At 61.8% G+C, this 55,868-nt stretch carries 55 protein-coding genes and 1 tRNA gene (2 of these 56 cut by a window edge); 25 read left to right on the top strand and 31 right to left on the bottom strand.

The features are described 5' to 3' along the window. On the bottom strand, positions 1 to 3,169 hold the 5' portion of the coding sequence (gene mfd / locus JQ628_RS05135; protein ID WP_212220242.1) for a transcription-repair coupling factor. The gene continues 350 nt to the left of window position 1, outside the view; the window shows 3,169 of its 3,519 coding nt (coding positions 1-3,169); the start codon lies at positions 3,167 to 3,169; the stop codon falls past the left edge of the window. Then, a complete protein-coding gene (locus JQ628_RS05130) occupies positions 3,166 to 3,456 on the bottom strand; it encodes a succinate dehydrogenase assembly factor 2 (protein WP_212220239.1) in 291 nt (96 codons plus the stop codon). The genes mfd and JQ628_RS05130 overlap by 4 nt, the downstream gene beginning before the upstream one ends. Positions 3,457 to 3,641: 185 nt before the next feature. Here JQ628_RS05130 and recG point away from each other — a divergent pair, with 185 nt between their 5' ends. Further along, on the top strand, positions 3,642 to 5,750 hold the full coding sequence (gene recG, locus JQ628_RS05125; RefSeq protein WP_212220236.1) for an ATP-dependent DNA helicase RecG: 2,109 nt from the start codon (positions 3,642 to 3,644) through the stop codon (positions 5,748 to 5,750). Between the two features lie 134 nt (positions 5,751 to 5,884). Here recG and JQ628_RS05120 read toward each other — a convergent pair whose 3' ends face one another. The 8 genes from JQ628_RS05120 to glmU form a co-directional block, all read right to left on the bottom strand. Continuing rightward, a complete protein-coding gene (locus JQ628_RS05120; protein ID WP_212220233.1) occupies positions 5,885 to 6,298 on the bottom strand; it encodes an MAPEG family protein in 414 nt (137 codons plus the stop codon). Between the two features lie 45 nt (positions 6,299 to 6,343). After that, positions 6,344 to 6,829 (bottom strand): SRPBCC family protein, encoded by a 486-nt coding sequence (locus tag JQ628_RS05115; protein ID WP_212220230.1) that lies wholly within the window; start codon positions 6,827 to 6,829, stop codon positions 6,344 to 6,346. Next, the gene (locus tag JQ628_RS05110) at positions 6,826 to 7,143 is read right to left on the bottom strand and encodes an ArsR/SmtB family transcription factor (RefSeq protein WP_212221112.1); all 318 of its coding nucleotides are present in this window, start codon (positions 7,141 to 7,143) and stop codon (positions 6,826 to 6,828) included. The genes JQ628_RS05115 and JQ628_RS05110 overlap by 4 nt, the downstream gene beginning before the upstream one ends. Positions 7,144 to 7,517: 374 nt before the next feature. Then, positions 7,518 to 8,297: a DUF502 domain-containing protein gene (locus tag JQ628_RS05105; protein WP_212220227.1), complete on the bottom strand. Its 780-nt coding sequence runs from the start codon at positions 8,295 to 8,297 to the stop codon at positions 7,518 to 7,520. A gap of 97 nt (positions 8,298 to 8,394) precedes the next feature. Beyond that, positions 8,395 to 10,221 (bottom strand): glutamine--fructose-6-phosphate transaminase (isomerizing), encoded by a 1,827-nt coding sequence (gene glmS / locus JQ628_RS05100; RefSeq protein ID WP_212220224.1) that lies wholly within the window; start codon positions 10,219 to 10,221, stop codon positions 8,395 to 8,397. Between the two features lie 263 nt (positions 10,222 to 10,484). After that, positions 10,485 to 11,033, bottom strand: a complete 549-nt coding sequence (locus tag JQ628_RS05095; RefSeq protein WP_212220221.1) for a hypothetical protein — start codon at positions 11,031 to 11,033, stop codon at positions 10,485 to 10,487. A 284-nt stretch (positions 11,034 to 11,317) separates the two neighbouring features. Continuing rightward, a complete protein-coding gene (locus tag JQ628_RS05090) occupies positions 11,318 to 11,629 on the bottom strand; it encodes a hypothetical protein (protein ID WP_212220218.1) in 312 nt (103 codons plus the stop codon). Between the two features lie 165 nt (positions 11,630 to 11,794). Further along, entirely contained in the window at positions 11,795 to 13,153 is a 1,359-nt protein-coding gene (glmU, locus tag JQ628_RS05085) for a bifunctional UDP-N-acetylglucosamine diphosphorylase/glucosamine-1-phosphate N-acetyltransferase GlmU (protein ID WP_212220215.1), read from the bottom strand. A 163-nt stretch (positions 13,154 to 13,316) separates the two neighbouring features. Here glmU and JQ628_RS05080 point away from each other — a divergent pair, with 163 nt between their 5' ends. Beyond that, positions 13,317 to 14,597 carry a hypothetical protein gene (locus tag JQ628_RS05080; RefSeq protein ID WP_212220213.1) on the top strand — a complete coding sequence of 427 codons (1,281 nt, stop codon included), beginning with the start codon at positions 13,317 to 13,319 and terminating at the stop codon, positions 14,595 to 14,597. 107 nt (positions 14,598 to 14,704) lie between these two features. Further along, positions 14,705 to 15,085, top strand: coding sequence for a hypothetical protein (locus tag JQ628_RS05075; protein WP_212220211.1), 381 nt, complete (start codon positions 14,705 to 14,707; stop codon positions 15,083 to 15,085). Here JQ628_RS05075 and JQ628_RS05070 read toward each other — a convergent pair. Next, entirely contained in the window at positions 15,045 to 16,670 is a 1,626-nt protein-coding gene (locus JQ628_RS05070) for a beta-(1-6) glucans synthase (RefSeq protein WP_212220208.1), read from the bottom strand. The two genes, JQ628_RS05075 and JQ628_RS05070, sit on opposite strands and share 41 nt — an antisense overlap. Positions 16,671 to 16,926: 256 nt before the next feature. Next, on the bottom strand, positions 16,927 to 17,406 hold the full coding sequence (locus JQ628_RS05065; RefSeq protein ID WP_212220206.1) for a DUF2380 domain-containing protein: 480 nt from the start codon (positions 17,404 to 17,406) through the stop codon (positions 16,927 to 16,929). Between the two features lie 497 nt (positions 17,407 to 17,903). On the opposite strand from JQ628_RS05065, the gene JQ628_RS05060 reads away from it, so the two are divergent. From JQ628_RS05060 to JQ628_RS05030, 7 genes are all read left to right on the top strand, one after another. Then, positions 17,904 to 18,455, top strand: coding sequence for a beta-1-3, beta-1-6-glucan biosynthesis protein (locus tag JQ628_RS05060; RefSeq protein WP_212220203.1), 552 nt, complete (start codon positions 17,904 to 17,906; stop codon positions 18,453 to 18,455). A 198-nt stretch (positions 18,456 to 18,653) separates the two neighbouring features. Continuing rightward, the gene (locus JQ628_RS05055) at positions 18,654 to 21,356 is read left to right on the top strand and encodes a glycosyltransferase (RefSeq protein WP_212220200.1); all 2,703 of its coding nucleotides are present in this window, start codon (positions 18,654 to 18,656) and stop codon (positions 21,354 to 21,356) included. Positions 21,357 to 21,542: 186 nt separating this feature from the next. After that, positions 21,543 to 21,618 (top strand) — tRNA-Lys (locus JQ628_RS05050). A 154-nt stretch (positions 21,619 to 21,772) separates the two neighbouring features. Continuing rightward, positions 21,773 to 22,000: a hypothetical protein gene (locus tag JQ628_RS05045; RefSeq protein ID WP_212220197.1), complete on the top strand. Its 228-nt coding sequence runs from the start codon at positions 21,773 to 21,775 to the stop codon at positions 21,998 to 22,000. Then, positions 21,997 to 23,580 (top strand): Eco57I restriction-modification methylase domain-containing protein, encoded by a 1,584-nt coding sequence (locus tag JQ628_RS05040; RefSeq protein WP_249127492.1) that lies wholly within the window; start codon positions 21,997 to 21,999, stop codon positions 23,578 to 23,580. Before JQ628_RS05045 ends, JQ628_RS05040 begins: the two co-directional genes overlap by 4 nt. A gap of 20 nt (positions 23,581 to 23,600) precedes the next feature. Continuing rightward, positions 23,601 to 24,581 (top strand): XamI family restriction endonuclease, encoded by a 981-nt coding sequence (locus tag JQ628_RS05035; RefSeq protein WP_249127491.1) that lies wholly within the window; start codon positions 23,601 to 23,603, stop codon positions 24,579 to 24,581. Between the two features lie 102 nt (positions 24,582 to 24,683). Further along, positions 24,684 to 25,016: a hypothetical protein gene (locus JQ628_RS05030; RefSeq protein ID WP_212220186.1), complete on the top strand. Its 333-nt coding sequence runs from the start codon at positions 24,684 to 24,686 to the stop codon at positions 25,014 to 25,016. Positions 25,017 to 25,291: 275 nt separating this feature from the next. On the opposite strand, the gene JQ628_RS05025 is transcribed toward JQ628_RS05030, so the two are convergent. From JQ628_RS05025 to JQ628_RS05000, 6 genes are all read right to left on the bottom strand, one after another. After that, positions 25,292 to 26,254: a hypothetical protein gene (locus tag JQ628_RS05025; protein WP_212220183.1), complete on the bottom strand. Its 963-nt coding sequence runs from the start codon at positions 26,252 to 26,254 to the stop codon at positions 25,292 to 25,294. Continuing rightward, complete coding sequence (locus JQ628_RS05020) at positions 26,190 to 26,750, bottom strand: hypothetical protein (protein ID WP_212220181.1); 561 nt, start codon at positions 26,748 to 26,750, stop codon at positions 26,190 to 26,192. The genes JQ628_RS05025 and JQ628_RS05020 overlap by 65 nt, the downstream gene beginning before the upstream one ends. Continuing rightward, positions 26,747 to 28,330 carry a hypothetical protein gene (locus tag JQ628_RS05015; RefSeq protein ID WP_212220178.1) on the bottom strand — a complete coding sequence of 528 codons (1,584 nt, stop codon included), beginning with the start codon at positions 28,328 to 28,330 and terminating at the stop codon, positions 26,747 to 26,749. The genes JQ628_RS05020 and JQ628_RS05015 overlap by 4 nt, the downstream gene beginning before the upstream one ends. Continuing rightward, positions 28,331 to 29,080, bottom strand: a complete 750-nt coding sequence (locus JQ628_RS05010) for a hypothetical protein (RefSeq protein WP_212220175.1) — start codon at positions 29,078 to 29,080, stop codon at positions 28,331 to 28,333. It lies immediately after the preceding gene. Continuing rightward, on the bottom strand, positions 29,080 to 29,508 hold the full coding sequence (locus JQ628_RS05005; RefSeq protein ID WP_212220171.1) for a hypothetical protein: 429 nt from the start codon (positions 29,506 to 29,508) through the stop codon (positions 29,080 to 29,082). The genes JQ628_RS05010 and JQ628_RS05005 overlap by 1 nt, the downstream gene beginning before the upstream one ends. A gap of 234 nt (positions 29,509 to 29,742) precedes the next feature. Continuing rightward, entirely contained in the window at positions 29,743 to 30,150 is a 408-nt protein-coding gene (locus JQ628_RS05000) for a hypothetical protein (RefSeq protein ID WP_212220168.1), read from the bottom strand. Between the two features lie 240 nt (positions 30,151 to 30,390). Between JQ628_RS05000 and JQ628_RS04995 the strand changes: the two genes are divergently transcribed. Then, positions 30,391 to 30,672 (top strand): DUF2934 domain-containing protein, encoded by a 282-nt coding sequence (locus JQ628_RS04995; RefSeq protein ID WP_212220165.1) that lies wholly within the window; start codon positions 30,391 to 30,393, stop codon positions 30,670 to 30,672. Between the two features lie 335 nt (positions 30,673 to 31,007). Here JQ628_RS04995 and JQ628_RS04990 read toward each other — a convergent pair whose 3' ends face one another. The 3 genes from JQ628_RS04990 to JQ628_RS04980 all read right to left on the bottom strand — a co-directional run bounded on the left by JQ628_RS04990 (position 31,008) and on the right by JQ628_RS04980 (position 34,061). Then, complete coding sequence (locus JQ628_RS04990; RefSeq protein ID WP_212220162.1) at positions 31,008 to 31,961, bottom strand: hypothetical protein; 954 nt, start codon at positions 31,959 to 31,961, stop codon at positions 31,008 to 31,010. A 117-nt stretch (positions 31,962 to 32,078) separates the two neighbouring features. Next, entirely contained in the window at positions 32,079 to 32,339 is a 261-nt protein-coding gene (locus JQ628_RS04985; protein ID WP_212220159.1) for a hypothetical protein, read from the bottom strand. 363 nt (positions 32,340 to 32,702) lie between these two features. Beyond that, positions 32,703 to 34,061, bottom strand: coding sequence for a tyrosine-type recombinase/integrase (locus tag JQ628_RS04980; RefSeq protein WP_212220156.1), 1,359 nt, complete (start codon positions 34,059 to 34,061; stop codon positions 32,703 to 32,705). 1,469 nt (positions 34,062 to 35,530) lie between these two features. Between JQ628_RS04980 and JQ628_RS34425 the strand changes: the two genes are divergently transcribed. Both JQ628_RS34425 and JQ628_RS04970 read left to right on the top strand, forming a co-directional pair. Further along, positions 35,531 to 35,896 carry a hypothetical protein gene (locus tag JQ628_RS34425; protein ID WP_249127489.1) on the top strand — a complete coding sequence of 122 codons (366 nt, stop codon included), beginning with the start codon at positions 35,531 to 35,533 and terminating at the stop codon, positions 35,894 to 35,896. 1 nt (position 35,897) lies between these two features. Next, positions 35,898 to 36,095: a hypothetical protein gene (locus JQ628_RS04970; protein ID WP_212220153.1), complete on the top strand. Its 198-nt coding sequence runs from the start codon at positions 35,898 to 35,900 to the stop codon at positions 36,093 to 36,095. A 98-nt stretch (positions 36,096 to 36,193) separates the two neighbouring features. Here the strand turns inward: JQ628_RS04970 and JQ628_RS04965 are convergent, their stop codons facing one another. From JQ628_RS04965 to JQ628_RS04950, 4 genes are all read right to left on the bottom strand, one after another. Further along, positions 36,194 to 36,685 (bottom strand): hypothetical protein, encoded by a 492-nt coding sequence (locus JQ628_RS04965; protein ID WP_212220150.1) that lies wholly within the window; start codon positions 36,683 to 36,685, stop codon positions 36,194 to 36,196. Positions 36,686 to 37,011: 326 nt separating this feature from the next. Continuing rightward, on the bottom strand, positions 37,012 to 37,485 hold the full coding sequence (locus tag JQ628_RS04960) for a hypothetical protein (protein WP_212220147.1): 474 nt from the start codon (positions 37,483 to 37,485) through the stop codon (positions 37,012 to 37,014). Positions 37,486 to 38,796: 1,311 nt separating this feature from the next. Then, positions 38,797 to 38,961 carry a hypothetical protein gene (locus tag JQ628_RS04955; protein ID WP_212220144.1) on the bottom strand — a complete coding sequence of 55 codons (165 nt, stop codon included), beginning with the start codon at positions 38,959 to 38,961 and terminating at the stop codon, positions 38,797 to 38,799. Positions 38,962 to 39,165: 204 nt separating this feature from the next. Then, positions 39,166 to 39,330 (bottom strand): Flp family type IVb pilin, encoded by a 165-nt coding sequence (locus tag JQ628_RS04950; RefSeq protein ID WP_212220141.1) that lies wholly within the window; start codon positions 39,328 to 39,330, stop codon positions 39,166 to 39,168. 555 nt (positions 39,331 to 39,885) lie between these two features. Here JQ628_RS04950 and JQ628_RS04945 point away from each other — a divergent pair. Further along, the gene (locus JQ628_RS04945; protein ID WP_212220138.1) at positions 39,886 to 40,047 is read left to right on the top strand and encodes a hypothetical protein; all 162 of its coding nucleotides are present in this window, start codon (positions 39,886 to 39,888) and stop codon (positions 40,045 to 40,047) included. 31 nt (positions 40,048 to 40,078) lie between these two features. On the opposite strand, the gene JQ628_RS04940 is transcribed toward JQ628_RS04945, so the two are convergent. Continuing rightward, complete coding sequence (locus tag JQ628_RS04940; protein WP_212220135.1) at positions 40,079 to 40,336, bottom strand: hypothetical protein; 258 nt, start codon at positions 40,334 to 40,336, stop codon at positions 40,079 to 40,081. A 193-nt stretch (positions 40,337 to 40,529) separates the two neighbouring features. Here JQ628_RS04940 and JQ628_RS34675 point away from each other — a divergent pair, with 193 nt between their 5' ends. Beyond that, the gene (locus JQ628_RS34675; RefSeq protein WP_283815765.1) at positions 40,530 to 40,661 is read left to right on the top strand and encodes a hypothetical protein; all 132 of its coding nucleotides are present in this window, start codon (positions 40,530 to 40,532) and stop codon (positions 40,659 to 40,661) included. An 86-nt stretch (positions 40,662 to 40,747) separates the two neighbouring features. On the opposite strand, the gene JQ628_RS04935 is transcribed toward JQ628_RS34675, so the two are convergent. Together JQ628_RS04935 and JQ628_RS04930 are read right to left on the bottom strand one after the other, a co-directional pair. Further along, positions 40,748 to 41,866, bottom strand: a complete 1,119-nt coding sequence (locus JQ628_RS04935; RefSeq protein WP_212220132.1) for an autotransporter domain-containing protein — start codon at positions 41,864 to 41,866, stop codon at positions 40,748 to 40,750. A 146-nt stretch (positions 41,867 to 42,012) separates the two neighbouring features. Next, the gene (locus JQ628_RS04930) at positions 42,013 to 42,273 is read right to left on the bottom strand and encodes a hypothetical protein (RefSeq protein ID WP_212220129.1); all 261 of its coding nucleotides are present in this window, start codon (positions 42,271 to 42,273) and stop codon (positions 42,013 to 42,015) included. 199 nt (positions 42,274 to 42,472) lie between these two features. On the opposite strand from JQ628_RS04930, the gene JQ628_RS04925 reads away from it, so the two are divergent. The 6 genes from JQ628_RS04925 to JQ628_RS04900 all read left to right on the top strand — a co-directional run bounded on the left by JQ628_RS04925 (position 42,473) and on the right by JQ628_RS04900 (position 51,498). Beyond that, a complete protein-coding gene (locus JQ628_RS04925; protein WP_212220127.1) occupies positions 42,473 to 44,827 on the top strand; it encodes a caspase family protein in 2,355 nt (784 codons plus the stop codon). Between the two features lie 11 nt (positions 44,828 to 44,838). Further along, on the top strand, positions 44,839 to 46,410 hold the full coding sequence (locus JQ628_RS04920) for a caspase family protein (RefSeq protein ID WP_212220124.1): 1,572 nt from the start codon (positions 44,839 to 44,841) through the stop codon (positions 46,408 to 46,410). A 150-nt stretch (positions 46,411 to 46,560) separates the two neighbouring features. Further along, positions 46,561 to 47,229: a hypothetical protein gene (locus JQ628_RS04915; protein WP_212220122.1), complete on the top strand. Its 669-nt coding sequence runs from the start codon at positions 46,561 to 46,563 to the stop codon at positions 47,227 to 47,229. Between the two features lie 19 nt (positions 47,230 to 47,248). Continuing rightward, the gene (locus tag JQ628_RS04910; protein ID WP_212220119.1) at positions 47,249 to 49,408 is read left to right on the top strand and encodes a CHASE2 domain-containing protein; all 2,160 of its coding nucleotides are present in this window, start codon (positions 47,249 to 47,251) and stop codon (positions 49,406 to 49,408) included. 54 nt (positions 49,409 to 49,462) lie between these two features. After that, positions 49,463 to 50,098, top strand: coding sequence for a hypothetical protein (locus JQ628_RS04905; protein WP_212220116.1), 636 nt, complete (start codon positions 49,463 to 49,465; stop codon positions 50,096 to 50,098). Positions 50,099 to 50,211: 113 nt separating this feature from the next. Beyond that, positions 50,212 to 51,498, top strand: a complete 1,287-nt coding sequence (locus JQ628_RS04900) for a hemolysin family protein (RefSeq protein ID WP_212220113.1) — start codon at positions 50,212 to 50,214, stop codon at positions 51,496 to 51,498. Positions 51,499 to 51,591: 93 nt separating this feature from the next. Here the strand turns inward: JQ628_RS04900 and JQ628_RS04895 are convergent, their stop codons facing one another. Next, positions 51,592 to 52,296: an outer membrane protein gene (locus tag JQ628_RS04895; protein WP_212220110.1), complete on the bottom strand. Its 705-nt coding sequence runs from the start codon at positions 52,294 to 52,296 to the stop codon at positions 51,592 to 51,594. A gap of 210 nt (positions 52,297 to 52,506) precedes the next feature. Between JQ628_RS04895 and JQ628_RS04890 the strand changes: the two genes are divergently transcribed. From JQ628_RS04890 to JQ628_RS04880, 3 genes are all read left to right on the top strand, one after another. Next, complete coding sequence (locus JQ628_RS04890) at positions 52,507 to 53,106, top strand: formyltransferase family protein (RefSeq protein ID WP_212220107.1); 600 nt, start codon at positions 52,507 to 52,509, stop codon at positions 53,104 to 53,106. 195 nt (positions 53,107 to 53,301) lie between these two features. Further along, a complete protein-coding gene (locus JQ628_RS04885) occupies positions 53,302 to 53,649 on the top strand; it encodes a hypothetical protein (protein WP_212220104.1) in 348 nt (115 codons plus the stop codon). Further along, positions 53,594 to 54,139 (top strand): hypothetical protein, encoded by a 546-nt coding sequence (locus tag JQ628_RS04880; RefSeq protein ID WP_212220101.1) that lies wholly within the window; start codon positions 53,594 to 53,596, stop codon positions 54,137 to 54,139. The genes JQ628_RS04885 and JQ628_RS04880 overlap by 56 nt, the downstream gene beginning before the upstream one ends. Positions 54,140 to 54,402: 263 nt before the next feature. Here the strand turns inward: JQ628_RS04880 and JQ628_RS04875 are convergent, their stop codons facing one another. Both JQ628_RS04875 and JQ628_RS04870 read right to left on the bottom strand, forming a co-directional pair. Next, positions 54,403 to 54,603, bottom strand: coding sequence for a hypothetical protein (locus JQ628_RS04875; protein ID WP_212220098.1), 201 nt, complete (start codon positions 54,601 to 54,603; stop codon positions 54,403 to 54,405). A 15-nt stretch (positions 54,604 to 54,618) separates the two neighbouring features. Continuing rightward, a complete protein-coding gene (locus JQ628_RS04870) occupies positions 54,619 to 55,014 on the bottom strand; it encodes a RidA family protein (RefSeq protein ID WP_212220095.1) in 396 nt (131 codons plus the stop codon). Between the two features lie 158 nt (positions 55,015 to 55,172). Between JQ628_RS04870 and JQ628_RS04865 the strand changes: the two genes are divergently transcribed. Continuing rightward, positions 55,173 to 55,868: the 5' portion of a DMT family transporter gene (locus tag JQ628_RS04865; protein ID WP_212220092.1), read on the top strand. It continues 183 nt past the right edge of the window; 696 of the gene's 879 nt are visible here — the first part of the coding sequence; the start codon lies at positions 55,173 to 55,175; its stop codon lies off the right edge, out of view.

Here is a 55,868-nt window from a genome sequence, read left to right as displayed (position 1 = left end):
CGTCGGTATCGAGGTCGGCCAGCCGCCGGTACAGCGACAGCCGCACCGACAAGTCGTTGACGTAGTCCTCCGGGATCAGAACAGGCATGCCGATGGTGATCTGCGGCGACCAGCGGTCGGCGGCCGGCTCGGCAACGCCGGCCTTGAGATTGACGATCGCCTCTTCCAGCATCGATTGATAGAGCTCGAAGCCGACTTCCTTGATGTGGCCGGACTGTTCCTCGCCGAGCAGGTTGCCGGCGCCGCGGATGTCGAGGTCGTGTGAGGCAAGCTGGAAGCCCGCGCCGAGGTTTTCGAGGGATTGCAGCACCTTCAGCCGCCGCTCCGCCTGCGCCGTGATTTTTTGCTGCGCCGGCAAGGTGAACAGCGCATAGGCCCGCAGCTTGGAGCGGCCGACGCGGCCACGGAGCTGGTAGAGCTGCGCCAGGCCAAACATGTCGGCGCGATGCACGATCAGCGTATTGGCATTGGGAATGTCGAGGCCGGACTCGACGATCGTGGTCGACAGCAGGATGTCGTATTTGCCGTCGTAGAAGGCGGACATGATGTCCTCGATCACCGTCGGCGGCATCTGGCCGTGCGCGACCGCGACTTTCATCTCGGGCACGTTCTTGTCGAGAAAATCCTTGACGCTGGCGAGGTCCTCGATCCGCGGCACCACATAGAACGCCTGCCCGCCGCGATAGCGCTCGCGCAGCAGCGCCTCTCGGATCATCAGCGGATCATGCGGCGCCACGAAGGTGCGCACCGCCAGCCGATCGACCGGAGGCGAGGCAATGATCGAGAGTTCGCGCACGCCGGTTAACGCAAGTTGCAATGTGCGCGGAATCGGCGTCGCGCTCAGCGTCAGCACATGCACCTCGGCGCGAAGCTGCTTCAAGCGCTCCTTGTGGCTGACGCCGAAATGCTGCTCCTCGTCGACGATCAGCAGGCCGAGATCGCGGAACTTGATCGACTTGCCGAGCAGCGCGTGGGTGCCGACCACGATATCGACACTGCCGTCCGTCAGGCCCTTCTTGACTTGGTTGAGTTCCTTGGTCGGGATCAGCCGCGAAGCCTGCGCGACATTGACGGGGAAACCTCTGAAGCGTTCGGCGAAGGTCTTGCTGTGCTGACGCGCCAGCAGCGTCGTCGGCACGACGACAGCCACCTGCTTGCCGTCGAGCGCCACCGCGAATGCCGCGCGCAGCGCCACTTCGGTCTTGCCAAAGCCGACGTCACCGCAGATCAGCCGGTCCATCGGCCGGCCGACTTCCAGATCCTTCAAGGTCGAGGTGATGGCGCCTAGTTGATCCTCAGTTTCCTCATACGGGAAGCGCGCGCAGAACTCGTCATAGACATGCGGCTGCACCGGCATTTTCGGCGCTTCGTGGAGCATGCGCTCGGCCGCGATCTTGATCAGTTCGCCCGCGATCTCGCGAATGCGGTTCTTCAGTTTTGCCTTGCGCGCCTGCCAGCCGCTGCCGCCGAGCCGGTCCAGCTCGACATTGGCGTGATCGGAACCGTAGCGCGACAGCAGCTCGATGTTCTCGACCGGCAGGAACAGTTTTGTCTCGGCGGCATAGTGCAGCTCGAGACAGTCATGCGGCGCGCCCGATACTTCCAGCGTCTGTAGCCCGACAAACCGGCCGATGCCGTGCTCGACATGGACGACGAGGTCGCCCGACGACAGGCTTGTGACCTCCGAGATGAAATTGTCGAGCTTGCGGCTCGCCTTGCGCGGCCGCACCAGGCGGTCGCCCAAAATGTCCTGCTCGCTGATGACGGCGAATTCGTCGGTCTCGAAACCGGACTCCATGCCGAGCACGGCCAGCATGGTCTCGTTGCGCGGTGTTGCCTGCACCGTGCGCCAGGTGTTGACGCTGGTGACGTTGGCAAGCTTGTGGTCCGCCAGCATGCTGGCCATGCGGTCGCGCGAGCCTTCGCTCCACAGCGCAATCACCACTTTCTTGCGCTGAGCCAGCAGCGCGTGCACATGCGCCACGACGGATTCGAACACGTTGACCTTGGTGTCGGCACGTTCCGGCGTAAAATTGCGGCCCTGCCGCGCGCCGGCATCAAATACATCGGCAGTGCCTTCGGGCACGGCAAACGCCGTCAGCCGGGCAAGCGCCGCCTTGCCCAGTCGCTTCGTCCATTCGTCTTCGGTCAGATACAGCCGGTCCGGCGGCAGCGGCTTGTAGATCGCGCCGCCCCCGGGATGCTCCAGCGCCTCGCGGCGAGCTTCGTAATAGTCCGCGATCTGCTTGAATCGCTCGCGCGCAGCGTCTTCGCCCTGCGGCTCGATCGTAACGGGCGCACCGTCGAGATAGTCGAACAGCGTGTCCATCCGCTCGGAGAACAGCGGCAGCCAGTGCTCCATGCCGGGATGACGGCGCCCCTCGGTGACGGCTTCATAAAGCTGGTCGTCGCGCTCCGGGGCGCCGAAGGCCGCGACATAGCCCATGCGAAAGCGGCGGATGGTGTCGGTGGTTAGCTGGAATTCGGACACCGGCACCAGATCGAGCCCGCGCATGTCGAGCAGCGTGCGCTGGGTTTCCGCATCGAACGTGCGGATCGATTCCAGGGAATCGCCGAAGAAATCGAAGCGCACGGGCTGTTCGAGCCCGGCCGGAAACAGATCGAGGATGCCGCCACGCACGGCATATTCCCCGGGCTCGCGCACGGTGGAGGATCGGTTGTAGCCGTTGTGCTCCAGCCAGGCGACGATGGAATCCATCGGCACGACATTGCCCGGCGCGACCGACAGCGCCTGCGCGGCAACGCCATCGCGCGACGGCACGCGCTGCACGATGGCATTGACCGTCGTCAGCACGATCAGCGGCTTGTCGCTGCCGGTCAGCCGCGAAAGCTTTGCCAGCGTCGTCAGGCGCTGGGCCAGAATACCGCCATGCGGCGACACCCGGTCGTAGGGCTGGCAATCCCAGGCCGGAAACTGGAGCACCGCGATATCGGGCGCAAAGAATTCCAGCGCGCGGGCCAGTTGCTGCATGCGGGGGCCGTCGCGGCAGACCACGGCGAGGCTGACGGCCGGCTTCTTCGGCTGCGCGGCAATGGCGCGCGCCAGATCCGAAACAACCAGCCCTTCGGCGCCCTCGGCCACATTGGCAAAGGTCAGCGCGCGGCCGGGCGCCAGCATGGCGGCGGGAGATTTGGCAGAAAGCTTCATACGTCGTGATCCACAGCGCGAACCGTTTTGATGCGCTCGAACAGCGGCCCGGCATATTCTGATGGCAGCGCCTTGTCGCCGATCAGCGCGGCATAGAGATCGGGATCGGGCACCTCGAGCAGTTGCTCGAGCCTGTCCAGGTCGCCATCCCCGAGATTTGCGATTTCGGCGTCCGCAAAGCGGCCGAGGATGAGGTCCATCTCACGGGTGCCGCGGTGCCAGCAGCGAAACAAAAGCCGCTTGCGGCGGTCATCGAGGCCGTCGCTCGACCGTGTCGTTCCCGTCATTTCTCAAGTCCTGTCCGAACGCCAAAAGCCCGGACGTGCCGGGCGGGGTTGATATAGCCATCGGGATGACCGATGTCAGCCCTTTCTGTTTGCAGAACGGCCATCCACGTCCTGGCCACAAAAAAAGACGTGGATGCCCGGGACAAGCCCGGGCATGACGAGCGGAAACGGTCTTAGGTCTCGCAATGCGCCCCACCCTGCTCAATCCGCTGTTTGCGCCGGTCACGAGCCTTCCGGGCGTCGGGCCGAAGCAGGACAAGCTGCTGCGCTATCTGCTCGGCCGCGATGAGACGCCGCGGCTGGTCGACCTGCTGCTGCATCTTCCCGCCAGCGTAATCGACCGCCGGGCACGGCCGAAGATTCGCGAAGCATCGGCGGGAACCGTGGTGACGCTGGAGGTGACCGTCGACCGCCATCGTCCGCCGCCGCCGCGCAATTCGCGCGCGCCCTATCTCGTCTATGCCAGCGACGACACCGGCGACGTGGTGCTGACCTTCTTCCGCGCCAAACCCGGCTATGTCGAAAAGCTGCTGCCGGTCGGCGAGAAGCGTTTTGTTTCCGGCACGCTGCAATTCTACGACGGCATCCCGCAGATCGTGCATCCCGACCGCGTCGTCGATGAAGCGGGCTTTGCAAAACTCTCCGGCATCGATCCGGTCTATCCGCTGACGGAAGGGCTTGCGCTCGGTTCGCTCCGCCGCGCGATCATGCAGGCGCTGCAAAAGCTGCCGGCGCTGCCGGAATGGATCAGCCCGGAAGTGATCCGCCGCTGCAAATTCCCCGACATCACCGAAGCGCTGACCCGCGTCCATGTCCCGGTCGAGCTGACGGACATCCTCCCCGATGGCCCGTTCTGGTCGCGTCTGGCCTTCGACGAATTGCTCGCGGGTCAACTGGCTCTGGCCCTGATCCGCGCGCAGCTTCGCCGGCCGGCCGGCGACCGCAACGCCGGCGACGGCCATTTGCGCAAGAAGATCATCGACGCGCTGCCCTATGCGCTGACCGCTTCGCAGCGCTCGGCGGTGGCGGCGATCACCGACGATCTGAAGCAGCCGGTGCGGATGCTGCGGCTGCTTCAGGGCGACGTCGGCTCCGGCAAGACCGTGGTGGCGCTGCTTGCCGCGGCCGCGGTGGCCGAGGCCGGCAAGCAGGCGGCGCTGATGGCGCCGACCGAAATCCTGGCGCGCCAGCACATCAAGACCATCGCCCCGTTGGCCGAGCGCGCAGGCCTTCGCGTCGCGATCCTCACCGGCCGGGAAAAGGGCAAGGAACGCCGCGAGATCCTTGCCGAACTGGAAGCCGGCGAGATCGATCTGCTGGTAGGCACCCACGCGCTGATCCAGGACGACGTCGTGTTCAAGGCGCTGGCGCTGGCCGTGGTCGATGAACAACATCGCTTTGGCGTGCGCGAACGCCTCGCACTCACCAGCAAGGGCGAGGCCGTCGATGTGCTGGTACTGAGCGCCACGCCAATTCCGCGCACGCTGGTGCTGACATATTTCGGCGACATGGATGTCTCCGAGCTGCGCGAAAAGCCCGCCGGACGGCAGCCAATCGATACCCGCGCGGTGCCGCTCAGCCGGATCGAGGAAGTCGTCGATGCCGTCGGCCGCGCCCTCAAGGCCGGCAAGCGCGTCTACTGGATCTGCCCGCTGGTGGAGGAGTCCGAAGCCGAGGGCATCGAGCACCTCACCAATGCCACCAAGCGCTTCGAGAGCTTGCAAAAGCGCTTTGGCGATCAAGCCGGCCTCGTCCACGGCCAGATGAAGGGCACGGAAAAGGACCGCGTGATGGCGCAATTCGCCTCTGGCGAGATCGGCCTTCTGGTTGCGACCACCGTCGTCGAAGTCGGCGTCGACGTGCCCGCCGCCACCATCATGGTGATCGAGAACGCCGAACGCTTTGGCCTCGCGCAACTGCACCAGCTTCGCGGCCGCATCGGCCGCGGCTCGGAGGCCTCCACCTGCCTGCTGCTCTACAAGGAGCCGCTGAACGAAATGTCCACGGCGCGCCTCAAGGTGATCCGCGAAACCACGGACGGCTTTCGGATCGCCGAAGAGGATCTAAAACTGCGTGGCGAAGGCGACGTCCTCGGCATCCGCCAGAGCGGCCTGCCCGGCTACCGCATCGCGCGCTCCGACGTGCACGGCCAGCTCATCACGCAGGCCCGCGACGAGGCGCTGCGCATCATGAAGGAAAATCCGCGTCTGAAAGGCGAGCGCGGCGAAGCGTTGCGCTGCCTGCTGTATCTTTATGAGCGGGATGAGGCCGTGCCGTTGATCGGGGCGGGATGATGTTCGTCATCATTCCGGCGCGCGTCGGCCTTACCGCCGAAAGCGGACATCAGCGGCCGATGCGGATATGTCCGCGCGCGCTATGGGGCCAGAAGCGGAGATTATCGCCTTCGTTAGGGACACAATTGTTGTAACTAGTGGATGGCTGCAAGGCCGGTCATGGCAATGAGAATGACATTTACGAGCGCCCCCGAGACATAGAGAACAGTTCTGATGCTGCCGCCTTTGGCAGCGTTGCCGCCGCGCAAATATATCGCAACGTGGATCAAACGAATTGCGACATACACCCATACAAGCGTTGCAAGCGTGGCGGCGTTCACTCCCACCATCATGGCCAACACGGCGGGGACAACAAAAGGCGGGAGAGCCTCCACTGCGTTCATGTGGACGCGATCGATGCGGTACAGCAAGTTGTCGTCATCAAGTGGCAGGACAGGCCCCGAGAGTGCTCCGGCCCTACCTTTGGACGATCCTGAATAGACCGCCAGCAGAACCGACAGGAGGCAAAGGACAAGCACTCCGACAATGCTAAGCGAGTAGGCTGCCATACCGATCTCCGCAATTATGATCACGTCGCATGGGATACACGCGCATCATGCCTCGCGGGCAATGCGCTCGGCGAACCGTTTCAGATAAAGCGGCCAACCTTGATCGCCCTCAACGCCGTCTCGCACACCTTCCCAACCTTGGCCATGACGTTCGAGGTGACGGTGCTCAAGTTCTAACCGAGTCCGGTTTGGCGACTCAGCGATGAATCGCACCTCCCACTCACTGGTATTGTCGGGATCGATTTCGATTTGCCAGCGCGGGCTAATGTCCCAGCTTAGAAGCACTCGATTCGGCGGCTCAAAAGCCAAGACGCGCGCCCAACGGCATTCACTGCCGTCAATACCCCGATCATAAACGTGACCTCCAACCCGGGGCTCGAACACGGTCTCTGCAATGGGGACGGCGAGCAGATTGTGCTCGCGTGGCTTGAAGCTGCCGAAGTCTTCGGTGAAGACCTTGAACGCGCGCTCAATCGGAACCTCAACCACGATCGATTGTTTGACGGGCGCGGCCGATACACGTTTGCTCATTTCTTGTCCTCCACTGATTTCTCGACGACCACTTTGTAAGCTGCCAATGTGCTGCTCCAGAACCGGTCAAGCCAGGCACGCATCTGGCCGAGCCCCGCTGGATCGATGTGATAAATGTTGCTGGCCCCCTTCGGCTCGGCACGAACCAAACGAGATTCGCGCAGCACCTTGAGATGCTGGGAGACCGCTGACTGGGAGACCGTCAGTTCCCGGGTGATTTCGGCGACAGTGCGAGGCCGCGCTCCCACCAGCTCGAATATTCGTCTGCGGGTCGGATCGCCTAAAGCGGCCAACTGCACGCTGTCTTTAACCATGGTTAGCCGGCGCTCGATGCCGCCCATTTTCGCGCGGCTCGCATCACGCGGTCACGGCATCGGGCTCTGTTGTTGTAATTAGTCATCACTAATGATTAGTATAAACTAATTATAGTGTCAAACGAGCTGAGCGAGATCCTCCTCGCTGGAGGAACTTCCGCTTTGGAATCATGATCGGAAGTCGAAGCCGCCGGACGCTTGATCAGTTGTGCCCCCGATAACCGATATACCGCAGGGTCGAGCCATCGAGATGAAAGCGCCCGCACGCGCCTTGGTGGCAAGGCAGCGGCTTGGCCGGGGTTAGGTAAGTGATCGAGCCGCTGTTGCGTGAAAGGCGCTGAAGCGACTTCCCTTCCGCACGGTCCCGCGCAGCCCTACTCCACCTTCGCAGGCTGCGGCTGTAGCGCGGCGGCGGAATTGGCGATCCGGGCCGCATTGGCCACGCCGGCGAGTGCGGCCACCTTCTTCTGCTGGTCGGTGCCGGGCTGCACCACGCCGCAGGACATGATCAGGGTCGCGGCGTCTTCGGCGCTCATCTGGACTTCGATGATCTTGCTTTTCGGCACATAGAAGAAGAAGCCCGTGGTCGGGTTCGGCGCGCAGGGCAGGAACACCGAGATGTGCTCTTCCTGGCCCGGAAGCTTGCTCGCGATCTCCGTGCTCGGCGATTGCGAGATCAGCACGATCGACCACATCCCGGGCGAGGGAAATTCAACCAGGCCAACCCGGCGAAAGCTCGACCCCTGCCCCGAAAACAGCGTCTCGAACACCTGCTTCAAGCCGCGATAGATCGCCCGCACCGCCGGAATCCGGCCGAGCAGCCGCTCGCCGAGGTCGACCAGCGTCCGCCCGATCAGGTTGGCGGTGAGGAAGCCGAGCATCGTCAAGGCGATCACGGCGACGATCAGCCCGTAGCCGGGCACCCCGTAGGGCAGATAGGTTTCAGGACGATAGGCCGTCGGCATGAACGGCCGGACAATGCCGTCCACCCAGGTCACGAACCACCAGGTCAGGTAGAAGGTGATGGCGATCGGACCGGCCACGACCAGGCCGGTCAGAAAATAGTTGCGGAAGCGGGCCATCAGCCCGCGGGGGGCGTCTGGCGGCGGCAACTCGTCGGGGGTCACGGTCGGCGGCAGCTCTTCGCGGTTCATGCGGTTCCAGGTCGGCCGGACGGGCCTCTTCGCCCCCTCAGCTAAGCCATCCTAGCAGGTTTTTGAAGGCCTGGAGCGGCGGACGGTTACCGTGCGACTATTCGACCGTGACGGATTTGGCGAGATTTCGGGGCTGGTCGACGTCGGTGCCCATAATCACGGCAGTGTGGTAGGCCAGAAGCTGGACCGGAACGGCATAGACCATCGGCGAAAAGGCCGCCGCCATGTCGGGCAGCACGATCGTCACCAGCGAATCCATGGTCGCTTCCGTCGCCCCCTTGGCATCCGTCATCAGGATGATCTTGCCGCCGCGCGCCGCCACTTCCTGCATGTTGGAGACGGTCTTTTCGAACACCCGGTCATAGGGCGCGATCACCACGACCGGCATGTTCTCGTCGATCAGCGCGATCGGCCCGTGCTTGAGCTCGCCGGCGGCATAGCCTTCGGCGTGAATGTAGGAGATTTCCTTCAGCTTCAGCGCGCCCTCAAGCGCCAGCGGATAGCTGGTGCCGCGGCCGAGATAGAGCACGTCCTTTGATTTTGCGATGTCGCGGGCGAGCTTTTCGATCTGCATTTCCGTGGTCAGCGCCGCCGCCATCAGTCGCGGTATTTCGACCAGGCCGTGAACAAGCTTGGCCGCGTCCGCATCCGACAATTCGCCGCGTACCCTGCCGGCCTCGATCGCCAGCGCCGACAGCACCATGAGCTGGCAGGTGAAGGCCTTGGTCGAGGCGACGCCGATTTCCGGACCCGCAATGGTCGGCAGCACTGTCTCTGCCTCGCGCGCGATCGTCGAAGTCGGCACGTTGACGACCGCCACCGTGTGCACGCCCTGCTCTTTCGCATAGCGCAGCGCGGCCAGCGTGTCGGCGGTCTCGCCGGATTGCGAGATGAAGATAGCGAGATCCCCCTTGCGCAGCGGCACCTCGCGGTAGCGGAATTCCGAGGCGACATCGATCTCGACCGGCAGACGTCCGAACCGCTCCAGCCAGTATTTGCCGACATAGCCGGCATAGCTCGCTGTGCCGCAGGCCACGATCGAGACGCGCTGGATATTTTTGAAGTCGAACGGCAGCTTCACGGGCATCGTCACCCGCTCGGTCGCCATGTCGACATACCTAGCAAGCGTGTGACCGACCACTTCCGGCTGCTCGTGGATCTCCTTGGCCATGAAGTGGCGGTAGTTCGCCTTGTCGACCAGCGAGGTCGCCGCCGTGTGCTTGACCGCCTCGCGCTGCACGATGGCATCGCTTTTGTCGTAGATGGTGGCGCTATTGCGCGTCAGCACGACCCAGTCGCCGTCTTCCAGGTAAGCGATGGTGTCGGTGAACGGCCCGAGCGCGATCGCATCCGAGCCAAGGTACATCTCGCCCTCGCCATAGCCGATCGCAAGCGGCGGGCCGTTGCGTGCGCCGATCATCAGATCGTCCTCGCCGGCGAAGATGAAGCCGAGCGCGAACGCGCCGCGGAGCTGTGTCAGCGCCGCGCGTACCGCTTCGACCGGCTTGACGCCGTTCCTGAGCATGTCGTCGACGAGGTGCAGCACGATCTCGGTGTCGGTCTCGGTCCTGAAGACCGTACCCTTCTTCTCCAGCGCCTCGCGCAGCTCGCGAAAGTTTTCGATGATGCCGTTGTGCACGACCGCGACGCGCTCGGTCGCATGCGGATGCGCGTTGTTCTCGGTCGGTTTGCCGTGGGTTGCCCAGCGGGTATGGCCGATGCCGCTATGGCCGGCGAGCGGCTTTGCTTCGAGCTTGGCTTCGAGGTTCTTCAGCTTGCCCTCGGCGCGGCGGCGGTCGAGCTTTTTGCCTTCGAGCGTCGCAACGCCGGCTGAATCATAGCCGCGATATTCAAGGCGCTTGAGTGAATCGACCAGTTGCTCCGCAACCGGAGCACGTCCCAAAATGCCGACAATGCCGCACATGCGGTGATGTATCCCCAAATCGCCGAAAATTCGCCAACGGCGCGCCACGCTCTCTTAACGAGAAATCGCGCCGCCCTGATACTCAATAATTATTGCGGATTGCGACAGTGTTAAGCGGAAAGCTTAACGGGCTTGTCGGCTTACCTTACCCGCCATCCGATGTCGTGGTCCGACCCGCCCTACATCGAGCCAACACCTCGGGAGTGTGCGCTCCCGAGGTCTTCTTTCTGAAACTCGCTACGACAGCCGTCTGCCGTCCTGCGTCACGCGAAGTGTTCTTCGAATCTCGCCGCCTGCTTTCTGCCGACATCCAGGAATTGCTTGGCGGCCGCGTCCCCCAGACGGCCGTCTAAACGCTCGGTCAGATAAAGCACCTTGCCGTAGTTATCACCTAACCACAGGCTGTTGGTGAAGCCGACTGGTGGAAGGAACCCGATCCAGAACGGCGGCGCATAGACCACGGCGGCGACGAACGAAAGATTCCAGTCGGGGCTCGAGCCTGACGGTTCGAACCGGATATAGACCGGGCTCTTCGACAGATTGTCGCTGTCGATGTGAAATCCGACATCACGAGGATCGTTTCGAGAGCCGTTCTGGACGCGGATTTGATTGCCCGGCGTATTGTTCGGATCCGGTTCTACCGGAGGATCGCCGATGAGGTATTCGCGCCACGAGCGACGCTCGTAGTCGTCGGCGCTTGAATCCATGCGGAACTCGCGGCCGCCGAGTCCGAGATAGACTCTACCGTCAGTGCCGGCACCATCCTTATTGCCTGTAATAACCTGACATAAAATGCCTGTTACCTGCGCCATGGTTGGACCTTTCCTTAGGTGAGGAGTTCGTGGGTGGGCCACTCGGCTCTCGCCAACTGGCCGCGCGCGCAAAGCTATTTCGTAGCGCGTTGCAGCGATGGTGAACGGCTTCACATCTCACGCTTAGTTGTGTTGGCGGCAAGGGATCACGCCTGCGTTGAATCGGCGTGTCAGCGCCCAAGCGGCTAGATGATCTCGAAAGCGCCTGGCCAATTCCGGCCTGAAGAATCGTCGCGGTCACCTTGCCGTCCGCGCTCGACAGCGCGCTTATCGGCAATCTGATCTTATTTGGTCGGCGCGTACCTGGCGCTCCACCAGCGTCGGACTTTAAGAAACAGTTGCGCGAAAACGAATAGTCCGAATGCCGTCATCAGTATCGACAGGCCGAGAGTCACCAGAAAGTGGATCGGGTCGCTCTCAAAGCTGATGAGTCTTGACCAGCCGACGTAACCCGGGCCGTAGCCGCGCGAGTACAATTCTCCCGTCGTGAACACGCGACATAACTGGGCTAGCCCCAGCCACGTCACGAACGCAATCAACGGCAGACCAACGACGAGCGTGGCTGTCGCCTTCAGAACTTGCAGCCATCTCTGCATATCGTAATTTTCGCATAGCGCGAGCACGACCGGAAGAGGTGCATCGGCAAATACCGGCGGAGAGAGTTGTGACGTTGAGAAACTCGCTCAAGAGTTGCGATCGCGGGCGCCAATTCTACTGTGCATGGGGTTGTTTTCGCGATTTTGTGTCCAGGCGGAGAGATGTCACCCCTCCTTCGGCACCCTCTTCCCGGTCTTCAGCTCGCGATAGCGCACAGCGCCGTTCTCGCGGTTGGTCTGCGGACTGCGTTCCACCGCCATGGCGTCGTCGGGCACGTCCTTGGTGATGACGGAGCCCGAGCCGATATACGCGCCCGCGCCGATCTTCACCGGCGCGACCAGCGAGGAGTTTGTGCCGACGAAGGCGCCCGCGCCGATCGTGGTCTTGTGCTTGGAGAAGCCGTCATAGTTGCAGGTGATGGTGCCGGCGCCGATGTTGGAATTGGCGCCGACATGGGCATCGCCGATGTAGGAGAGATGGTTGACCTTGACGCCCGCTTCGAGTGTCGCCGCTTTGGTCTCCACGAAATTGCCGATCCGCGAACCGTCGCCGAGCGACGTGCCGGGCCGCAGCCGCGCATAGGGACCGACGGACGCATTCTTGCCGATCGAGGCCTGCACGATGTGCGAGAAGGAATGGATGACGGCGCCGTCGGCGATGCTGACACCCGGGCCGATGAACACGAACGGCTCGATGGTGACGTCACGGCCGAATTTGGTGTCGGCGGCGAGAAAGATCGTTTCCGGCGCGATCAATGTCACGCCAGCGTCCATCGCCGCCTTGCGCAGTCGCGCCTGCATCACGCTCTCTGCCTCGGCGAGCTGCGCCTTGGTGTTGATGCCGCGCACTTCGTCTTCGCTGGTTTCGATCACGACAGCCTCCAATCCCATGTTCCGCACGATGGTGACGGCATCGACGAGGTAATACTCGCCCTTGCTGTTGGCGTTTCCGATCCGGTCGAGAACTTCGAGCGCCTTGCGTCCGTCGAACGCCATCACGCCGGCATTGCACAGCGTGACCTTGCGTTCCTCCGGGCTCGCATCCGCCTGCTCGCGGATCGCGACCAGCTTGCCGCCTTCCATCAAGAGACGGCCGTAGCCGGTCGGATCGGCGGCGCGAAACCCGAGCACGGTGAGCGCCGCGCCCTTGGCCAGCGGCGCGCGCATCCGCGCAAATGTTTCGGCCGAAATCAGCGGCGTGTCGCCGAACGCCACCAGCAGATCGTCGGCGCCGCGCGCAATCGCTTCGCGCGCAGCCAGCAGCGCATGGGCGGTGCCGAGACGTTCGCGCTGCACGAAGGTCGCCGCATCCGGCCGCAGGCGCCTCGCCTCGGCGGCAACCGCGGTGTGATCAGGACCGATCACCACCGCGAGCGAAGTCCCTGCGCCGTGCGGCGCAGCCTCGAGCACATGCGCCAGCAGCGGCTGACCGGCGACGGGATGCAGCACTTTTGGCAGCGACGAGCGCATGCGCGTGCCCTCACCGGCGGCGAGCACGACAGTAAGGCTGGTGCGATCAGTCATCCGGGTCCTTCTCGCTTTGAACACGCGCCGCCGTCTTAAAGCGTTTTTGGCCGGGATGGAAAGGTGATTCGCCGCTCCGGAGACGTCCGGATTCAAGATGAACGCGCATTTCCTGATATCTTTGCCTTTGATTCGGCAGGCCTTGAGGAGGGCCAATCGCGTTTTGGCCAAAGATCCCGACCATCTGGCTGGCTTCGACACCGAAAACACCGGCGGCGTGCTGAGCGGCTTCCTCGCCGAGGAAGACCAGTTCGACCGCCATGCGCTGTGGCGGCTCGGAACCTGGGGTGTTGCGGCGATCGCAGCGGTGGTGGTTGGCGTGATGGCCAACCAATCCTCGCTCGGCTGGCGGCGCGAGCAGATGGTGACCACGGATCTGTTGCAGCAGGCCAACCGGCTGCAAACCGTCGCCAAGGAAAGCCAGAATGAATCGCGGCGGCTGGCATCCGCCATCGATACCCTGAACAGCGATCGCGACCGGCTCTATTCGCGCGTCACCGTGCTGGAACAGGGCCTCGATTCCGTCACCGGCGCCATCGCCCGGCAACATCCGGCGCTGACCACGCCGCCTGCGGCGACCGCGCCCGAACCGCCGCCAGCCCCCGCTGTTGCTCCCGTCACAACGGCCCCGGCCGCACCGACGGAGAAAGCGCCCTCGCCCGCTCCAGCCGCCGAGCCGGCGCCGGTCAACGTCGCCAAGGACGTCCCCAACACCAGGGACAATCCAGGCAAGGATAATCCGAACAAGGAGACCCCGGGCAAGGAGACCCCGAGCAAGGACGCTCCGGCCAGGGAAGCCAGCAGCAAGCCGGCCGCATCGCCGGCAACGCCGCTGGTGGAATCGAAATCGATCATGGCGCCGCCCGATCCGGCGGCCGCCAAGCTGATCGAACCAGGCAAATCCGCCATCGCCGCCGAGCCGATACCGGAAGTGGTGGCAGCAGCACCGGTGGCAGGCGACGCGCGGGCGGAGGCGGAAACGTCGCTGCCGACGATCCAGCGCACGGAATTCGGCGTCGATGTCGGCGGCGCCAACTCCGTGCCGGGCTTGCGCGCGCTGTGGCGCGGTCTGCTGAAGTCGCGGTCCAATGCACCGCTCGCCGCCTTGCGTCCGATCATCGTGATCAAGGAAGGCACCGGCGGCCTTGGCATGCAGTTGCGGCTGGTGGCCGGTCCCCTGCGCGATGCGGCGGCCGCGGCAAAGATCTGCGCCGTGATGAACGAGAACAAGCGTCCCTGCGAGACCGCTGTTTTCGACGGTCAGCGCCTTACGGTGGATGCCGACGAGCCCGCGCCCGCCGCAAAGCCTGCGCCGTCGCGCAGGCGCGGTGCCGCAAAGCAGGCGGCTGTCGAGGAAGCGGCGAAAAAGCCTGAGCCGGCCCCCGCAACGACCACCACTGCCTCGACGATTTCTTCCTTCTTCAGCCGGAAGAAAACCGAGTAAAGGTACGCCGCCGCAATATCTTGCGTTCCGGTCCTCGTCCGGATTCGCGCAAATTCAGTGAGCGCCGCAGGCTTGTCCCTCCCGATAATCCCGGCCATATTCCGCGCATGAAAAAAGTCCCGTTCCGGCTGACGCCCTACCAGGTGCAATTCCTGCTGATCGTCGGCTTCGTCACCGTCGGCTACGCGCTGTACCTGCGCTATCTCGCGGTCGAATTTTCCACTGTCGCCCTCGCTTGCGATGCCGGCTTGCAGACCATGGTCTGCAAGATGCGTTCGCTAGCCACTTATCTGTTCAAGAACTCGGTGTTCGGCATCACGGCGCTCGTCATCGCGGCGCTGCATGTGATGCGGCCCTCGATCGTGCTGCTGACAGGCGGCCTGATCGCCGCCGGCCTTGGCATCGTGCTCTACAATATCGTGCTGTCGGGGATTGCGATCGGGCTGCTTATCCTGGGCTTTGCGCGGCCCGCGCCCGCCACAGCGTGATCGCGAGCAAGAGATAGATCGCGCAGGTCCAGATCGCCTGCCAGTTATCCGTGCCCTCGTTGATGCCGATGTAGATCGCACAGAGCGCCAGCAAACCGGCGAAGGTGCTCTCGGCCATCGGCCGCACGCCGGCTTGCGGCCGGTTGAGCAGCATCAGGCAGGCGAACGGCACCACTGCCATGGTCAGCGACGCATAGGGGAAATCGCGATAACGCGGGTCGAAAGTGAAGCCGAGCGCCGTCTGCGCCGCAATTACCGTGGCCACCGCAAGCACGAGGCCCAATAGGACCGCTACGATCGACTTGGCGCGGCTTTCGCGCGGCCCGAGCAGTTCGAGGAAGGTCGGCAGCGATTTGCCCGATACCAGCGCATGCGCGCACAACAGCGGCGAGGCAATGGCTGCCGCCAGCAAGGCGCCCCATTGCAGCCAGCCGCCGATGCCGTAGCTTTCGTAAAGCATCTTGTCGACGGCAAGGCCCAGCAGCATCCCGGCCGATGTGGCCGATACCGCCACCGCCAGCCACGCCGAAAATCGCGGCGTCCACGGCCGCCGCCGCAGCGTCAGCAGCGCGACGGCGAAGGTGAGAACGGAAAGCGCCATGCCGCCCGCCATCTGGAGCTTCCACGACGGCACGTTGGTGATGGGAACGCCCGGCGGATATTTCACCTCGCGTCTTTCCGCATCGAACAGCCCCCAAAAGCCGCCGACCGTGCCTTCGAGCTGGCGCTTCCACGGCTGGTCATAGGCCTCGATCAGATTGACGCGAAAGCCTTCCCTCTTTGCGAGGTCGAGGATTTCCGACACCACCCGCGCCTGGTTGGTCCGCGACGGCAGCGCGGCTTCGCGCATCCGCCCCTGGCTCGGCCAGCCGGTCTCGCCGATCAGGATCTCCTTGCCCGGAAACGCCACGCCCATGCGCTTCCGGATGGAGTCGACATGAACCGCGGCGAACTTGGCGCGGATCGGCATGTCCTCCCAGTACGGCAGGATGTGGATGGTGACGAAGTCGACCGCGTCATAGACCTCGCGGTTCTTCAGCCAGAATTCCCAGACATCGGCATAGGTCACGGGCACCATGACCTGCGCCTTCACCTGCCGGATGTTGGACACGAGGTCGGCGGCCGTCATTTCACCGCGCAGCAATACCTCGTTGCCGACCACCAGCGAGGTGACCACGCCGGGATAATCCTTGGCGAGGCGAACGGCGGTTGCGATCTGGATCTGGTTCTTGAGCCGGTTGCTGCCGAGCCAGATGCCCTGGATGACCTTCAGCCCGACCTTGGCGGCGAGCGCCGGGACCTGATCGAGCCCGTTCTCGATCGAATAGGTACGGACGCATTCAGAGACCTTGGCAAGCTGCGCGAGATCCTCGGCGATCTGCTCGGCCGGAATATGGGTGGTCGGCACCAGCGGTGTCTGCTCGCCGCGGAACGGCGCATAGGAAACGCAGAGCAGCTTTGCATTGGGATCGATCGGTGCGCGCGGCAGGGTGATCGGCGTGGCCATCCACCACCACACCGCGGCAATCGCGCCAAGGGATATCAGGAGAAGCGCCAGCGGCGTACGAAGAGAAATCTGTTCCATCCTCCGGGCGGGGCCCGTCGATTACCCGGTCGACGGCCGTCTGCCAAGTGGGTTGCAAGACGTCAGGCCGCCGCTCGCACTCAGGTGATAGCGGCCTTCCGTCGCGGCGGCTTTACCATGCGGCGATAAGTCGTGAGCGTGTTGGAGGGAACTCGATGACAAATCAACTAGATAACTGGTTGAACAGAATGGACCAGGCTGGCCCGCGTACGGCTTTCGCGGTCGCCATAGGTTGGGAAGCGAAGGTAGATTTCTCTCACTTCTCCTTCATCGCGTCCCGCACCGTCTCATCGACAAATGCCGCCGCGCGACGGTAGGCCTCGTCGTTGTCACCGCGGAAGCTCACCGTGCGTTTCAAGATCAGTTTCTCGTTCTGAAGATCGACCACCTCGACCAAGCCGTTTTGCACCAGCGTGCTCACCTTGAGGATGCCGCCATAAACCACAAACCGCGCGCCGGTGCGCCGTGCAGCAGCGATGAAATCGTCCGATCCCATGCGGATTGGCGTGCAGGGGCGTTGCGGGCAATCGAACGGCAGCACGCGATAGTCGCCTTTCGCGGAAAGATTCTCCCGCACGAGCTCGGCGAAATGCGCGATGCGGGCCCTATGCTCCGCGCGCTGATCCCTCACCTCCCCGGACGTGTCCTTATAGTCGAAATCGGCAACCGTGATCGTGAGCGGCGCCGCCAGGGTGGCACGGCCAGGCTGAAGCGAAAGCGCGGCGGCGAACAACAACGCCAGCGCGGCTTTCGCGCAATCCATTCTTTCCATGCCCGATCCTCCTTGGCGGACGCGACCATTCGAAATCGAGATGCTTCGACCATAGCAGACTTCGCGAGGCCCCATTCGCCCTCGTGATGGCCCCTCAGACCACACCGATTTCGTTCTCGAGCAACTGCATAATTTTGCTCGGAGTTGTCTTTAACGCCTTCGACAACTTTAGAACTATAGCCATTGTGTGGTCGAGCGTGAGGAACTGAACCGCTTCATCGGCATCGATGCGTCAGCCCAGTCTGCACCGCCGGTCCGTTAAGATAAAAGTGCGACCAAATCGCTCAAGGATTTCCGGGTCCCGGCCACTTATGACTATAGTGGTGAGTTTGCTGGACAAAATCCCAAATACACGGCATGGGAGTCCGGTGCCGTCTCCGCCGCATTGGAGACCTATTTGGACGGCATCAAACCCGCGCGCCAGGGGCGTTGGCGCAGCAATTCAACCAATCGGGGAACGTATGCGTCGACGGGTGCTTCAAGTTCAAACTTCGGTCTTGCGACACCTCGCCGCTCCCGTGCTGGCTCTGCTGCTCGGCTCCGCCACGGCGCTCGCCCAAAGCGGCAATCCCGCCGCCCAGGAACAGGGCAAGGCTCCCGCCGCCGCGGCTACCGACGGCACCAAGGACAATCAGCGGAAAACCGACGAATTCATCGAGGCCCAGCAGGCGATCAATGGCCCGGCGGGCAACCCCGAATGCGTCTGGCTCGGCCGCCGCGTGGTCACCCTGATGTGGCGGGACGACCTCGACACTGCCTTCCGGCATCTCGACCTCTACGACCGCTTCGGCTGCCCCGGCGGCCATGTGCAGGCGAGCTTTCGCTGCCTGACCCGGTTCGGCAGCCAGATCGACGACAAGGTGCCGCGCAGCCTCTCCGACCGCATTCAGGCCTGCTGGATCAATCCCGGCGCCCAGCCGCAGGCCGCTGCGGCCGCAGGCCAGCCTGCCCCGGCTCCCACGACCGCGGGCACGGCGCCGCCCGCCACTCCTCCTGCCCCCGCGGCGAAATAGGAACTAACGGCTTCGTAACGTGCTTGACCGCAGCCGCCGGTGAACGCTGCCTGAACAACTGCGCCCTCAAAACGCCATGGCGTCATACCAGTTGTTAAATCGCGTGGCAGGTTTATCTTCGCAGTGCCGCCGTGTCGGTCGAGCCTAGGGGACGGGTTCGCTTCCCAAACATCAGGCCCCGTATGGTTTAGTCGCGAGATGCGCGCCGTCATCGCTGTTCTCCTGTTCGTTACCGCTGCCCACGCCGGACTTTGGGGCCTGCTTCAGGAAAAGCAGTCCGCTCCCGATTTCCGGGGCGTCCTGCCGAGCGTGTCCTATGCGCCGTTCGAGGGAAGCGCCCATCCCGACACCGACAACCTGCCGAGCCAGGAGAAAATCCGCGCCGACCTGAAGAAGCTGTCGACGATGACCAAGGCGATTCGCCTGTACTCGTCGACCGGCGGCGTGGAAATGGTCCCGCCGATCGCCGCCGAGTTCGGGCTGAAGGTCACGGTCGGCGCCTGGATCGACAAGAACGCCGACCGCAACAAGCGCGAGATCGAGGCGGCCATCGATCTTGCGAGGCGCAACAGCAACGTCATCGGCATCGTCGTCGGCAACGAGACGATCTACCGCGGCGAGCAAAAGGTGGAGGACCTGATCGAGCTCATCAAGCGGGTGAAGAAGTCGGTCAGCGTTCCCGTCACGACCGGCGAAATCTGGAACATCTGGCGCGACAATTTCGACGAGACACCGCGCGATCAGCCGACGCTGGCGTCCACCGTCGACTTCATCGCCGCCCACGTCCTGCCCTATTGGGAAAACTTCACCGACAAGCAGGCGGTGGACCAGGCGGTCGATCGTTATCAATTGCTACGCAACAAGTTTCCCGGCAAACGGATCGTGATCGCCGAATTCGGCTGGCCCAGCAACGGCTACAATCTGCTCAACGCCAATCCCGGCCAGTTCGAGCAGGCCTCGGTGCTGCGCAACTTCGTCACCCGCGCCGAGTCCATCGGCATGGACTACAACATCGTCGAAGCCATCGATCAGCCCTGGAAGTTCTTCGAAGGCGGCGTCGGCCCCTACTGGGGCATCCTGAACGCATCGCGCGAGCCGAAATTTTCCTGGACCGGTCCGATCGTCAACGAGGACTACTGGAAACTCGCGACCATCGCCCTGCTGGTCGGAATCCTGATGTCACTGCCGATTCTGCGGCTTGACCGGCCGACGGTGATGCAGGCCCTGGTGCTGTCCGCGGCCGCCAACGGCGTCGGCGCCTGGACCGCAACCGTGTTCTCTTACTGGAACACGCATTATTTCGTCTTCGGCTCGGCCTTTGCACTTGGGCTCGGTGTCGTCCTGCTGGTGCCGCTGGTGCTGATCGCGATGGCCCGAATCGAGGAGATCGCGGCGATCGCCTTCGGCCGCAATCCGCGCCGGCTGATCGTCAAGCCGGAGCCGCTGGCGCCGGCGACCATCGGCGACAGCGTCACCTTCCCGAAGGTTTCGATCCACATCCCCGCTTATTACGAGCCGGTCGAGATGCTCAAGCAGACGCTCGATGCGGTGTCACGGCTCGACTACCCGAACTTCGAATGCGTCGTCATCATCAACAACACGCCTGATCCCGCCTTCTGGCAGCCGATCCAGGATCATTGCCGGGCGCTCGGCGAACGCTTCAAGTTCATCAATGCCGAGAAGGTCAAAGGTTTCAAGGCCGGCGCACTGCGCATCGCGATGGACCGCACCGCGGCGGATGCCGAGATCATCGGCATCATCGATGCCGACTATGTCGTGCAGCCGGACTGGCTGAAGGATCTGGTGCCTGTTTTCGCCGATCCCCGCGTCGGTCTCGTGCAGGCGCCGCAGGAGCACCGCGACGGCGACCGCTCGCTGATGCACTACATCATGAACGGCGAATATGCCGGGTTCTTCGACATCGGCATGGTTCAACGCAACGAGTTCAACGCCATCATCGTGCACGGCACGATGTGCCTGATCCGCCGCGCCGCGATGGACATGGCCGGCGGCTGGGCCGGCGACACCATTTGCGAGGACACCGATCTTGGCCTTGCGATCATGGAGCACGGCTGGCTCACGCATTACACCAACCACCGCTACGGCCACGGCCTGTTGCCCGACACCTATGAGGCGTTCAAGAAACAGCGCCATCGCTGGGCCTATGGCGGCTTCCAGATCGTGAAAAAGCACTGGCGGCGTTTCCTGCCGGGCGCGAGCCGGCTGACGCAGGAGCAGCGCCGCGAATTTGGCCTCGGCTGGCTGAACTGGCTGGGGGCCGAAAGCCTCGGCGTGCTGGTGGCGATCCTCAATTTGATCTGGGTGCCGATCGTGGCCTTTGCCGACATCGCCATTCCCGACAAGATTTTGACGCTGCCGATCATCGCCTCGTTCGTCGTCTCGCTGGTACACTTCGTGGCGCTGTATCGCCTTCGGGTCGAGGTGAAGGCCGGGCAAATGCTGGGCGCCATGATCGCCGCGATGAGCGTGCAATGGACGGTATCGCGCGCGGTCGCCCAGGGCCTCATCACCGAGCACCTGCCGTTCGCCCGCACCTCCAAGGGCGGCCTGTCACGGATGTCGATCGAATTCCAGGCGTTTTGGGAAGCCGTGATCGGCGTGCTGCTGCTGATCGGCGCCGCGGTGCTGGTGGTGACGAACGAGGCCAAGCAGGTGCGCGAAATCTACGTGTTCGCGGCTGTCCTGGCGCTCCAAAGCCTGCCGTTCCTCGCGGCCGTCACGATTGCACTGCTCGAGAACTCGCGAGCCAATGATTTCTCGTGGTGGCGCAACACGGCCGTGCGGACCGCGGAACTGATTGGGCTCCGTCCCGTTGCGATACCGTCGCGGGTTCCGAACTCCCAGCCGGTGGTCAACGAAATCCGCCGCGAGGCCAGTTGATTGACGGTGGATGGCGGGTGACAAAAGCCGTCAGAACGAGGCACTAAGCCGCGGTAGAATCGACGCAATTCGGGTCAGTCGTCTCGCCATTTCGCGCAGGTTTGCGCTATTGACCCGAGGGGGTCTGCCCCCTACACAGCGCGGCGAGAGCATGATCCGGCTTTTGGAAGGATCATGGCTTGGAGTGAGCGCGTAGCTCAGGCGGTAGAGCACGTGACTTTTAATCATGGGGTCGAGGGTTCGAGTCCCTCCGCGCTCACCAATGATTTCAATAGTTTAGGCCAACTATCCGCAATTCGCGATATGGAGCTAGGATAGGTTCAGGATAGGTCCCCTCGTCGTGCGGCGTCATTTTCGAGGGCGCGAACTCCTGCTCCGCGATCAAGTTGACCTTGTGCGGGCGGGACAATGCAAAAATGCAACTTGACCTTGTTGTCGACTTGTCGACAAAGTTTCGCATGGCGACTCGACCTCGTGAACCTGATCGTAAGACGACTCGGCAAATCGTCGGCTTCAGCCTCTCGCCGGAGATCGCGCGTGCGGTGAAGGCAGAGGCGGCTCAGCGCGGCGTGAGCCTGCGCAAGCTGTTCGAGGAGCTATGGGCGGAGTACGAAAAAACCAAGCCGGCGAAAGCGCGCCAATGATTGCGACCGAGCAAGACCTTGCCGCCCTCGCCATCGCGCTGATTGGACGGGCGAGGCTCCCTGCCCGGGAACGCCGCCTTGTTCCACGTCGTAAGAAATTTTCAGCCCGCGAAGTGGCCGCCATTCGCAGCAGTATACGCTCCGGCAACGACCCCTTGGGCGACTTCTTCGCGACCATTCGTTCGGCCGAGGTGCGACGCGAACAAGGTGCCACCTATACCCCCCAGGTTATCGTGGACGCGATGGTGGCTTGGGCCGCCAACGAGGTCACGCCGCCTGTCCGGGTCGTCGATGCAGGAGCCGGGAGCGGGCGTTTCGTCAGCGCCGCCGCCAAGGCCTTCCCCAAGGCGAAATTGATCGCGGTCGAAATTGACCCCTTGGCTGCCCTCCTGGTCCGCGCCAATGCGGCCGCGCTTGGGTTCGCAAAGCGGCTTACCGTTAAGGGCATCGACTATCGTGCTCTGGATCTTCCGCGCATCGACGGGCCGACCCTTTTCATCGGGAACCCGCCCTACGTACGTCACCACGACATCTCGGCCCGGTGGAAAACGTGGTTCAGTGACGCCGCACACAAGCTAGGGTTTAAGGCGAGCGCTCTTGCGGGCTTGCACGTGCATTTCTTCCTGCGTACGCGGCAGATCGCTCAGCCGGGAGACTATGGTGCGTTCATCACGGCCGCTGAGTGGATGGACGTCAATTATGGATCAGTGGTCAGACGCATGTTGGCCGACGGTCTAGGCGGCACGGCCCTGCACGTTATTGACCCCAAAGCGGTGCCTTTCGTTGGGACGCTCAGCACGGGAGCAATCACATGCTTTCGGGTCGGTCATCGGCCGGATCAGCTTACCGTCCGCAACGTTGCATCGCTCGATGATCTATCGCCGTTGTCGGCTGGAGAAGGCGTCGATTGGGCAACAATCGAGGGTTCGAAGCGTTGGTCCACATTGTTGCGGACGACGCCTCGGGCGCCTTATGGCGAAATCGAGCTTGGCGAACTCTTTCGCGTGCATCGGGGCCAGGTCACGGGCTGCAACGCCGTATGGATAGCCGGGGACGACGCAGCCCATCTCCCTGCCCGCTATCTGTTTCCTGCTATCACCAAAGCTCGCGACCTTCTGTCAGCTGGCGAGTACCTTCGCAGCGACAAGCATCTGCGAAGGGTCGTCGATTTGCCCGTTGACCTTGATCAGCTCAACGCGGCCGACCGCGCTGTCGTCGATGATTTTCTGGAGTGGGCGAAGCTCGCGAAAGCACACAAGAGTTTCATTGCGACCCATCGCCGCGCGTGGTGGTCTGTGGGCCTCAAAGAACCCGCCCCTATCCTCTGCACGTACATGGCGCGTCGCGCTCCCGCCTTCGTGCGCAACTATGCTGGCGTCCGCCATCTCAACATCTCGCACGGGCTTTACCCAGTGCAGCCGATGAGCGACGCAACACTTGATGCAATTGCGAAGCATTTGCGTGAGACCGTCTCCATGACGTCGGGCCGCGTCTATGCTGGCGGTCTTGTCAAGTTCGAGCCGGGCGAAGTGTCGCGGCTTCATATCCCTGACCCATCTACTCTTACTGCACGTGTATGACCCTCCCGAACGTGAGCGATATGCCGACCGTTTGGGACGACGCGCAACTCGCCGCCGAGGCACAGAAAGCGCTTGAAGAGTTCGTTGATCGTAGGCTCGCCGAGCCCGGGGGGAAGTATCTTGCTCATGTTCGGGCACGGCGTGGGGCAATTGTTCGACTGTTTAAGGCGCTCGCCGGCGTCGATCCTTCCAATCCCGATCCGGACATCGTTCGAACCGTGCTGCTTGATGCGGAATTGTTCGACGCGTTACGCTATGTGACAGGCCCGCCCGTCTCCGAGGACGATCTCGGAGTGCTCGTGACGCGAAGGGTCGAAGGCATTGGCAAAACGGACCTCAAGGACAAACCCGGCTTGCCGGTCGAGGTTCTGAAGCTGATCTGCAAGCTCGCGGACCCGTTCCGTTTTCCTTGGATTGCTGCGGGCCGTGCTCCTAGCAGAGGCGAAATACGGACAGCCATCGAAACCACAATGACCATGCACGCCACCCAGGCACTTCAGACCGAACGTCGTGGCCATGGCAAGGTTGTGGAGCAGCGCCTCGAAACAAGATTGACCGAGCTTGGTTTTGTAAAGGTTGCGGGCCAGCGTAAGAAAAAAGGCAAAGTCGTGGCTGTCGCTCCCCCCAATCTTCCGACCTATCCTGCCAAAGGAAAGATCACTCAGCCGAGCCATCATCCGACGTATCCGCACTTTTATGGTGAGTGTGTCGTATACGGTCGCAAGGTCGATTTGTTCATAGCGCTCAAGACAGGGCGAATGATAGCTCTCGAAGCTAAGGACTCGAGTTCGGCTCTCAACAGCACGAAGCGATTGTTGAACGACACAGCCGCGAAGGCGAAGCACTACACGGCCGAAGCTGGAAAAAACATCATCAGCGTGGCTCTCTTGTCGGGCGTCTTCAAGGTTGCAGACTTGCGCACGGCACAATCCGCAGGGCTGTATCTCGTCTGGGCTCACGACATCGATGGTTTCATCGAGTGGATCAAATCGCAAACCTAAGCGGCCGGTGTAAATCGGTGCAATTCGACTACCTCAAAAAGATGGTGAAAGTACTGAGCCGTAGAGGGCGGAATGGTCTCGCCTTCATGCGGGGAGAGTACCATGTCGAGTAAGAAGAAGACTGCGGCCAAGCGAGTAAAGCGCACGACGCTGGTGCATCGATCAACGGCCAGATCGACGAAGAAGGAGCCTGATCTCAGGGATGTCAGCGGGACGATTGCAAGCTCGATCTATTCTGCGCTCGATGCCCTGCACGAGCGTCAACGCACAGAACTAATTCGCCAAATTTCTCTGCTTTTGCACGGGTGGGGATACTCGGAGGACCTGAATGGCTTCGTCACGACCGAGGCTTACGTTGAGTGGTCTGAAAAGACGAAAAGCATGCCACACTGGGTCGCCAAAGCGAAAGCCGCTGGATTTCTAGGCTCTGACTAAACGAAAGGCCCCGTCGTCGCGAACAGGAAGCTACACACGACGACGGGGCCCTTTGCCCGCCACGTCCTAGGATGTCAGACCGCGGGCTGTCGGGGTTGTTTCATGAAGATCAGCACTCACCGACTTGCCAATCCCCAGTCGCCCCCGTTGACGATCAGGCGACTGGGTAAGACCCCCTCCGCATCGAGACGGAGGAGTTCGGGCCGCGCCGCGAACGATAACGGCCGCCCGCACTCGGATGCCAAAGAAGATGTAGAAGGCACCGAGGATCGCGATCATGCGGCTTTCGCCGACTTCTTCGTCACGACGAGGCCGAGGAGCGCTCGGATATCGACGTTCGGCCTATGGTCGATGATGATGCCGTTATCCATCGCGTCATCGACCAGCGCACATTCAAGCCGCTCTGCATCGCCAAGCTCGACCTTGATCGCGGCGAGACGCTCGGCTTTCTCCGATGGCGTCATGGCAAGCTTGGGCTTGGGCATCTGATCGATCAGCGCCATCAGCTTCGCCTCAAAATGCTCCGGGTCGAACCATGCCAGCATCGCGGCAATGTCGGGCACAGGCGCAAGCGCGCCGTCGATGTAGTGCTCAAGCTTGACGGTAAACGTCTCGTGCGTGGCGACGATCTGCGGCACCGTTCGCATCGAGCGTTCAGTGATCCACTTCTTCACCTGCGCCTTGATCTCGGCAATCGGCAGCGCCGCACGTTCGACCTGGCCCCGCTCGGAGATCAGCTTGACGATCTGACCGCGAAGGTTCGCGACGGCCTGCTGATGGGTCTCGCCTTTCAACTTGATTTTGGGTGGCTTTGCATCGTCGAGGAGCGCATCGGCTGGCAACATGTCGAGGTAGCGCCTGATCCGGCCGTTCAAGTCAGCGATTGCGTGATGCCGTGCGCGGTGCGTCGTCTGAACTTCACGCCGCTGCGCGATCATTTCATGGAGGTCGAGCTTGCGCTGGTCCTCGGTCGTCATCGCGAGCGCATCTTCCAGTTCCCTGATTTGGGTTTGGTTCGCGTGGATCGCCGTCATCAGCGAGGCCTCGGTCTCCGCGAACGTGAAGATCTTCGCTCTCGCCCTCGGGGGAAGTCTGTCTCTGTCAGTCATTGTTTGCCTTCCTGTTGCGTTGGGAGTGATCCCCGCGTGATTGCTCACGCGGGGCCGTTGCTGATCAACGCTGCCATGCGGCTTCGAGCCGCTTGTCCCGATTTTCGATGACGCGGTCTGCCGCAGCACGCACATCGCCATAGTTCGAACCGTTAGGAGCGATCACGGTATGTGGTTTGTGATCGTTCGCGCCGCTGGCGACGCCGAGAGCCGCCTTTTCGTCAGCCGTTAACGAGCTCTGTTCAGGTGAAGCTTTCCACCTATCGTGAGTTCGGGCGTGGTACTGATCGCGTGCGGCGCTGAGTTCGGGCGAGTGATCAAACACAAAGCCCGGACGGTGACCGCGCGCATCGAATTGCTCGATACGCTTGAGGGCCTTCGCTTTTGCGACGGCATCGGCGAATGACGCGCCCCCGTTGACGGCATCCGCGAATGCCGACAACTGATGGTTCTCAAGCTGAGCCGCCGCATCGTGCATGGCGCGAACTTGTGCGTCCGAGACAACGGTGTCCATGAGGATCATGGGTACCCGCAAAACCTGGCCGTCGGCCAACACGTCGTCGTTTCGACGCCGAACTCGGCGGCCATGCGCATCGGTAACGTAGTCGTCTTTCGTGGTAGTCATCGTAATAGTCCTCTCATGGTTTGAACTTGAACTAACGCACCTAACCTCTGTGCAGCGGCGCTCTGCTGTTCTGTCTTCGCGTCGATGGTGCCCGCCCACGCCATCGTCACGTCGTAGCGATACTTCCTCACTCCCATGCCGGTGAGGACGCCGGCGACCGCGTTCGCAACGTCGTCATGGCCGCCCGGTCCGTGGTCGATGCTGTCCTTGCCGCTCCTCGCGGTCTTGCGTTCGAGGCCGATCAACTGCGTTCGCAGTCGGGCGTGGTCGAGGAGGTCGCAGGTCTTGCTGTTCAACAGGGGCAAGAACTCGGAGTAGATTTGCGACTTGGGCTTCAACGAATGTTCGAGCGTGATTTGATGCTCTCGGAAGCCTTCGACTGCGAACTCCGCAGCGTAACGGTCGGCCGTGCATTTGCGGATGCCGTATTGCTTGAGCACGTCGGCACACTGCTCAATGACGGCCTTGGGCGAGAATGGCGGCTTGAACTCCCTGATCACGTCCAAGGTCGGTATGCGATCCTCGACATGGCCGATTGCGAGCGTGAAGCTGTCCTTGCCCGAGCCGCCCGCGGGGTCCGCAAAAGCGTAGTAGCGTTTGCCTGCGATGTATGGGCGCTCCCGCTCGTCGGACGTGACGGCATCGACGGCTTCGGCTGCAATAAAGGCTTCTACGTCCGTCCTGAACTGAGCGCCATATTCGGCCGATGCCGACACAGGGTCGCGCTCGTACTGCTCCGTGAGCCACTTGGGATCGATCGAGGGGTTCATTACCTCGGTCGCGGCTTGCCACGACAACACGCGAGGATCGTCCTTGCCATGGTACTGCCGATGCATGTCCCACAGCACGCCCTTGCGAGCGTATGGCGAGGATGCCAGCAGCAGCATGGCATTGGGGATGGTTGCCATCGACGGTCGGATCGCCTTGATGACTTCGGCGTCGGGGTTCGCGCCTTCGTCATTCCAGAACGCGATCTCGTCCGCGAGGGCGGCGACGACGGTTCGACCGCGAACGGAACGGAACGATGCAGTGGTGACTTCAATCGCAACGGAGTTGGTTAGGTCGAGGCCGAACTGCGTCTCGCGTTCGATCAGCTTTGCCAGCATCGGCAGTTTGAAGAACGCCTTGACGTAGCGAAGGATGATCTTCGCCTGATCACGGTCGGCCGCCAGCACCTGCACAACGCCGCGCTCGCCGGGGTCGAGGTAGGGTTTGTAATCGACGAAGGCTGACAGCCAGGTTGCGATCAGAGCGAGGACGCGGGATTTGCCGCCACGTCGTCCGACGACAAGCACCAACTCCCGCATCTGTTCGACGGGCGGGTCGGTGCGGCCGGTACACTTGCGATAAATCGCGAGCTGGTCGGCCGACATGGGCAGGCCGAACGCGGCTGCGATCAACGCCGTCCACGCAAGCCAGCTTTCGGGGTCCTTGAAGAACTTCGCAAAGAGACGCGGGTCTGAAAAGGCGTCGAGGAGAGTGAGGTGGTCGGGGTCTTCGAGACGAAGCCTGACCCTCTTCTTCGGTGTGGTGGTAGTCGGTATGTCGTCAAGGCGTTCGCGATGACGACGAGTGCGCATCTATGCGGCTTCCCTGTCTTTGTATAATCCGAGCATGTAGCCGTCCAAATCGTCCATCAGGAGCGCCGTTGTGAACTCGTTGCTGCGGAGTTGTTCATCGGTCAGGCCGAAACAGACGTAGAACGTGGTACTGCCATCGGCGTGGTGGACCGTGATCTCGTGACCGACCTGTGCAGAGCCCGCGACAATCGAGGTGCCCAATTCGAGGATGGCACCGGGCGCAATGGCATCTCCACGACGACGACGACGACGGCGAACGAGTGCGGTACCGCCCGCAACACGGCGCTGCGGCTGTTCGCCCGAGGCCACGCCTGCAATGACGGTCGTGCTCACGTCGAGCACGGTGCCCGGTGCTACAACATCGCCGATGGCCTCGCCCGCAATGATGGAAGGTGTGATTACGAGGGTGTCACCTGATGCAACGGCCGAGACTGTAGCTGCGCCTTCATCAAGTGTGAGGACGGTTTGAAGAACGTCACCTGATGCAACGGCACTCACCGCTGCGGTGCCTGCGATCAGCGAGGTGTTGACGGTGATGGTCTTGCCGGGTGTCGCTGCGGAGCCTACAGCGTGGCCTGCGATCAGGGAGACACTGGGTGTGAGTGTTTGGCCCTGCTCGGTAATCGACGCCTTGCCCGTGGTCGGGAGCGAGGACGCGAGTGTGAAAGCATTGCCCGATACTGCCGCGTTACGTCGGTCGCTGATCTGACTGATAACATCGCGACCGGGTATGCCACCGCCGGGGAGCATCAGTCGTCCTCCTCGTCATCGTCGAGCTTGGCACGCTTCCGACTGCCACCACGGCGCATATACTCAAGGGGGTCTTCCACGTCGTCATCGTCGGCCTGTGGCTTGACGCTCAACAGACCGAGGCGCTTGAGGTTTGTCTTGATGTTGGTGGACAGGCGCGAGTACTGCGTGAGGTCTTCCTGTGCGATCGTGTCCGCCTCGATGAACGTTGCCTGCAACTGCTCCGATAGGCACTGAAGCATCGCGAGGTCGCGGATCAACATGCGTTGCACTTCGGTCAGCGTCGAGCCGACTGCATCGGAGTAAATGTCGATCAGGTCCTTGAAGCGCCGGCCTCGCGGTGTGCGCATGTCGAGGCGTTTTTCGAACAGGCGCACTCCCCTGCTGATTGCGCTCCTGACGACGACTTTGTTTGCGGTCCCGTGCATGCGTTCGATATCACCCTGTTTGGGGTGCGAAACGTATCCTGCTACCTGTCCGGGGCGCAATCCAAAGGTGCTACAACCTGCTATTGCAGGCTTTGCGGTGACTGACCACGTGATACGGGATCACATCACTCGTTAAAATCGATCGTCCAGGGGCCTGCGTTCTGATTTGCACAAACGAGTGTGGATGCGTGAGGCGCACCATTTTTGACGCAAATAGTCTCTCTGCAACCGGCCTCAGTCGCGACGTTTGAAACGCTCCCTGTCCTCTTTCGCGCAACGCTTCCGATATCGTTCGAGGTCGTCCTGGCTGATGATCCCCTCGTCGATCATTACCTTGATCACTTCCATTGCGTGATTGCGGACAGACGCGACCATGACCTTGGACCCGGGGCCGTAGGCCTCTCGGTCTAGTCGGTCATGTATCTCCGACACGTTCGCAAGCTGGAGTGTGTATCGCGTGATCCGTCTCCGCATTCCCCGCTCTGTCACCTTTACGGGTTCTTCCTTTGCGGGTTTTCGATTGAGCCGGTACTCGGGCTTGTAATGGGCGATGCGCTTGGGGATCGTGTCGAGCGTGAGCCGTTGACGTCTCTTTGCTCCCTTCCCTGCGAACTCGTATCCGATATCGTTGTCGATTGTCATTGTGGGGTCCCTCGGGTTTGATCATCGAGGGCAAGGAACATTATCGCCTTTCGCGCTGCTGACTAGGCCGAGGGTGTTGAATGCCGTCGATTAGGGCGGGCATGGGCGCGGTTCTGACGTTTTCGGGGGTATCGTCACGTTCGATTATATTGCCGCGCTCCTTGCCCCTGTGCCGCCGGTGCTGATGTCTAAGAGTGTTTCTAAAGTGAACGATTTGAGGAGTTCCGGCGTCATAATGGGATGGACGACAAGAACCATCCTGAGGAGTTACAGCGCCAGCTTGAACGGGCAACCCGGCTCGCGTCTTCGATTAACGACCCTACGACCGTCCAACGGTTCCTCGCTTTCGCCGACGAACTGCAACAAAAGCTGAGCCGACTGCTCTGGAGGGATAGAGCCCATGAGGCGATCCAGCGCCGGGCTCGCGAACTGTGGGAACAAGCGGGGCGGCCCACAGGACGGGACTTGGAGTTCTGGCTACAGGCCGAACGCGAACTCGAACGCGAGAACGACCCGGAATGATCAGAGGCACCTAATGTTTTTGCGATGACTTGGGCTCGCTCGTCTGCAAGCCATCGGAAACCGTTAGACCCGTGCGAAGTAAGAGTCGGAACGCGGCCGCGCGGCTGGGGAGCCGGTGATCAAATCGAAAATCGTCGATCGCTGACAGTTCGTTCTCCGACAGCATGACTTGCAGCCGCACTCGACGGTCTGGTTCCATAGCTTACCTCTAAAGACTAAGCCGTTCGGCAATCTGAAGTTCCAATCGCCACCTTGTGCACGGACGCGGAACACGGCTTGGGTGCCGACGTATCGTTTGCTTGCAGGGCCGGTCGTAAATTCCGACTAGGGTGCTCCTAGTCCAGTCTCTCCCGAATGAGCAGTCTTTCCCTGTGCGGTCTGCGTCTAGGGGGTAACAAACTACACAACTCCCCCACTTCCCGATCGCACGCAACATCAGCACTGGCCCAATTCAGGGTCTTTTCCACGTCCAAACAGTCCCAGTGTGCCACGCGTTCAAACTGCTTCGGAAACGCACGTGCAAACGTCGAAGCATGGTCTGCACCCATACGCCTGACCAATGCGCGAATGCGCCTCTCGGTCTGCATCATCGGGTGTGGCCCCTGTGTCCTGATCGAACGTTGAATGATTTTCTCCAGCATCGGTCCGATTTCCTTTGCGGTGAGGTGTTTTTCGACGAATGCGACCGGGTCTATGTCGATCACGTTGGCCGGTGTGATGATCTCTGCGGCTTCAACAGCACGCTTCCGCTCCAGTCTGATCTCAAAATGCAGAGCGTCACACTCGCCCGTGATTTTGGAGTGGTCCGCGATGTAAAAGGCCGAGTTCTTTTGCGGTCTCGATTTGCGGCCTACAACACGGATCGAATACACGGTGCCATCTGCATCGTGCATTTCGTCGGAGCCCCTGCGGTGCCGCAGATGCAGGAGCTTGGCGAACACCTCGATCACCGCGTCCCGCGTCCAGTCGGGTGAAATCCCGATCACGTCGATTGCAAGGTGCAGTCGATAGATCGAAAGCTTGCGGTGCTGCGAGTACCATTGCAGGAGTTCGATGCAGTAGCGCGACGGCTGATTGATCGCGAGCAGGTAGAACCAAATGGTCTTGGGATCGTGCTGATCGCGAATTTCCTTGAGCAGCATACTCCCGCAGTTCGCTTTGATCGCCTTAAGCAGTGGCGACGGAAACGAGCGCCGGGAAGCGCACTCGATCGTATCGACATATGGAGCAACACGCGCAATTGCAGCGGTATTGCGCCACTCGTCAAGGTAGTCTAATGTTGAAGGCATCGAGCGATTTCCTTTGTCGGTGTCGTTCGGTGTTGATGATCCCACTCCCCAGCGGGCGTCGTCATTCGCATGCGAAGTCTCCGAGCCCATCCCGCCAGCAACGGGGTGGGCTTTTTTCTATTCGGCTGCTTCGCTAGTGGGGTTAATCAGCGCGTTGATCTGGTCGAGCCGATAGAACGTCGTCGACTGCGCTCCTCGCAGCTTGACTACGTCGAGCGGCCCCCCTCTCCGCTTCTCCATGCGTTTGATGGTGTCAACGCTGCGGCCGAGCATGTCGGCCGCTTCGACGCGCGAGATCAGCTTGCGGGCGGGCGTGATCGGTCGGATTTTGTTGGGGCCACGCTCTTTACGTTGCTGCTTGTGTGAGTTGTTCGGCACTGCGACACCTCTCCTCGTCTGTCGCGGAGGTGCGCATTGGCACGGTTACCGCGTGAAACGATGAAGAGAGTCGGCTGCTTGTGGCGCGCGACGGGAGCGAGGTCCCCGGGCAGCAGTACTCACCATGGCTGAGCCCGATGTTTCGATTTTGTCAGGACGCGCAAATTTTTGCAAGGCACTTCAGGTCAGATCGGGGAACCGCTTAAACGGCGGCAGAGCGCGCTGGAGCGGTGTTTCGTGATCGATGTGCATTTGTGCGTCGGGGCCTCGCCGCGCGCATGGGGCGCGCCCTGCTCCGTTCTGATTGTCGATTGCGTGCGGGCACAGCGCGCCCTGTGCGGTCCCGGGAAACGGTGGGGTCTATCAACGTCGATTGATGGAGACGACGTTGCCGCCCTTTGCGGGGGGACGAATGATCGTTTCGATTAGAGACGCGAGTGACAGCAAAGCGGTCTCGCGCTCCGCATCATAGTCGTGGCGATCGTAAACGCCCTCAACGCCCCCGATGACATGGCCAAGGACGCGCTCCGCGATATCGGGCCGGATGCCGGCGCGCGACATTAACGAGCGCGACGTGCGGCGAATGTCATGGAGCGTCCAGTGTGGGACGACAGGCTTGGGCGCAATGTCGGCCATCGCCTTGTCGAGGTCAGCCTTCCCTTGCCCGAATGCCGAATATGAGCCGAAGTGTTCGCCCGGGCCGTCACGTCGGCCGACACGGCTTGCCGGAAATACGTAGTCGTTGATCTTGAGCTCGGCTTGCGCCTCGATGATATCGAGCACAGGCTTGGGCAGCTTGAGGCGCTGCGCGTTGCCCTTCTCCCGCTTCTCCATCGGGATCGTCCATACTCCGTCCAGGATGTCGTCAAATTGCATGGTCGCGACCTTGGTCCGGCGCTGCGCCGTATACAGGAGCACCTTGCACATGGCGCCGAAGGTGCCGAGACGATCGCAGGCCGCAAACATGAGCCGGATCTCCCGGTCGTCAAGGATACGGTCGCGGGCACGCTCGCGGGGGTCTTCGATTTGGGCCATGCCCTCGACGATGACGGACGAGTACCCGGTCTTGGAGCGAACGGCGTGTTTGTTCATCATGCGACGCAACACGGCCAAGGTGACGTCGGCCGCCCTCGGTCCGCGGGTCTCGGCGATCTTGTCCAGGAGTTCGACGACATCGGGCCGCGTGATCGCTTCGAACGGCTTGTTCTCCCAGGTGGGCAGGATCGCTTTGATGACGGCTTTGATTTGGGGGGCCGATCGGCGCTGCCCCTCGACGAACTTTTCCACGTACCAGTCCGACACGGCCTTGAAGCTGTCGCGGTTGGCGACGGCCATCTTCTTGCGTTCGTCTAAAATCTTTTCGAGGTTCCCGTGATGATATTTTGTAGCTTTGCGGGCGTCCTTGACGGACATGTGGATCGGGTTGCCGGGCTGAAACTCCCCGAGTTTATCCGTGCGCATTTTGCGTTGATGCGGATCGTAATACTGCACGCGCCACATCTTAGCGCCCGACTTGTTGATGCGCAGGAGCAGCCCACCCTGTTTCCTGTCACGATATGTAGCTTCTGTTTCAGGCTTGCTGGTGACCGTGCCGTCCTTTTGCTTCGTTCTCCTCATGCCAAGCCTGAGTTTCGAGACGCCCAACTCCGTGAAACGCTTGGAACGTGATTGATCAAAGGAACGATCGCGCCCTTTGCGAAGGTCCTGTTTTTGCTCCGACACGGGGGGCCCCTCAGGATAGGTTTCAGGATAGCAATCGAGGCTGTCCTATCGTGAACAGGGCTGCCCCAGCCTGCCCCGAAAATATAACCCAAATAGTTGAAAATATGAAGGTTTTTAATACAACTTGCGCCTCCCTGCCCTGATCGTCATAATGACAGGAGACGACTTTTAATCATGGGGTCGAGGGTTCGAGTCCCTCCGCGCTCACCATTCGGATTTCCCCGCTTCGCGGGCCTTCAAAACACGGCTCGCATGATGGGGAGAATTCATGAACGGTTGGACGCCTGACGATATGGGTTTGGTCGTAACCCTGATCGCGATCGGCGCGGTTGCTGATCGCCACTCGACTGCAACGGCGACGGTAAGAAACGAAAAAGCCCGACCCGCTGGGCTTGGGGAAGGAAACGGGTCGGGCTGCTCTCTCGAACGCCGGAAGGGAAGTTTCCGACCTGACCATTAGCTGCGCGCAATTCGGCTTTTTCCTGCCAGCATCGGCGTTCATCGGGACTAGTTCTTCCCTTGCAGGTCTGCTGTTGCAGCAGAACCTTCGGGAAAAAATAGCAACTCTGCCAGAAGGGTGCAGTTGAGCCTCGGTTGCGTCCGTTGAGGTGACACCGCGGGCGTGACCGGGCCCGGCGGGAAAAAGCTTCCCCAAAGCCCCTCGCCGGGCCGCTCGCTGAGGCCTGGAACATGCGCCAATTGGCGCGGCGACGCTCCAAAAATCAGCCGACATGAAGCTGGCGATCGGATGCGGTTCGTCGCGAGCATGAGAGCGGCACGTTCGTCAGGACGGCGGCGGACGGAGCCAATCTGTTCGCCTGAAGGCACCATGCCGTTGCCTGCTTTTGAAAACGCAATCTCTCGATGCTGTGGCTGCTCAGCAACTCATTTTTTCATTCTGCATCGCATTGCGCATTTGTGGCCACACAGGCGCGCCTGGGCAGCCTAAATTCGGAGCGTTTCAGAACAGCTGTTTTCGAACCGGAGATTCTAAAATGATCTTCGAGATCCTCTCAGTCTATTTCTTGGTCCGGTGCATCAACATGCTATTTCGGCTGATCGGTCGCCGGCACGACGTGTTGTACTACGTGTCAAAGTCAAATCCTGACTGATGCCAACCGACAAGGGGCAGATATTCGTTGCTGGAGCATGGATTGCCGGCACGGTTGCCGTCGTGCTCTGGCTGCTCTTCGGTTGATATGGTGTTTGACTTGATTGGTCTTGCCCGCAGCCGCCGCATCCTGGGCGGCTACGCTCTCAATGGCACGACATGCTCGCCTCACCGCTCACCAGCCGCATGAGGGCGCGCTCCCGCGGCCGGACTTCCGACCTGTCATCCGATCGCACTTGGTGTTGAATTTGGGCCCATGCGCCTGTGCATAGCCTGTGGAAAACTGCCTAAATTGCGGCTCATTTTTCCACCTAAGCTGCTGAAAAGACATTCCTTTGGTCCTTTGCGCAGGTGTTCTATGAAACGATTCCAGCTGTTGCTCCTCGCATCCTGCATTACTGGAGTTTCGGCGGTCGCCTTCTCCTCCGCAGCGACCGCCCAAGCAAGGCAATGCAGCACCGAGCGGCCGGCCGATGCGCGGTCCTATTGGTCCTATCGGATCATCGACGGTCGAAAATGCTGGTACGAAGGCAAGCCGATGCTGTCGAAAGCATTGTTGCATTGGCCAAGGGCTCAAACTGAGCAAGCGGACGCCGAGCGGAAAGCAAGCCCACCTCCAGCAAGCTCCGAGAATTTTCTGGATGCACAGGCGCTTATGCCAGACAATTCCGACAGCTTCGAAGCACGCTGGCGTCAGCGCTTCCTCGACGCCGTGCGAAGGTGACTTGCTGTTGAATTACGGGATCGTTGGTTCGAGTCCCTCCCCGCCTACCAAATCAATCGCTTGGTCCTGCACCGCCGCGCTGGCCCGTGTTGGCAAATCGATTGCGACGGCGGATGGAAGTCTTCTCTTGGCCGCGTTGATCGCACTGCTGCTGGTGCTGCCCTTCGCGCTCGGCGCCTTCGAAGGCATGGCGCCGTGACGCGGGGCCGCAGTAGTCCGTGAGGCCGCCCATTGGGACGGCCTGTTGTTCAACTGAATCGAAATCACTCTTCTCCCACGAGGGAAGAAGGGAGCCGATCAATTAAGCTCCTCAGCGGTCGGGCCGGCTCCAGGGTACGGATAGAGCGTTCCCGAGATGTGGCAATCAATGACCGAAAATGCAGTATTCACAGTGGTGAAATCAACTCGCATAAGGCGTGTAGCGCCAACCGCGAATCTGGTCTCGTTTGTGGATGAATAATACAAGGTGCTCCCACCGATATTCACGCCCTGTGTCGGGTAGAACAAGGGCGAACTTCTCAAGTAACCCGTTTCCACGCCTTGAAGAACTGCAAAACTGTGACCGATAATCGGTGAAGCCGAAGACATCCGGCATATGATTCTTCTTGCAATGAAGACCTTGTTTGCCGGGATTGGCGAAAAATAGACCCAACAGCTGCCACTACAGGTAGCTTGGTTGCGTTCCTCATAATGGGCTCCGAAGGAAGCCTGTTCCGCCAAGGCCGGAATCCCAATGACAGCCAGAACAGCGCCACCCATAGCGACTTGCAGAAAACGAGCTAAAGACATTTCGACCTCCAAATAAATAAATGAGGCCGCATTCGACTTGGATTTTTAGATTGCGTCAATCCAAACGCAATTCTCGCCGGGACATTCGCAATCGGCACCGGCAAAACCCGCGCGAGCGTGTCGCCGGCATTTGGGAGCCCCCGAAATCTGTAACTCCCTCGACGTGGCGCGATGAAGTGAGAATAAGGCGGCTGATGTTACGGACCATCAGGCATCATCGCTCTCCCGGGCGGCGTTGCCGTCGGTAAGGGCCTTTTCGGCGCTTTGAAGACCCGCCGGTGTGAGCCGGACGCCCACACCAACTGAGTGACCTTTGTTCTTCCAACCTACGGGATCGGATTGATCAGGGTGCCAGAGATGGTGCACTTTATGGCCCAGGCGTTGGTAGTGGCCGCCGCAGCTATTGCGACGTGCGGATATCTTGATTGCCCAATGAGAAAGTTAACTGGATGACTGATCTGTGTATAGTAGACGCTGCCCGCTTGCACCGGCTGCGGAAGCTGGAGCGGATAGTCGCGCTGCAGGGTGCCGGATGTCGGTGCCGTAAAGATTCCCAATGTGGCAAAGACAATAGGGGACGTTGTTTGGGCGAAGCAAGCAACGTGCGTTACCAGTAGCAGCTTGTTTGGCGGAAGTTGCGAGAACGCCACTGTGCAAGCAGCACCGCCGCTCATGCAACTTGGTGTGACTGACTCGTCATAATAAGTACCGTACATTACGGCGACTGCTTGAGCACTGCTGCCAATGAAAAGCGACGTAACGGCAACAATCGCGAATTGTGCGAAACGAACAAAATGCATTTCTGCCTCCATGGATGAGAGACCACATTCCAGCATCCCCGAGGCTTTCGAACGCTGTGTCAATCTGGCGCGATCATAGGGTCCAACATTCATTGGCAATGGGGGCAGGACAATTGCTGGCCGGGCCACGGCAACCGGCCTGGCGTGGGTCGCGACAGTCGCGGTCAATCAATTGATGCTGTGGTCGCTAAACTGGTTGAGGCGTAAAGACCGCCCTGCCATCGCATCCTGATGGCACAGGCGTTGCTAATCGTCAGTGACTGGGGATTGCAGGGCCCAGTTTGAGACAGGGCGCCGCCGGGACGGTACATTTCGAGCCCGGCGGCGTATTTTTTTGGAACTGAGCAAGCCTTGGAAAAACCCGACCCGCAGGGCTGGGGAATTGGTGCGGGCCGGGTTTCCTCACTACATGCCGGGACGCATCACCATCGCCGGCGGATCATTGGCTGCGCGCAATCCGGTTTTTTCCTGCCGGGATTTGCATTCTTCGGGACTAGTTCTCCGCATCTTTTGGATGATGGCCTGCGTGGCCAACGGCAGGGTTGGAATGACACTCAACAGATCGCAGGCCGCTCCCGCTTGGCCTCACACGGCTCATCTTCGATGAGGGAGTACGAGTGAGCCCGGCTCCGACGCGAAATGCAGAAGCCCGACCCGCGGGGCTGGTTGCGGATCAGGCTTCCGTTCGCCGTGCCGATCCACGGGGATTGCTTCACCGGCACGGGGCCAGCCTGCGCCTGAAGGCCGGGGCCTCGCTATAACCCGTGCGGCTAAACCTGTATCGGGAATTAGCAACTCGGCCGTGCGCACCGGCGCACCCGCACGCGATCAGGGGCGCTTTGTGCATCCCTTGAAGCGGCCCACCTGCACGAGCCCATGCCGCCCGTGATTCAGTACCAATCCTTGTTGGTCTGGAAGCAAGCCCCAAAATTGGGTCGCCAGATGAACCCGGCACCGCACGGTGGGCGGGCACGAGACGTGACGGGGCATTCATTCGAAAATCGGGCGCGCCCGGTGCCCCAGCCCTCTACGACGCACGCACCCATCGAGGTTCTATAGCAGCCGGCGCCGCATCCACCTGTAGCATTGGCCGGGCCAGCGCCGGCGACAATAACGAATACAGCCGCGATCAGAAAAGTTCTCATTTGCCTTGCTCCGAGCTTCTCCCCCCAACCGTCGTCCGGCCCTAGAATAGATCGGATCACGGCGACGCGGAACAAGGCCGCGCTACGGATGGATTGCGCACCCGTCATTCGCGCCGGCGACGGCTGGCCCTTCAGATGGATGCGCTGCGAGCGCGGAAATGCGGCCCTAGCGCCGGGAGCGCGCCAGCGACAGGCTGTTCTGAAAGCGGCGAACAGGATTGCTGCGACGGCGCCGCAATTCCACGACCCGCCGCCGCCGGGGCCCCTCGATTTTCTCGAACATCTCAAGCCAGACCTCAAGCAGGTCCGATCGACGTTTGCGCGCTGTCATTCCCAGTCCCTCCTTTGGTGGGCCCGAGTCGCCATGGGCAAAAGAATAAACGAACCTGGTTGAGAACTGGTTGCCGCCGAATGCTCTCTGCCGCGTTCATGCGCTGTGTAAGCCGGCGCTGCTGCATCCAGGAACGAGCGCAAGACGTGCCCGCCGGCCTGAGAAACCAGCGGGCGACCCAGCGATTGTATGGAGTTTGCTTGCCTACTTCAGGGATGAATTGAGGGACGTGAGCTTGTCGGCGAGGGTCGAGCCCAGACCGCTCACGATGACGATGATCGCAAGTGCGATGCCTACGGCGATCAGACAATATTCGATGGCCGTGGCGCCGGATTCGTCCCGCCAGAACTTCAGAAGAAAACGCTTCATGCAATGCACTTCCTGCTCCGATGCCCAGGCGCTCGGCGCGGGCCGCGGCAGGAACGTGCCATCCAGGACCTAAAGACCTGTAAAGGCATAAGTTGCAATACGTACTATATATCACTTTAGGATGAGAAAGGTAGCGCAATCCTGCTTCTCGCGCAGGTCAATTTCCATCGACCATCGCCGGCACGTTTCGCGCCATCGCGAGCGCTGCATCGATTGAGCTGTATCGGGCCTGCGTGGCAGCGCGTCGCGTTCCCCAGGCAAACAGCCGAGCGCTCACGCTCTGGGGTAGGTGGATAAAGGCGGCGCCCGGCTGTTCGGCCGCGCGGCGGTGCGGCCCATCCATCAAACCAGCAATGCTCTAAATTGTAGTAAAAACCGGAATATAGAGGACTCGTTTAATGCGATGGTTGCGCTGCGGCGCGATAAGGCCGGCCCTCTGACGTCCGCCATGGCAATCGCTTCGTCCGTCCAGGTTCCCGATTAGGGTTAAGTCCAACCAAGCCGCGCGGCCGGCTCCTGCTGTGCTATTGCGCCCTTCGTTAAAGGGGAAAGCTCATGGCACTATCGAACCGGATCAGAAAAATGCTCGGCCTGTCAGTATTGGCGGCATTCGGTGCGCTGGAGCTCGTCCTTGTCGGCGCGGTCGTCGGCTTTGCGCTCGAAATGGTTTTCGGGATCGACCTGCCTTTGATCAATTGGGTGGATGCGGAAAGCTGAAGCGGATCGGAGCGACCAGCTTCCTCCCGCTTCACCCCTGCCCGTCCCCAAGACCGTATTCCTCATAGATCGTCAGCGGATCCCGCTCGGGAAACAACCGGCATTTGGCCTGGGCCAGATGCAGCACCACGCTGCCGGGCTGGCAGCCGGCGACCAGCAGCTTCTTGAGATCGTCCATATGCGCATGCGGCTGGTGTTTTTCGGGCAACTGCTCGAGCGCGACCAGCGCGGTGGCCAGGGCTTCCGTGACGACCCATTGGTCGTGGCCCGTGATCCCCTTCTTTGACATCGGACGTTCCTCCACGGATCATCCCCTTGCCCGTGCACAGTGTGCCACAGGCGCGTTCAGGCTCAAGCACCCGCAGCGAATGCACAGCAATCGCGCCCGGCTCCGATCGCCGTGCGACGGTCTGCGACACCATTCCCCTTGCCGCCATATCGGGGCGTCGGATTGGATGCTTCGGCCGGGGTCAGGGGGAAGCATGAAGCAACTGCAACCGCGGGAAGCGTCCCCGCTCTATGTCTGGCTGGCGTTCGTGCTGCTAGGCCTTGGCGTGATTGCCTATGTCGCCGGCTATCTGGTGTTCGAGGAAATCTTCGCCTTCCTGAAGTAAGCCGTTTCGCTCGCCACGCAGGCTCGATCGTTAAAAAGAAAATGCCCGCCGGAAGGCGGGCATTTTGACGTCGATGGTTCAGAGGCTCACCAGGTGTAGCGGAGGCCACCCTGCACGCCGTAGGTCTGAACCGCCGGCGGGTTCGGCACCACCACCCCTCTGTCGGTCGCCGCGGTACCGCTGCCGTGCGCTTCGAGATAGGACGAGAAGTTCGGGGTCCAGATCACGGTGATCTTGCCCGAAGCGCGGCCGCCGAGATTCGACGTGACGGCGGCGAAGGCCGGCGCGCCGGGAATAGCTACCGCCGGGAAATTCGAGTCGACGATCTTGTAGACGAACCCCGAAAGGGTCGGCTGGATGGTGTAGCCCATCCACTTCGTTTCAAAGCCGACGCGGCCGCCACCGTGCACTTCGGTGGTGTCGCCGAACTTGGTGCCGAAGTTGGACGTATAGAGCTCGGTATAAGTCACACCGGCGCTCGGTTCGAACCACACCGTGTAGGGGAATTCGAAGCGGTATTGCGCGTTGCCGGTGTAGGCGATCGAGCTGCTGTCCGGCGGGGCAACAACCAGGATCGGGGCGACATTCTTCACTGAACTGCTTGTCCAGGACAACAGGGCCGTGAAGTCGGCTGAGAACCCGCCGTTCAGGTATGAGAGGGTGCCCGAGGTCGAGGGGATCGATCCGGTGAAGTCGGGCGCGGGTGCGTTGAACCTGTTGTACGATTGCGACCAGGTGTGCGAACCGGTGCCGATAAACGTCAGCGCGTCAGTCGCCGTGAAGATGCCGATCTTCGTGATGTCGAAGGCACCGGTGACCGTCTGGGTGTGGATGTCGGTGCCGAACGTGGTAGCGCGATCGGCGTTGCCGACGAGGTTCGCGCCATAGAGCCAGGCCGAAACCGGCGCGGCCATCGCGGGCGCCTTGGCATAGGCCAGCGCGCCGAACGGATTTTCCATGCCCTTGGCTGCGAACGGGTCGCCGTTATCGAACTGCCCCTCTTCACCGCTGAACTGCAATCGGCCCGGCGGCGGTATCCGGCGCCGCAGGAGCTGGTCACGAACGTTCTCGATGATGTTCTGAACGACGCTGCTGATGATCCGCTGCTCGATATCGCTGGCATATTGCGCGGAAGCCGGCTTCGCCGTCAGCGCAAAAAGTGCCGCCGAAGCAAGCAAGATCTTGGAAAATCTAGAAAAAAACATTCGGGCCCCCAAAAGACTCGTATTCACGCCCGAAAAATATCCAAATGTTGCCGCGATCTAATAGTGCCGGAAAGACACAGTATTAGGGATTTAGAAACCAAATCGGTCCGTGTTCACCGGTATCGGTTCCACGGTTCCGCGTCTTCTCAACGGCTTGCCTGCCGCTTCTTCTTTTTCGGCCGGTAGACGCGTGGAGATGGCTGGCCAACCGTTGCAGCTTCAGCACGGTTTTCCGCCGCTTGCTGGTCCCTGATCTTGCGCCGGACGTCGTCGCGTACCCCCTGGATGATGGAGTCCCGGGTCGAGTCCGCCGGGGAATAGTCCTCCGCTCGCGCCGCTCCCGCCAGGGCTACGATCAGGCCGAGTCCGGCGAGCAAGGCCCGACAAAAACGAAATGTCTGCGTCATTCGAAAAACTCCATCGCCGGCATCGCCGCGCGGCATTCCAGGATCAGTTCAGCACCGCAAGGCAAGGTATATTGTTGCCCTTGTCCCTCGCGGTTCCGTGCGGTGCGTCACAGTCCGCAACTTCTTGCCCACAGATGATCGCAATTGGTACTGTGCGCGCAAATTATTGTTTTCGGACGTTGAATTTCGAGACTCGATAATGCGCAACCTGATTTCCAAGGCAGCCGCGCATGAGTGCGGCCAAGCTTCCCCTCGTAAACAGCCCCTCGCCTCTGCGCTTCGCGCCGCCGCCTGCGGCGCAACGCTGCTGGCGCTCTCAATCGCCAACGCGTCTCGCGCGGCGGCCGAAGAAAAGATCGCGCTGGTGATCGGCAACAGCGAATACCGCAAGGTCGACCGGCTGACCAACCCGGCCAACGATGCCGCCGACATGGCCGCCTCGCTCACCAGGCTCGGCTTCAACGTCAAGCATCTGTCCGACCTCGATTTCGCCGCCTTCCGCCGTGCGCTGATCGATTTCGGCAACGCGGCCAAGAGCGCCGACAAGGCGGTCATCTTCTTCGCCGGCCATGGCGTCGAGATCGACGGCAAGAACTGGCTGATCCCCGTTGACGCCCAGATCAAGTCCGAGATCGACGTCTATGCCGAAGCCATCAACCTCGAGACCCTGATCGATATTTCCGTGATGCCCAAGGTGATCGGGCTGGTGGTTCTCGATGCCTGCCGCAACGATCCCTTTGCGTCGACCAATCTGGCCGCAGGACGCGCGCTGGCGAATCCGACCAATCCCGCGGGCAAGGGAAAGGACGCCGCCAAGAAAGGGGCCCAGACGGCGGCGCCGGCCAGGCCCGCACTGGCGATGCCCGCCGAGACCTCGGCGCGAGGCCTTGCACCGGTCGAGGTCAACGACAACGTGCTGGTCGCCTTCGCTGCTGCGGCCGGCACCACGGCGAATGACGGTACCGGACGCAACAGCCCCTACTCCGGCTCGCTGCTGCGCCACGTCGAAACGCCCGGCCTCGAGATCAACTATCTCTTCCGCACGGTCTATGACGACGTCGTGCGCGAAACAAAGACTCAGCAGCCGGCGGTTTACGGCACGCTCTCCAGCGAAGAGATCTACCTGAAGGGCGATGCCGCGGTCGCGGCCGCTGATGCCGCGGCGGAAGCCGAGCGGGTCGCCTGGACGTTCGTGCGCGCCACCAACGAGATCGCCACGCTCCGCCGTTTCACCGAGAAATTTCCCGCCAGTACGCACGTCACCGAGGTCAACGACCGGATTGCCCAACTCGAAGGCGCGGAAAAGTTTGCGTGGTCGACCGTCGAGAAACAGAACACGGCCTCGGCTTACCGCGCATTCCTGGACCTCTATCCCTACAGCGAGCATGTCGACGCCGCCAAGGTGACGCTCGCCAAATTGCAGGCTTCCGGTCAGACGGATTCGCAGCCGGTCGATCTGACGCCTCCGCCGCCTTCGACGTTCCAGCTTGCCTCCACCTCGCCCGAGGCAACGGCGAAAAGCCACGACTCCATTGACCGGGCCTGGGACGTGCTGCGCGACTCCAAGGATAAGAATATCGTGCAGCCGTTCGCCGAAAAATATCCCAGCATCCGCGATCATCGGCTGCCCGCGGGCAGCGACATCGCGCTGCGGCCCATCAATCCGACGGACTGGATGATGCGCACGGGACAGGACAATGACGTCAATCTCTGCTTCGCCGGCAATCTGTCCGCGTGCACCAAGGCTGTCGTCAAATACCCTGATTACATGCAGCTCCGCTTTCAACTCTGCCGCACTTCCGGCAACAAGAACCGCTGCATGGAAAAAGCCATCGAGGATGCGCGCAAGAACGGCTACCTCGTTTCGGCCTATACAAGGTCGGAACGGGAAAAGGTGCGGAACCGCGAGTATCGCCGCGTTGCCGAGCGCGTGAACCAGAACGTCAGCAATGTCGTGAGCAACGTTGTCAGCAATGTCGTCAGCAACGCGGTAAGCAATGCCGTCAGCAACGCAGTCTCGCAGGCAGCAAGCAATGCGGCGGCTGCCGCCGCTTCCCGCGCGGCGAGCGCCGCCGCCGCCGCGGCCGCGGCAAATGCGGCTTCCAACGCGGCATCGAACGCCGCCGGCCGAGCTGCGTCCAATGCGGCAAGCCAAGCGGCATCGAACGCCGCAAGCAGGGCGGCTTCATCCGCCGCATCGAATGCGGCGAGCCGGGCAGCGTCGGCGGCGGCCTCGAACGCCGCCAGCAAGGCTGCATCGAATGCCGCGGCGAATGCGGCGAGCAGGATCCCGGTGCCATCAGACATCCGCCTCAAGCAGGACATCACCGCGCTCGGCCGGACGCATGATGGCCTGCGCCTCTACCGTTACCGCTATATCGGCGACGACACGCTTTATGTCGGCGTCATGGCGCAGGAAGTGGCCGTGCGCGTGCCATCGGCTGTTTCGCGAACGGACGACGGTTATCTTCAGGTGGACTACGGCATGTTGGGCTTGAAATTCCTGACCTGGCAGGACTGGGTCGCGGAACATCCGGCCGGCGCAACCAACTGAAGAAGCGGCCTTTGCGGATTCTGGCGCTTGCATTTGCTCTGGTCCTGCCGCTCGCCTTTGGCAGCGACGCCGGCGCGTCGGAAAACCGCGTCGCGCTGGTGATTGGAAATTCCAGCTACCAGCATGCGCCTCGCCTCGCCACGCCCGTCAACGACGCCGAGGATATCGCGAAGGCGCTCGGCGGCCTTGGTTTCGACGTCGTTCTTCGGCGTGACACGGCCGCGAGCGACTTAAGGCAGACGCTCCAGGATTTCGCCGAGAGATCCACCAAGGCCGATTTCGCAATCATCTATTTTGCAGGCTACAGCCTCAACGCCGGCGTCGACGGCTATCTGATCCCGGTCGATGCCCGGCTCGCCACGCCGGACGCTTTCCGGACCGAGACCATCACGCTGCGCGCGGCCATGCTCCAGGTCGCCGGAGCACGCGTGCTCGGGCTCGTCATTCTCGATGCACTGCGGGGAAATCCCTTCCCCGCTAAACTCGGGCGGCAGGACTCTGGCCGCGACTTCGATGTGCCATCGTCCGGCGGCCTCGATGCATCGCGCAACGCGCTGGTGTTCTTTGCCACCGAACCGTCGCGGACGTCGGAGGAAGGCCAGGGCCGCAACTCTCCGCTGGCGGCGGCGCTCCTGAAATATCTTCCCGAGCCCGATCTCGAGATCAGCTTCCTGTTCCGCAACGTGCGCGACGAAGTGCGGAATTCGACGCGGCAGAAGCAGACGCCGTACATGTACGGCCAGCTCTCACGAGGCAAGATCTATCTCAATGCCGTCAAGCAAGCCGCGTTTTCGCCGGTTCAAGCCGACCCGTCGGCGGCCCTTCCCTGCGACAATCTTGCCGCCGCGCCTGACGACTCCAAGCGCGGTCTCGGCGTCAAGGGCGTCAAGCTCGAGGACATCAAGCCGGCACTGGCGATCGCCGCATGCTCGCAAGCCGTCAGGGAACTTCCCGGCGTCGATCGATTCCACTACCAGCTCGGCCGCGCGCTGTATGCGGTGCAGGACTATCCGGCCGCGCTTGCCAGCTACAAGAAGGCGTTCGAGCTCGGCAACACGCGGGCGCTCTACGCGCTGGGCTCGATGTATGACAATGGCGAGGGTGTCGAAAGGGATCCGGCGCGCGCCCGCTTCTATTACGAGATCGCCGCCGAAATGAAATTTGCGCCTGCAATCGTCAGCCTCGGCTTGCAGCAAGAGCGCGGCCTGGGCGGCGACAGGAATCCGGCCAAGGCCTATGCGCTGTATCAGCGCGCGGCCGATCTCGGCGACGCAAAGGCCATCAACAAGCTGGGAGAGCTGACCGAGAAGGGGCTGGGCGTGGAGGCCAACGTGAAACAGGCCCGCGCGCTCTACGAGAAGAGCGCCGCGATGGGCGATCCCGACGCGATGGTCAACCTGGCCCGCTGCTCCGCCAACGGCATTGGAGGAAAGAAGGACATCCCCGAGGCAAGGCGATTGCTGCAAAAGGCAGCGCAGGCAGGGAGCAAGGAAGCGAAAGCCATTCTTGCGAGTGTCGGTAGCCCCAGGGACACGCCGAAGAATGCCCCCAAGAATCCTCCAAAGGATTCCGGACGGAAGTAGTCAGACAGCCGCGCGAACGCGGGACGCTGTTGACGGCCATAGTTATGTGATATTCATCACATCCATTACGGCGAACGACTGTCTACTCAGCAGCGACTAACAATCGGCGGGACTGGGACATAAGCCGAATTCTGGATGAGGTTTTTCGAGATGAAACGAACGTTTGCCGTTTGCGTGAGCTTGCTGGCACTGGCGGCCCCCGCCGCAGCCCAGACACCTGTCGCCGTCGTTGAGGAGGTGCAGGGCAAGGTCACCGGCGCCGAATTCATGGACTATGTCACCCCCAAGACCGTGATCAAGCTTGGTGACGGCGGCTCGGTCGTGATCAGCTACATGAACTCCTGCCGCCGCGAGACGATCAGCGGCATCGGCACGGTCATCGTCGGCACCGAAGAGAGCAACGTGCATCTCGCCGACGTCAAGGCCGAAACGACCAAGTGCGATTCCAGGCAGACACATGCCACGACCAAGGCCACCAGCGAAGTCGCCGCCACCGTCTTGCGCAGCGTCAAGAAGGGCAAGGACGCCGACATCCAGGCGGACTTGACGCTTTACGGCACCTCTCCCTTGTTCGAGGTCAAGGGCAAAGGCACGCTCGTCATCGACCGTCTCGACGTCAAGGGCGAGCGCCAGCAGGTCGAGATCAACGGCAAACAGCTCAGGGGACGCTTTTACGATTTCGCCGGCACCAACCGCACGCTCACGCCAGGCGGAGTCTACGCCGCGACATTCGCATCGCAGCGAATCGTGTTTCGCGTCGATCCCGAGGCCAAACCGGGGCCGACGCCGATCGTCGGGCGCCTGATCCGCATCCAATAAGCTTGCCGGGCGCGGAGCGGTGAGCATCGGGCGCATCACGCGCGACGCAATTGCCATCACGCTGATCGTGCTGGTGTGTTCAGCCGTCTCGGTGTCGCCCGCGCTCGATCGCGTCCACGGCCTGTCGCTCGACATCCTGACGGCGCTGCGCTGGCAGTTTTTCGGCAAGCCGCACGATCCTGCCAAATCGCCCGCGGTTGTCGTTGCGATCGACGAGGAAACCTACCGGGCGGCTCCGTTCAAGGGTACGCCCACCCTGACCTGGACCGGTGAGATCGGGCGCGTGTTAAGTGCGGTGATCGAGGGCGGCGCAAAAGTGGTCGGCTTCGACGTGGTCATCCCGAACTCGCTTGAGCAATCGGAGGTACCGTTCGGCGACGGCGTGCTCGGTGAAAAGGTCCGTGGCTTCGACCGCGATTTCCTGCGCGCGCTGGCGGGCGCAGCATCATCAGGCAAGGTCGTGCTTGGTGAGGTCCTGCGCGGGGATCAGCCGATCAGACCCTCCGCCGGACAGCGGATCGCCGTCAGGCAGCAACAGAATATCCGGCCGCTCAACGTCTATACCGACAGCGACGATGTCGTTCGCCGGGCATTGTTGTCGTTTTCCGTGGATGGCGGCACCCTGCCCGGCATGGCCGTCGAACTGGCCGCCCGCGCGCTCAACGCAAAACCGGAATTCGGCGCGAACGGATCGGCCACGCTCGCGGGCTACCGCATCCCGGTCAGCCTCCCCAACACCATGACGCTCAATTTCGCGGGCGGCGCGGACGATATCCCGACCTTCTCCCTCGCAGACCTGCGTGCGTGCGCGCTCAGAAACGACAAGGATTATTTCCGCCGCTGGTTTGACGGCAAGGTCGTCATTCTCGGAACGGTGCTGGATGGCGAGGATCGCCGCTTCACCTCAAAGCGCTTCGCCACCGGCAAGGAAGGCGCGCGGGCGCCCCGCTGCACGGACGAGGTCAAACCGGTCGCTACATCCTTTCACCGCAGCTCGATCGCCGGAATCTACATCCATGCCACTGCCGTCAACAATCTGATCGGTCAGAATGCGCTGACCGAGCTCGGCAAGCTGCCCATTTTCCTCATCGCAGCCGGTTTCGCCGCACTCGCGGCGGTGGCGGCCCGGCTGCTCAGGCCGATGGCCGCCGCCATCACGTTCGCTGCCATCACGGCCATTGGCGTGATCGATGCCACGGTCGCCTTCGATCATGGATTGGCGCTTCCGATCGTCGAACCCTTCGTTGCGGGCATCGGTGCGTTGGTTGCAACGATCGGTTATCGCTTTGTCGCCACCGACAAGGACCGGCGGCTGCTGCAAAAGAGCTTTGCCCTGTATCTGGCGCCCCACGTCATCAACCGGATGCTGGCGTCGAACAAGCTGCCCGAGCTTGGCGGGGAAACCCGCAACGTCACGGTGTTCTTTTCCGACATCGAGGGATTTTCGCTGCTCGCGGAAAAGATGCCGCCCGATGGCCTGGTCGCGCTGATGAACGCGTATCTGTCTGAGATGACCGACATCATCGAGAACCACGGCGGCTATGTCGACAAATATATCGGCGACTCCATCGTCGCCGTGTTCGGCGCACCCGCCGACGATCCCGACCATGCGGCAAATGCGGCGCGTGCCGCCCTTGCATGCAGCGCGCGCCTCGACGAGCTCAACCGTGACGCCGAAGCGTTCCGCGACGTCAAGCTGAAGCAGCGGATCGGCATCAATTCCGGCGAGGCGCTGGTCGGGAATTTCGGATCCAGCCGCCGCTTCAATTATTCGGTCATGAGCGATGCCGTGAACCTCGCCTCACGCCTCGAGGGCGCCAACAAGTTCTACGGCACCACGGTCATCGCCTCGGAAGCAACCGTCGCGATCGCGGGCGAAGGCTTTGCCTGGCGCGAGCTCGACGCCGTCAGGGTCAAGGGTCGGATGCAGCCGCTCAAGATCTTTGAATTGCTGGCAGCGGCTGACAGTCTGTCGGATCAGCAAAAGTCCGAGATTGCCGGTTATGCCGAGGGACTGGCGCATTGGCGCGCCGGCGAGTTCACTGCGGCCGCCGCCTGCTTCGAAAGATCGGCGGAGACCGACCGGCCCGCATCGATTTTCCTCGAGCGCGCCCGGCAACTGGCGGCCAACCCGCCGGACGATGGATGGGATGCAATCCGCACACTGGAATCCAAATAGGTTCGTCACGGCCGCGTGTTGCAACAGTAACAAGGTTTGGATACGACCTTGGCGATGACGAGAAATCTCGGACGGATCGCCGCGCTTGGCGCGTTACTCATCTCTTCGGCGGCCTACGCCGAAAATCCCTCCGTTGCCACCGCGATCTCTCCAATCTTCGGCCAGTTGGTGGCGTTCTCGATGCCGATGACATTCGTCCCCGCGTTCGAAGAGACGAAAGGGCCGAGTTATATTCGTGAGGCCGTGCTGAAGGGCGAGACCATCGCCCGTTGGACCCAGATGATTACGATCACCGGCGCCAGGGGCGCCGCCGGAAATCCGAAGGCTACGCCCGAAACGGTGGCCGGATTTATCGCCGCCGGATTCAAGAACGCGTGCCCCGACACATTCACGGCCCAAGGGGTGGGCGCAACGAAATTCGGCGGCCACGAAGCCTATGTCGCGATCGCCGGCTGTGGGAGAGTGGAATCCAGCGCCGACAAGCACAGCGAGACCGCGCTGATCGTCGCGATCAAGGGCAGTGTCGACTATTACACCATGCAATGGGCCGAGCGAGCCGGTCCGTCCGGCAAGCCTGCGATCGATGCTGCCAAATGGCAGGCCCGGCTGCGCCAGTTGCAGCCGATCCGTCTCTGTCAGATCGTGCCGGGCGAAACCGCGCCGTATCCGAGCTGCGTCGGCAGAAACTGAGCCGCGGCAATTTTTCCCGCGCGAAAGCTGTTCCGTCCGGCGCAGCCCTTCCGCGGAATGCCTATATGCCGTCCGGCGGCTTGCGGCCGCGCTTCCCAACAGAAGGTCTCTTTGTGCTCTATCTTGAACTCGCCATCGTCACGGTCCTGATTGTCGTCAACGGGCTCCTGTCGATGTCGGAACTGGCGATCGTGTCGTCGCGTCCGGCGCGGCTGGCCGCGCTGGTCGAAAAGGGCGTCAGCGGTTCCCGCCGCGCACTGGCGCTGGCGTCCGATCCCGGAAAATTCCTCTCCACCGTGCAGATCGGCATTACGCTGATCGGCGTGCTGTCAGGCGCGTTCTCCGGCGCCACGCTGGGCCAGCGGCTGTCGCTATGGCTGGTTGATTTCGGGCTGTCGAAAGGCGTGGCCGACACCGTCGGCGTGGGCCTCGTGGTGGGCGTCATCACCTATGCTTCCCTGATCGTTGGCGAACTCGTGCCGAAGCAGATCGCATTGCGCGATCCCGAGGCCGTCGCCGTAAAGGTCGCGCCCGCGATGATGCTGCTCGCAAAAATCTCGCTGCCGCTGGTGTGGCTGCTGGATCGTTCCGGCAAGGGGATCCTCTGGCTGCTCGGTCACCGCAGCGACCGCGAGGAGAAAGTCAGCGAGGATGAGATCCGTACGCTGGTGGTCGAAGCGGAAAATGCCGGCGTGCTCGAGCCCGGCGAGAAGGAAATGATCGCGGGCGTGATGCGGCTCGGCGACCTTCCGGTCGGCGCGGTGATGACGCCGCGGCACGAAGTCAGCATGATCGACCTTGCCGATCCACAGGCCGAGAGCCTTGCCGCGCTGCTCAAGACCGCGCATTCGCGCAGCGTCGTGTTTGACGGTAGCCGCGACCATGCGCTTGGAATCGTGCACGCCAAGGACATGCTCGACGCCTATTTGACGGGGGTTACACCCGACATCCGCGCGCTGATGCGCGAGGCGCCCATCATCCCCGAAACCGTCGATGCACGGGATGTCGTCGCGATCCTGCGCGAGTCGCCGGTGCATATCGGCCTGGTGCACGACGAGTACGGCGTGTTCCAGGGCGTGGTGACGAGCGCGGACATTCTGGAGGCCATCGTCGGCTCCTTCCATACACGTGAAGGTCCGGCTGAACTTCCTTACGTCAAACGCGAGGACGGCTCCTATCTGATTTCCGGCTGGACGCCGGCGCTGCAAGCCGCGGACCTGCTTGGCATCGAGTTGCCCTTGTCGCGGCCCTACCAGACCTTTGCCGGCTTTCTGCTGCAGGAGTTCGCCGCCATCCCCGATGTCGGCGACAAGGTCAGCGCCGGCGGATGGCAGTTCGAGGTCGTCGATCTCGACGGCCGACGCATCGACAAGGTCCTGGCGACGCGGCAAGAAGGTTGAATCAAGAAGAAGGGTTGAATCAAAAAGGCGCGGGTCATGCCCCGCGCCTTTTCCGATCCGCCGACTTAAGTCTCAAGCCTCAGTACTTGAATATCAGTACTTCGCGACCACCGGCCCGCCCCAGCCGAAGCGGTAGTTGATGCCGGCCTTGACCGTGTGCACGTCAAATCCGACCGAGAGGCCGGGAGGCGCGAGCGCCGCGAGATAGGTCTGTTCGCTGTAGCGCGCGAACATGTACTCGCCCTTGGCGGACCAGTTGCCAGCGAAGGCGAATTCAACACCGCCGCCGACGGTCCAGCCGTTGTGGGTTTGCGATTCGGAAATCGTCACTCCGAGCGCCGTCCCGCTGATCTCGTTGTTCAGCCAGGCATAACCGCCCTTGGCGTAGAGCAGCACAGTGTCCGCTGCAAAACCGACGCGGCCGGTGACCGAGCCGAAGGCCTGCATCTTGTCGGCTACGGTTACGATGCCGACAGTCGTCGAACGGCCAATATCGGCCCACGCAGCGTCCGCCTCGATACCAATGACGAAGGCGCTGCCGACCGGCTGATAGTTGAAACCAACCGTGCCGCCGGCGAAGCCGCCACTGAAGTCATTGCCCGTGGTGGCGAAGCCATTGACCGAGGCCCGATCGGACCAGCCATAGCCGCCCATCACACCGACATAAAACCCGCTCCAGTTGAACGCCGGAGATATCGGCGCCTTGACCGGCGCGCGTGCAGCCGCCGGCATGTCAGCCGCGCACGCAGCACTAACCGACGCCGCCAGCGCCAGAATTACCAAACCACTTCTTTTCATTAGAACGCCCCTATGCGTAGTTCCCACTGCATCCAAATCACAACCTCAGATATCGATCAATAGTGCTGACACATTTTTGCTGCTTTTTGTGGCAGCGGCGCAACAGTTGCGTTGTTGATAACCTCGCGCCGTGTTTCAGGCCCGGCGTGGACAGGCGCGCCTCACATGCTATCGACGGGCGGCGACGCCTACCCACGGACGGAAAATCTCATGCGGATCACCCTCGTCGGCTCCCGCCATTTTGGCGTGACGACCCTCAACATGCTGCGAGAGCGCGGTGTCGATATCGCCCGGGTTATCGTGCATGACCCCGAGGATCGCCTGGCTGGTGCCGCCAAGGCCGCCGGAATCGATGTCGTCGTGCAGGCGGATCCCAGGATCGTCGCGGCTTCGGAGATTGCGCCGGACACCGACCTGATCGTAACAGCGCATAGCCACGCCCGCATCAGCCGCGAGGCGCTGCACGCGGCACGGCTCGGCGGCATCGGCTATCATCCTTCACTCCTGCCCCGGCATCGCGGCATCGCCGCCGTGGAATGGACCATCAAGGAAGGCGATCCGATCGCCGGCGGCAGCGTCTATCACCTTGCCGAGCGCATGGATGCCGGCGCCATTGCCGCGCAGGACTGGGTTTTCGTCCGCAAGGGCGAGACTGCCCGGGAACTCTGGGAACGCGCGCTGGCGCCGTTGGGCCAGCGGCTGCTGGGCGAAGTGATCGACTATGCCAAGGCCCACAAGTCGCTGCCGGCCAAGCCGCAGGACGAGCAGTTCGCTACCCTGGCGCCCAACCTGACGCCAGCCAAGCACTAGGCTCGCTGGTCGATCCTAGAAAGGGTATTATAGTAGCGAAACAAAGTGATATTTTGTTCCGTGGCTGGAACCAAATTCACCACGATGTGCTTGTGTTCACAGGAACTTTCCTTGATGCTGCGGCGCATCAAAGTTTCGTCACATTCTGCCGAAATAAGCCGCTACAGCATCACCCGACATTTGAAGGATTGATTCATGCGTCACAACCGCATCCGCTTGCTTTTTGCTGCTTCCCTGCTCGTTGCCGGCCTCGCCAGCGCTTCCGCGTCCGCCCAGCACCCTTATGACGGCCTGTGGCAGGTTACCGTGGCCACCAAGACCGGCAGTTGCGATGCGCAGACCACCTCAACCCTGACTGTCACCGACGGCAAGATTTCGGGTGGCCCGATCTCGGGCAGCGTCAGCACCGGGGGTCTTGTGCGAGTCTCGATCAATGGTGCATATGCGAACGGTCAACTCAGTGGCAACTCCGGATCGGGGAAGTGGAATGGTGCATCAGCGGGCGTCCCGTGCAGCGGTCGATGGGAAGCTTCCCGTCGCTAAATCTTTGGCTCGCACCTTCGCTCATTCGCGGCGGCTCGCATTTGCAGCCGCCGCTTTTTTTGTAACGTCAACCGCCGTCGCGCATGCCCAGGCGGGCGGACCTTTTGCCGGCATGGCGGGCAATTGGCACGGCGGCGGCACGGTGACGCTGGATGACGGCTCGAAGGAGCGGCTGCGCTGCCGCGCCACCTACACCGTGCCCGGCGGCAGCATGAGTATGGTTTTGACCTGCGCCAGCGACGCCTACAAGTTCGACCTGCGCGCCGAGGTGGTTGCACAGGGTGGCGAGGTTTCCGGCACCTGGAGCGAAACCAGCCGCAATGTCGGCGGCAACCTTGCCGGCCGCGGCGGTGGCGGCAATTTCCAGGTGGTGGCGACCGCCGCCGGCTTTAACGCCAATATCAGCCTGCGCACGGCGGGCAACAAGCAGTCGATCACGATCCGCGCCGACAACATCTTCCGCGGCGCCGATCTGTCGATGTCGAAATAAGGCAGATCATACCCTCGGGCTGAACCCCCGGGCTATCGCATATGAGCGAGGACTCGATGAGGCGACTTCGTTGTGGCCATCCTTCGAGACGCCCGCCTTTGGCGGGCTCCTCAGGATGAGGTCTTGTTTCGCAGTAAAATCCTAGGACCCTCATGGTGAGGAGCGCCGCTTGCGGCGCGTCTCGAACCATGAAGGCCGGGCTCGCTCACACGCTCAATGGGTCATATGCGATAGCCCTGGGCTGAACCCCGAGGGTATTTTGTCTACGCGGTTTTCGGCTTTTGCAGCCTGTCCGCGGTTTCCTTCATGGTTTTTGCGATCAGCAAGGCCTGCTCTTTGGTGAGCGCAAAATCCTGCACGCCCTTGTGCGTGGTCAGCGACAGCACCAGGACGTCAGGCTGGCTCTCGGGCCAGCCGGTGGCGAAGGCAGTGACAAAATCCGCTGAAGTTTTTCGTTGGGTCATCGTCCGAAGAGTTTCCTATGCCGGGATGAAAGCGGTGACTTCGATTTCGACTTTTGCTCTCTCGTCGACGAGGCCGCCGATATAGAGCAGCGTCGACGGCGGAAAGTTGCGGCCGAGCGTTTCCTTCCACGCCGCGCCGATGCCCGCGCCCGCGGTCTCATACTCGCTGCGGCTGGTCAGATACCAGGTCAGCCGCACGATGTGCTCGGGGCCAGCCCCTGCTTCGCCGAGCAGCTTGACGATGCGCTTCAAGGCCGAGCCGACCTGGGCCGCCATGTCGGGCGCGTAGTCGCCCTTCTCGTCGCCGCCGGTCTGGCCGGCCAGCACCACCCATTTGCCGGGGCCATCCACGGTAACGCCGTGCGAAAAGCCGCGCGGTTTCGACCATTCGGCCGGTTGCAGAATGCGCATGAAAATTCCTCCCTGGAACAGGCGGCTTCCTTAGCACCGTTCAGGCCGATGATCCCACTGCGAAAATCGTCTCGCGCATCGCGGGGTCGGCAGATTTGCCCGTTGCAAAGGCAGGCAAGGTCGAACATACCGGCCTCCCCGCTTTGAAACTCCTGCCGATGGAACGCACCCCCTCCAAACCGATGGCCGCGCTGTGGATGGCCGGCTGGCTCGCGCTGATGCTGATGATCACGGTCGCCGGCCGTGAGGTGTTGCGTGAGCTGAACGTGTTCCAACTGATCCTGATCCGCTCCAGCGTCGGGCTCCTCCTGCTCTATCCGCTGATTCATCGCGCCGGCGGTTTTGCGGCCATCAGAACCCAGCGTCTGCCATTGCATATCGGGCGCAACACCATCCATTTTGGAGCGCAGCTCGGCTGGTTCTTTGCGCTGACGCTGATTCCGATCGGCCAGGTCGTGGCGATCGAATTCACCATGCCGATCTGGACCGCCATCGTCGCCGCGCTGTTTCTCGGCGAGCGCGTCACGCTCTGGAAGTTCGGCGCGATCGTGCTCGGCATTATCGGCGTCGTCACGATCGTTCGTCCCGCGGCCGGTGAGATCAATATCGGGCAATTGATCGCACTTGCGGCCGCCGTCGGCTTTGGCGTTTCCGTGGCCATGGTGAAGTCGCTGACCCGCACCGAACAGACGGTGACGATTGTCCTCTACATGGCTCTGGTGCAGGTCGTCGGCAGTCTGCTCCCCGGCCTCTATGTGTGGACCTGGCCATCGCCGACCGCGTGGGGCTGGGCTATCGTGGTGGCCTTCTGCGGCACGTTCTCGCACTATTGCATGACGCGGGCGATGCTATAC

Origin of the sequence: Bradyrhizobium lablabi (assembly GCF_018129385.1) — a bacterium.
Taxonomy (GTDB): Bacteria; Pseudomonadota; Alphaproteobacteria; order Rhizobiales; family Xanthobacteraceae; genus Bradyrhizobium; species Bradyrhizobium lablabi_C.
The sequence above is the reverse complement of the archived record's forward strand: the minus strand, read 5'-3'. Positions and strand labels throughout refer to the sequence as shown.

Excerpts from the sequence above, each read along its gene's own strand:
- JQ628_RS05020 (WP_212220181.1), bottom strand. The coding sequence starts at position 26,750 with ATGACTACCACGAAAGACGACTACGTTACCGATGCGCATGGCCGCCGA.
- JQ628_RS04945 (WP_212220138.1), top strand. The coding sequence starts at position 39,886 with ATGGCACTATCGAACCGGATCAGAAAAATGCTCGGCCTGTCAGTATTG.
- JQ628_RS05075 (WP_212220211.1), top strand. The coding sequence starts at position 14,705 with ATGAAAAAAGTCCCGTTCCGGCTGACGCCCTACCAGGTGCAATTCCTG.
- JQ628_RS05115 (WP_212220230.1), bottom strand. The coding sequence starts at position 6,829 with ATGAGCAAACGTGTATCGGCCGCGCCCGTCAAACAATCGATCGTGGTT.
- JQ628_RS04990 (WP_212220162.1), bottom strand. The coding sequence starts at position 31,961 with ATGCCTTCAACATTAGACTACCTTGACGAGTGGCGCAATACCGCTGCA.
- JQ628_RS04880 (WP_212220101.1), top strand. The coding sequence starts at position 53,594 with ATGGTGCATCAGCGGGCGTCCCGTGCAGCGGTCGATGGGAAGCTTCCC.
- JQ628_RS05070 (WP_212220208.1), bottom strand. The coding sequence starts at position 16,670 with ATGGAACAGATTTCTCTTCGTACGCCGCTGGCGCTTCTCCTGATATCC.
- JQ628_RS04890 (WP_212220107.1), top strand. The coding sequence starts at position 52,507 with ATGCGGATCACCCTCGTCGGCTCCCGCCATTTTGGCGTGACGACCCTC.
- JQ628_RS05105 (WP_212220227.1), bottom strand. The coding sequence starts at position 8,297 with ATGAACCGCGAAGAGCTGCCGCCGACCGTGACCCCCGACGAGTTGCCG.
- JQ628_RS05040 (WP_249127492.1), top strand. The coding sequence starts at position 21,997 with ATGATTGCGACCGAGCAAGACCTTGCCGCCCTCGCCATCGCGCTGATT.
- JQ628_RS05000 (WP_212220168.1), bottom strand. The coding sequence starts at position 30,150 with ATGACAATCGACAACGATATCGGATACGAGTTCGCAGGGAAGGGAGCA.
- glmS (WP_212220224.1), bottom strand. The coding sequence starts at position 10,221 with ATGTGCGGCATTGTCGGCATTTTGGGACGTGCTCCGGTTGCGGAGCAA.
- JQ628_RS04935 (WP_212220132.1), bottom strand. The coding sequence starts at position 41,866 with ATGTTTTTTTCTAGATTTTCCAAGATCTTGCTTGCTTCGGCGGCACTT.
- JQ628_RS04925 (WP_212220127.1), top strand. The coding sequence starts at position 42,473 with ATGCGCAACCTGATTTCCAAGGCAGCCGCGCATGAGTGCGGCCAAGCT.
- JQ628_RS04930 (WP_212220129.1), bottom strand. The coding sequence starts at position 42,273 with ATGACGCAGACATTTCGTTTTTGTCGGGCCTTGCTCGCCGGACTCGGC.
- JQ628_RS04885 (WP_212220104.1), top strand. The coding sequence starts at position 53,302 with ATGCGTCACAACCGCATCCGCTTGCTTTTTGCTGCTTCCCTGCTCGTT.
- JQ628_RS04995 (WP_212220165.1), top strand. The coding sequence starts at position 30,391 with ATGGACGACAAGAACCATCCTGAGGAGTTACAGCGCCAGCTTGAACGG.
- JQ628_RS04915 (WP_212220122.1), top strand. The coding sequence starts at position 46,561 with ATGAAACGAACGTTTGCCGTTTGCGTGAGCTTGCTGGCACTGGCGGCC.
- JQ628_RS05010 (WP_212220175.1), bottom strand. The coding sequence starts at position 29,080 with ATGCTCCCCGGCGGTGGCATACCCGGTCGCGATGTTATCAGTCAGATC.
- JQ628_RS05120 (WP_212220233.1), bottom strand. The coding sequence starts at position 6,298 with ATGGCAGCCTACTCGCTTAGCATTGTCGGAGTGCTTGTCCTTTGCCTC.
- JQ628_RS05055 (WP_212220200.1), top strand. The coding sequence starts at position 18,654 with ATGCGCGCCGTCATCGCTGTTCTCCTGTTCGTTACCGCTGCCCACGCC.
- JQ628_RS34425 (WP_249127489.1), top strand. The coding sequence starts at position 35,531 with ATGAAACGATTCCAGCTGTTGCTCCTCGCATCCTGCATTACTGGAGTT.
- JQ628_RS05095 (WP_212220221.1), bottom strand. The coding sequence starts at position 11,033 with ATGGCGCAGGTAACAGGCATTTTATGTCAGGTTATTACAGGCAATAAG.
- JQ628_RS05030 (WP_212220186.1), top strand. The coding sequence starts at position 24,684 with ATGTCGAGTAAGAAGAAGACTGCGGCCAAGCGAGTAAAGCGCACGACG.
- JQ628_RS04895 (WP_212220110.1), bottom strand. The coding sequence starts at position 52,296 with ATGAAAAGAAGTGGTTTGGTAATTCTGGCGCTGGCGGCGTCGGTTAGT.
- JQ628_RS05060 (WP_212220203.1), top strand. The coding sequence starts at position 17,904 with ATGCGTCGACGGGTGCTTCAAGTTCAAACTTCGGTCTTGCGACACCTC.
- JQ628_RS04940 (WP_212220135.1), bottom strand. The coding sequence starts at position 40,336 with ATGTCAAAGAAGGGGATCACGGGCCACGACCAATGGGTCGTCACGGAA.
- JQ628_RS34675 (WP_283815765.1), top strand. The coding sequence starts at position 40,530 with ATGAAGCAACTGCAACCGCGGGAAGCGTCCCCGCTCTATGTCTGGCTG.
- JQ628_RS04950 (WP_212220141.1), bottom strand. The coding sequence starts at position 39,330 with ATGAAGCGTTTTCTTCTGAAGTTCTGGCGGGACGAATCCGGCGCCACG.
- JQ628_RS04875 (WP_212220098.1), bottom strand. The coding sequence starts at position 54,603 with ATGACCCAACGAAAAACTTCAGCGGATTTTGTCACTGCCTTCGCCACC.
- JQ628_RS04965 (WP_212220150.1), bottom strand. The coding sequence starts at position 36,685 with ATGTCTTTAGCTCGTTTTCTGCAAGTCGCTATGGGTGGCGCTGTTCTG.
- JQ628_RS04870 (WP_212220095.1), bottom strand. The coding sequence starts at position 55,014 with ATGCGCATTCTGCAACCGGCCGAATGGTCGAAACCGCGCGGCTTTTCG.
- JQ628_RS05035 (WP_249127491.1), top strand. The coding sequence starts at position 23,601 with ATGCCGACCGTTTGGGACGACGCGCAACTCGCCGCCGAGGCACAGAAA.
- glmU (WP_212220215.1), bottom strand. The coding sequence starts at position 13,153 with ATGACTGATCGCACCAGCCTTACTGTCGTGCTCGCCGCCGGTGAGGGC.
- JQ628_RS05090 (WP_212220218.1), bottom strand. The coding sequence starts at position 11,629 with ATGCAGAGATGGCTGCAAGTTCTGAAGGCGACAGCCACGCTCGTCGTT.
- recG (WP_212220236.1), top strand. The coding sequence starts at position 3,642 with ATGCGCCCCACCCTGCTCAATCCGCTGTTTGCGCCGGTCACGAGCCTT.
- JQ628_RS05005 (WP_212220171.1), bottom strand. The coding sequence starts at position 29,508 with ATGCACGGGACCGCAAACAAAGTCGTCGTCAGGAGCGCAATCAGCAGG.
- JQ628_RS05045 (WP_212220197.1), top strand. The coding sequence starts at position 21,773 with ATGCAACTTGACCTTGTTGTCGACTTGTCGACAAAGTTTCGCATGGCG.
- JQ628_RS05110 (WP_212221112.1), bottom strand. The coding sequence starts at position 7,143 with ATGGTTAAAGACAGCGTGCAGTTGGCCGCTTTAGGCGATCCGACCCGC.
- JQ628_RS04960 (WP_212220147.1), bottom strand. The coding sequence starts at position 37,485 with ATGCATTTTGTTCGTTTCGCACAATTCGCGATTGTTGCCGTTACGTCG.
- JQ628_RS05015 (WP_212220178.1), bottom strand. The coding sequence starts at position 28,330 with ATGCGCACTCGTCGTCATCGCGAACGCCTTGACGACATACCGACTACC.
- JQ628_RS04905 (WP_212220116.1), top strand. The coding sequence starts at position 49,463 with ATGACGAGAAATCTCGGACGGATCGCCGCGCTTGGCGCGTTACTCATC.
- JQ628_RS05130 (WP_212220239.1), bottom strand. The coding sequence starts at position 3,456 with ATGACGGGAACGACACGGTCGAGCGACGGCCTCGATGACCGCCGCAAG.
- JQ628_RS04955 (WP_212220144.1), bottom strand. The coding sequence starts at position 38,961 with ATGACAGCGCGCAAACGTCGATCGGACCTGCTTGAGGTCTGGCTTGAG.